51 protein-coding genes (2 of these 51 running past the window's edge) are annotated in these 57671 nt (G+C 63.8%); 33 read left to right on the plus strand and 18 right to left on the minus strand.

From position 1 onward, the window contains the following. Together ggt and V1273_RS05325 are read left to right on the plus strand one after the other, a co-directional pair. Window positions 1–1388, plus strand: the 3' portion of a protein-coding gene (ggt, locus tag V1273_RS05320) for a gamma-glutamyltransferase (protein ID WP_334408941.1). The gene continues 235 nt to the left of window position 1, outside the view; only the last 1388 of its 1623 coding nucleotides appear in the window; its start codon lies beyond the left edge, outside the window; its stop codon occupies window positions 1386–1388. 73 nt (window positions 1389–1461) lie between these two features. Continuing rightward, window positions 1462–2274, plus strand: coding sequence for an MBL fold metallo-hydrolase (locus V1273_RS05325; protein ID WP_334408942.1), 813 nt, complete (start codon window positions 1462–1464; stop codon window positions 2272–2274). On the opposite strand, the gene V1273_RS05330 is transcribed toward V1273_RS05325, so the two are convergent. The 3 genes from V1273_RS05330 to V1273_RS05340 form a co-directional block, all read right to left on the minus strand. Further along, entirely contained in the window at window positions 2271–3356 is a 1086-nt protein-coding gene (locus tag V1273_RS05330; RefSeq protein ID WP_334408943.1) for a 2Fe-2S iron-sulfur cluster-binding protein, read from the minus strand. The genes V1273_RS05325 and V1273_RS05330 overlap by 4 nt on opposite strands. Further along, window positions 3357–5234, minus strand: coding sequence for an ethylbenzene dehydrogenase-related protein (locus tag V1273_RS05335; protein WP_334383726.1), 1878 nt, complete (start codon window positions 5232–5234; stop codon window positions 3357–3359). 263 nt (window positions 5235–5497) lie between these two features. Further along, complete coding sequence (locus V1273_RS05340; protein ID WP_334408944.1) at window positions 5498–7000, minus strand: hypothetical protein; 1503 nt, start codon at window positions 6998–7000, stop codon at window positions 5498–5500. Window positions 7001–7557: 557 nt separating this feature from the next. Here V1273_RS05340 and V1273_RS05345 point away from each other — a divergent pair. The 4 genes from V1273_RS05345 to V1273_RS05360 all read left to right on the plus strand — a co-directional run bounded on the left by V1273_RS05345 (window position 7558) and on the right by V1273_RS05360 (window position 14461). Then, window positions 7558–9267 (plus strand): type I secretion system permease/ATPase, encoded by a 1710-nt coding sequence (locus V1273_RS05345; RefSeq protein ID WP_334412176.1) that lies wholly within the window; start codon window positions 7558–7560, stop codon window positions 9265–9267. Then, window positions 9264–11237 (plus strand): HlyD family type I secretion periplasmic adaptor subunit, encoded by a 1974-nt coding sequence (locus V1273_RS05350; RefSeq protein WP_334408945.1) that lies wholly within the window; start codon window positions 9264–9266, stop codon window positions 11235–11237. The genes V1273_RS05345 and V1273_RS05350 overlap by 4 nt, the downstream gene beginning before the upstream one ends. A gap of 104 nt (window positions 11238–11341) precedes the next feature. Continuing rightward, complete coding sequence (htpG, locus tag V1273_RS05355; protein ID WP_334408946.1) at window positions 11342–13222, plus strand: molecular chaperone HtpG; 1881 nt, start codon at window positions 11342–11344, stop codon at window positions 13220–13222. A gap of 84 nt (window positions 13223–13306) precedes the next feature. Continuing rightward, window positions 13307–14461: a DUF3095 domain-containing protein gene (locus V1273_RS05360; RefSeq protein WP_334408947.1), complete on the plus strand. Its 1155-nt coding sequence runs from the start codon at window positions 13307–13309 to the stop codon at window positions 14459–14461. A gap of 112 nt (window positions 14462–14573) precedes the next feature. Here V1273_RS05360 and V1273_RS05365 read toward each other — a convergent pair whose 3' ends face one another. From V1273_RS05365 to V1273_RS05375, 3 genes are all read right to left on the minus strand, one after another. Continuing rightward, window positions 14574–15014: a DUF2147 domain-containing protein gene (locus V1273_RS05365; protein WP_334408948.1), complete on the minus strand. Its 441-nt coding sequence runs from the start codon at window positions 15012–15014 to the stop codon at window positions 14574–14576. Between the two features lie 82 nt (window positions 15015–15096). Further along, on the minus strand, window positions 15097–16479 hold the full coding sequence (locus V1273_RS05370) for an MATE family efflux transporter (RefSeq protein WP_334383722.1): 1383 nt from the start codon (window positions 16477–16479) through the stop codon (window positions 15097–15099). An 86-nt stretch (window positions 16480–16565) separates the two neighbouring features. Then, entirely contained in the window at window positions 16566–17105 is a 540-nt protein-coding gene (locus V1273_RS05375) for a GNAT family N-acetyltransferase (RefSeq protein WP_334408949.1), read from the minus strand. A 162-nt stretch (window positions 17106–17267) separates the two neighbouring features. On the opposite strand from V1273_RS05375, the gene V1273_RS05380 reads away from it, so the two are divergent. The 10 genes from V1273_RS05380 (at window position 17268) to V1273_RS05425 (ending at window position 25210) form a co-directional block, all read left to right on the plus strand. After that, a complete protein-coding gene (locus V1273_RS05380; RefSeq protein WP_334366598.1) occupies window positions 17268–17870 on the plus strand; it encodes a superoxide dismutase in 603 nt (200 codons plus the stop codon). A gap of 273 nt (window positions 17871–18143) precedes the next feature. Further along, complete coding sequence (gene crcB / locus V1273_RS05385; RefSeq protein WP_334408950.1) at window positions 18144–18530, plus strand: fluoride efflux transporter CrcB; 387 nt, start codon at window positions 18144–18146, stop codon at window positions 18528–18530. Between the two features lie 139 nt (window positions 18531–18669). Next, complete coding sequence (locus tag V1273_RS05390) at window positions 18670–19263, plus strand: permease (RefSeq protein ID WP_334408951.1); 594 nt, start codon at window positions 18670–18672, stop codon at window positions 19261–19263. A 59-nt stretch (window positions 19264–19322) separates the two neighbouring features. After that, window positions 19323–19763, plus strand: coding sequence for a hypothetical protein (locus V1273_RS05395; protein WP_334369153.1), 441 nt, complete (start codon window positions 19323–19325; stop codon window positions 19761–19763). 646 nt (window positions 19764–20409) lie between these two features. Beyond that, on the plus strand, window positions 20410–20589 hold the full coding sequence (locus tag V1273_RS05400; RefSeq protein ID WP_249734433.1) for a hypothetical protein: 180 nt from the start codon (window positions 20410–20412) through the stop codon (window positions 20587–20589). Window positions 20590–20591: 2 nt separating this feature from the next. Beyond that, window positions 20592–21347, plus strand: coding sequence for a metal ABC transporter ATP-binding protein (locus V1273_RS05405; protein WP_028350500.1), 756 nt, complete (start codon window positions 20592–20594; stop codon window positions 21345–21347). Further along, entirely contained in the window at window positions 21347–22216 is an 870-nt protein-coding gene (locus V1273_RS05410) for a metal ABC transporter permease (RefSeq protein ID WP_213289001.1), read from the plus strand. The genes V1273_RS05405 and V1273_RS05410 overlap by 1 nt, the downstream gene beginning before the upstream one ends. A 2-nt stretch (window positions 22217–22218) precedes the next feature. Next, entirely contained in the window at window positions 22219–23088 is an 870-nt protein-coding gene (locus V1273_RS05415) for a metal ABC transporter substrate-binding protein (RefSeq protein ID WP_334408952.1), read from the plus strand. 54 nt (window positions 23089–23142) lie between these two features. Continuing rightward, window positions 23143–24195, plus strand: a complete 1053-nt coding sequence (locus tag V1273_RS05420; protein ID WP_334408953.1) for a CobW family GTP-binding protein — start codon at window positions 23143–23145, stop codon at window positions 24193–24195. Between the two features lie 10 nt (window positions 24196–24205). Then, a complete protein-coding gene (locus V1273_RS05425) occupies window positions 24206–25210 on the plus strand; it encodes a WD40 repeat domain-containing protein (RefSeq protein ID WP_334408955.1) in 1005 nt (334 codons plus the stop codon). A gap of 285 nt (window positions 25211–25495) precedes the next feature. Here the strand turns inward: V1273_RS05425 and V1273_RS05430 are convergent, their stop codons facing one another. Further along, a complete protein-coding gene (locus V1273_RS05430; RefSeq protein ID WP_334408956.1) occupies window positions 25496–26386 on the minus strand; it encodes an SDR family NAD(P)-dependent oxidoreductase in 891 nt (296 codons plus the stop codon). 328 nt (window positions 26387–26714) lie between these two features. Between V1273_RS05430 and V1273_RS05435 the strand changes: the two genes are divergently transcribed. The 7 genes from V1273_RS05435 (at window position 26715) to V1273_RS05465 (ending at window position 32873) form a co-directional block, all read left to right on the plus strand. Beyond that, window positions 26715–27026 carry a hypothetical protein gene (locus V1273_RS05435; RefSeq protein ID WP_334408957.1) on the plus strand — a complete coding sequence of 104 codons (312 nt, stop codon included), beginning with the start codon at window positions 26715–26717 and terminating at the stop codon, window positions 27024–27026. A 231-nt stretch (window positions 27027–27257) separates the two neighbouring features. After that, window positions 27258–28199 (plus strand): dioxygenase family protein, encoded by a 942-nt coding sequence (locus V1273_RS05440; protein WP_334383718.1) that lies wholly within the window; start codon window positions 27258–27260, stop codon window positions 28197–28199. A 91-nt stretch (window positions 28200–28290) separates the two neighbouring features. Beyond that, the gene (locus tag V1273_RS05445) at window positions 28291–29535 is read left to right on the plus strand and encodes an amino acid ABC transporter substrate-binding protein (protein WP_334366607.1); all 1245 of its coding nucleotides are present in this window, start codon (window positions 28291–28293) and stop codon (window positions 29533–29535) included. 51 nt (window positions 29536–29586) lie between these two features. Next, window positions 29587–30453, plus strand: coding sequence for a branched-chain amino acid ABC transporter permease (locus V1273_RS05450; protein WP_334408958.1), 867 nt, complete (start codon window positions 29587–29589; stop codon window positions 30451–30453). Then, window positions 30450–31415: a branched-chain amino acid ABC transporter permease gene (locus V1273_RS05455; RefSeq protein WP_334383716.1), complete on the plus strand. Its 966-nt coding sequence runs from the start codon at window positions 30450–30452 to the stop codon at window positions 31413–31415. Before V1273_RS05450 ends, V1273_RS05455 begins: the two co-directional genes overlap by 4 nt. Beyond that, window positions 31412–32146: an ABC transporter ATP-binding protein gene (locus V1273_RS05460; RefSeq protein ID WP_334408960.1), complete on the plus strand. Its 735-nt coding sequence runs from the start codon at window positions 31412–31414 to the stop codon at window positions 32144–32146. The genes V1273_RS05455 and V1273_RS05460 overlap by 4 nt, the downstream gene beginning before the upstream one ends. Then, window positions 32136–32873, plus strand: a complete 738-nt coding sequence (locus tag V1273_RS05465; RefSeq protein ID WP_247510408.1) for an ABC transporter ATP-binding protein — start codon at window positions 32136–32138, stop codon at window positions 32871–32873. Before V1273_RS05460 ends, V1273_RS05465 begins: the two co-directional genes overlap by 11 nt. A 24-nt stretch (window positions 32874–32897) precedes the next feature. Here V1273_RS05465 and V1273_RS05470 read toward each other — a convergent pair whose 3' ends face one another. The 7 genes from V1273_RS05470 to V1273_RS05500 all read right to left on the minus strand — a co-directional run bounded on the left by V1273_RS05470 (window position 32898) and on the right by V1273_RS05500 (window position 38232). Beyond that, window positions 32898–33125, minus strand: a complete 228-nt coding sequence (locus V1273_RS05470) for a hypothetical protein (protein ID WP_334366611.1) — start codon at window positions 33123–33125, stop codon at window positions 32898–32900. Between the two features lie 194 nt (window positions 33126–33319). Continuing rightward, window positions 33320–34750: a homospermidine synthase gene (locus tag V1273_RS05475; protein WP_334366612.1), complete on the minus strand. Its 1431-nt coding sequence runs from the start codon at window positions 34748–34750 to the stop codon at window positions 33320–33322. Between the two features lie 41 nt (window positions 34751–34791). Further along, entirely contained in the window at window positions 34792–35181 is a 390-nt protein-coding gene (locus tag V1273_RS05480) for a RidA family protein (protein ID WP_334366613.1), read from the minus strand. Window positions 35182–35278: 97 nt separating this feature from the next. Further along, window positions 35279–35440, minus strand: coding sequence for a hypothetical protein (locus tag V1273_RS05485; protein WP_334366614.1), 162 nt, complete (start codon window positions 35438–35440; stop codon window positions 35279–35281). A gap of 5 nt (window positions 35441–35445) precedes the next feature. Further along, window positions 35446–36051, minus strand: a complete 606-nt coding sequence (locus V1273_RS05490) for a GNAT family N-acetyltransferase (RefSeq protein WP_334366615.1) — start codon at window positions 36049–36051, stop codon at window positions 35446–35448. Window positions 36052–36173: 122 nt separating this feature from the next. After that, on the minus strand, window positions 36174–37316 hold the full coding sequence (locus tag V1273_RS05495) for a type III PLP-dependent enzyme (protein WP_334366616.1): 1143 nt from the start codon (window positions 37314–37316) through the stop codon (window positions 36174–36176). A gap of 655 nt (window positions 37317–37971) precedes the next feature. Further along, window positions 37972–38232 (minus strand): hypothetical protein, encoded by a 261-nt coding sequence (locus tag V1273_RS05500; RefSeq protein ID WP_334366617.1) that lies wholly within the window; start codon window positions 38230–38232, stop codon window positions 37972–37974. A 187-nt stretch (window positions 38233–38419) separates the two neighbouring features. Here V1273_RS05500 and V1273_RS05505 point away from each other — a divergent pair, with 187 nt between their 5' ends. The 5 genes from V1273_RS05505 (at window position 38420) to V1273_RS05525 (ending at window position 44418) form a co-directional block, all read left to right on the plus strand. Further along, complete coding sequence (locus tag V1273_RS05505) at window positions 38420–40507, plus strand: M3 family metallopeptidase (protein ID WP_334408961.1); 2088 nt, start codon at window positions 38420–38422, stop codon at window positions 40505–40507. Window positions 40508–40660: 153 nt separating this feature from the next. Next, a complete protein-coding gene (locus V1273_RS05510) occupies window positions 40661–41287 on the plus strand; it encodes a DUF1007 family protein (RefSeq protein WP_334412177.1) in 627 nt (208 codons plus the stop codon). Beyond that, window positions 41284–42354: a nickel/cobalt transporter gene (locus tag V1273_RS05515; RefSeq protein WP_334408962.1), complete on the plus strand. Its 1071-nt coding sequence runs from the start codon at window positions 41284–41286 to the stop codon at window positions 42352–42354. The genes V1273_RS05510 and V1273_RS05515 overlap by 4 nt, the downstream gene beginning before the upstream one ends. A gap of 34 nt (window positions 42355–42388) precedes the next feature. Beyond that, the gene (locus V1273_RS05520; RefSeq protein ID WP_334408963.1) at window positions 42389–42823 is read left to right on the plus strand and encodes an acyl-CoA thioesterase; all 435 of its coding nucleotides are present in this window, start codon (window positions 42389–42391) and stop codon (window positions 42821–42823) included. A gap of 302 nt (window positions 42824–43125) precedes the next feature. Continuing rightward, complete coding sequence (locus V1273_RS05525) at window positions 43126–44418, plus strand: IS4 family transposase (RefSeq protein ID WP_334408964.1); 1293 nt, start codon at window positions 43126–43128, stop codon at window positions 44416–44418. A 141-nt stretch (window positions 44419–44559) separates the two neighbouring features. Here V1273_RS05525 and V1273_RS05530 read toward each other — a convergent pair whose 3' ends face one another. Then, a complete protein-coding gene (locus tag V1273_RS05530) occupies window positions 44560–44958 on the minus strand; it encodes an MAPEG family protein (RefSeq protein ID WP_334366621.1) in 399 nt (132 codons plus the stop codon). A gap of 101 nt (window positions 44959–45059) precedes the next feature. On the opposite strand from V1273_RS05530, the gene hemH reads away from it, so the two are divergent. From hemH to V1273_RS05550, 4 genes are all read left to right on the plus strand, one after another. Beyond that, window positions 45060–46094 carry a ferrochelatase gene (hemH, locus tag V1273_RS05535; protein WP_334408965.1) on the plus strand — a complete coding sequence of 345 codons (1035 nt, stop codon included), beginning with the start codon at window positions 45060–45062 and terminating at the stop codon, window positions 46092–46094. 173 nt (window positions 46095–46267) lie between these two features. Further along, complete coding sequence (locus tag V1273_RS05540) at window positions 46268–47269, plus strand: SPFH domain-containing protein (protein ID WP_065743724.1); 1002 nt, start codon at window positions 46268–46270, stop codon at window positions 47267–47269. Between the two features lie 36 nt (window positions 47270–47305). Further along, window positions 47306–47752: an NfeD family protein gene (locus tag V1273_RS05545; protein WP_334366623.1), complete on the plus strand. Its 447-nt coding sequence runs from the start codon at window positions 47306–47308 to the stop codon at window positions 47750–47752. 75 nt (window positions 47753–47827) lie between these two features. After that, a complete protein-coding gene (locus tag V1273_RS05550) occupies window positions 47828–48382 on the plus strand; it encodes a carboxymuconolactone decarboxylase family protein (protein WP_334366624.1) in 555 nt (184 codons plus the stop codon). A 139-nt stretch (window positions 48383–48521) separates the two neighbouring features. On the opposite strand, the gene V1273_RS05555 is transcribed toward V1273_RS05550, so the two are convergent. Continuing rightward, window positions 48522–49535, minus strand: a complete 1014-nt coding sequence (locus V1273_RS05555) for a KpsF/GutQ family sugar-phosphate isomerase (protein WP_334366625.1) — start codon at window positions 49533–49535, stop codon at window positions 48522–48524. Between the two features lie 194 nt (window positions 49536–49729). Between V1273_RS05555 and V1273_RS05560 the strand changes: the two genes are divergently transcribed. Further along, complete coding sequence (locus V1273_RS05560; RefSeq protein WP_334408966.1) at window positions 49730–51433, plus strand: outer membrane beta-barrel protein; 1704 nt, start codon at window positions 49730–49732, stop codon at window positions 51431–51433. 169 nt (window positions 51434–51602) lie between these two features. Here the strand turns inward: V1273_RS05560 and V1273_RS05565 are convergent, their stop codons facing one another. Together V1273_RS05565 and gltB are read right to left on the minus strand one after the other, a co-directional pair. Next, window positions 51603–53060 carry a glutamate synthase subunit beta gene (locus tag V1273_RS05565; protein ID WP_334408967.1) on the minus strand — a complete coding sequence of 486 codons (1458 nt, stop codon included), beginning with the start codon at window positions 53058–53060 and terminating at the stop codon, window positions 51603–51605. 150 nt (window positions 53061–53210) lie between these two features. Further along, window positions 53211–57671, minus strand: the 3' portion of a protein-coding gene (gltB, locus tag V1273_RS05570) for a glutamate synthase large subunit (protein WP_334408968.1). It continues 273 nt past the right edge of the window; 4461 of the gene's 4734 nt are visible here — the last part of the coding sequence; its start codon lies beyond the right edge, outside the window; its stop codon occupies window positions 53211–53213.

Here is a 57671-nt window from a genome sequence, read left to right on the forward strand (position 1 = left end):
ATGGCGGCGGCAAGGCGGCAGCCACTGCTACGCTTTCGTCGATCGAACAGCGAGGGTTGAAGGAAATCCCGCTGCGGGGAATCGTGCCGGCGACGCTCACGGTGCCGGGCGCAGTGGCGAGCTGGATCGAGGCGCACCATGTCCATGGGCGATTGCCTCTGCGGCGCGTGCTCGAGAGCGCCATCGGCTATGCCCGCGACGGCTTTCCGGTCACCGGCCGCCTTGCCAGCTTTATCGAGATGATGCGCGATGATCTGCTTGGGGATCGCGAGGCCGCCGCGCTGTTCTTTCCGCAAGGCACGGCAGCGCGGCCAGGCGCAAAGCTCACCAATGCAAACCTTGCCCGCACGCTTCAATCGATCGCGGATGGTGGGTGGTCGGGCTTTTATCAAGGGGATGTCGCGGCTGAAGTGGCGCGCTTTTCGGAAGAGAAAGGCGGCCTGTTTCGGCTGGCCGATTTCGGCCGGCAGAAGGCGATCTGGGGCGAGCCGCTTGCTGGCGGCTACCGCGACGTCACCGTCTTCAACACGCCGCCGCCGACGCAGGGCTTTACCGTGCTCGAGATGCTCAACCTCCTCGAGCCGCACGAACTGCATCGAAAGGATTTTCTCGGGCCCGACCATGTGCATCTCATGGTACAGGCCAAGCAGATTGCCTATCACGACCGCGATCAGACGCTCGCTGATCCCTCCTTTGTCGAGGTGCCGGTCGAGCGGCTGATATCGAAGGAATACGCGCACCTGCGCGGCCGGCTGATCGACGGGAGGTCGGCATTGAAATGGGACATGGTCCCATCCTTCGGCAGCCTTGCCGGCGACACAGTCTATGTCGCCGTTGTCGATCGTGACGGCAACGCAGCGTCGCTGATTCAAAGCCTGTATGGCGCGTTCGGCGCCTGCGTGGTCGCGGGAAACACCGGCGTCATCCTGCAAAATCGCGGCGCGTATTTCACGCTGGACCGCAATCATCCCAATCGCCTCGAGCCCGGCAAGATCCCGCTGCATACGCTGATCGCCTCGATGGCCAAACGCGACGGCAAGCTCTGGAGCGTGCTCGGCTGCATGGGCGCGGATGGCCAGCCGCAAATTCAGCTCCAGCTTTGTTCCGCCATGATCGATTTCGGATTCGATATCCAGGAAGCGATCGAGATGCCGCGATTTCTCTCCGGCCGCTTCGCGCTCGGCGAGGCGCGCGACACGCTGCATATCGAAGGGCGGTTCCCTATAGATACGATCGATGCGCTCGCACAGCGCGGCCACACCATCAACCGCTGGGACGCCTGGAACGAAATGGCCGGCCATGCGCATGGCATCACGATCGACCGGCGGAACGGCGTGCTGAGCGGCGGTTCGGACCCGCGCAGCGACGGGGCGGCGATCGGTTACTAAATGTTGATCCGCGCTTCGCATTGGCTGGCCCTGCCGTTATGCGTTACCACTCCTTCCGACAGGAGTGATGCCGATGCCGCTATGGACCTGCGAACAATGTGGCGCCCAGTTTCCCGAAAGTGCCGACCCACCGGCCGCGTGTCCGGTCTGCGAGGACGAACGGCAATTTGTGAACTGGAAGGGACAGGCGTGGCTCACGCGCGAGGAATTGGCGCAACATCACACGCTCGTCTGGCGTGATGATCTCGGCATTCCCGGTATCGGACTCAAGCCGAGTTTTGCGATCGGACAGCGCGCGCTACTCGTGCGCGAGGCGGATGGCTGCGTGATGTGGGATTGCGTGCCGTTAGCCACGCCCGAGGCGATCGACTACGTCGGTTCGCTCGGAGGCCTGAAGGCGATTGCCGTCTCGCACCCGCACTACTATGGCGCGGTCGCCGACTGGAGCGAGGCGTTCGGCGGCGTGCCGGTCTACCTGCACGGCGACGACCGCGCTTTCGTCACGCGGCCGCACCGGACAATCGTGCCATGGACCGGCGACAGCCTCCGGCTCTCGGACGATATCCTGCTGGTACGAACCGGCGGACATTTTGCAGGTGCCACGGTCCTGCATTGGCGCGCTGGCGCGGAGGGCCGTGGTGCGCTGCTCACCGGTGATGTCGCCATGGTGGCGATGGATCGCCGCTCCCTCAGTTTCATGTACAGCTATCCGAATTACATCCCGCTCAATGCCGCAGCCGTGCGCCGGCTCGCGCGCGCGGTCGAGCCGCTGGCATTCGACCGCATCTATGGCGCGTGGTGGGGCCGCAACATCGAAGGCAATGCCAAGGCGGCGTTCGAAATGTCCGTTCAGCGATATATCGCAGCCATCGCAGGCATCGGCTAGCGGTTACCCGCGCCAACCGCGGACACACCGCGGGGCATCGGCGCCTCGCGTTGCGCCGACTGCAACGGGATGGCGCCCTTCGGCTCGCTGAGCCAGCCGGTGAGGCGCGACATCAGGCCGGCCTGCTCCACCTTCCGCGGCTCTTGTACGAAGGGATCGGTGTAGCATCGCGCGCCCGCAGCCTTTGCAATCCGTGCCACCGCATCGGTCATGGCCGGCGCGCCCGCGGTGTAGACCACGTCATCCGGCGTGAGTTTTGGCAAATGATCGGTCGGCCGACCGCTACGAACGGCATGCGAGATATTTTGCGGCTCCGATACCATCGGAATCAGCGTGACATTGGGAAACAGCGCCAGCCGGCATAGCGCCGCATGCATGTAGAGCGAACGGATGCTCCGGGCCGCCACCACGAAGACCATTTCGCGCTGCGGCTGCTCCATGATCGCGGCGACCGCGACCGACCACATCGGGGCGAAACCGGTGCCGCTGGCGACGAGAACGATGCGCCCGGCATGGCCTTGCCTGAAAAAGGCGCGACCGTACGGCCCCATCAGCTTGATGCGATGTCCGGCGCGGATGTCGTGGCCGAGTGCCGAGGATACCAGCCCGTCTGCGACCTTTCGGATATGAAAGTGCAGGATGCGATCGTGGGGCCGGCCTTCCAGCGGATAGGTCGGGCTGTAGGACCTTGACGGGAATCCCTGAAACTGCAGCTTGCAGTACTGGCCGGGAAGATAGTCGAGCGGCTTCGGCAGCTCGATGTCGACACCCACCACGTCGGGCGCGAGCTGAACGGTCTGCGCCACTTCCGCCGACAGCGCCACCGGCTCGGGAGCCGCCTCGATCGCAATTTCGAGATCGGAAACGATTCTGGCCTGGCAGGCATGGATCATGTCGTCGCCCCGGCTATGGCCGCCGAATACCTGGCCGTCGACGAGCCGCACGCGGCAGGCGCCGCAAATTCCGGAACGGCAATCATGCGGAAGATCGACCCCGTTCATCAACGCCCAGTCGAGCAGAAGCTCGCCGCGATTGGCCAAATACGGCTCGTTGTTAACAGTGACTTTGCAAATCCTTGACATTTATTCCACCTCGATACGAATAGGACGGACGTGCCGTGTATGTCTGATCTGGCTGTGGTCGAAAGCGGCGACCCGCATGAAGATGCCGGTCTTGATCGGCACGTCGAACTGGCTTGTGGTGTCGAGCCGACGCTTCACCTCGAGCGCCCAATGGCCGGAAGCCCAGCGGGCTGCGCTTCTGATGTCGGCGCGGTCGCCTGAAAATTCGCCGCCCAGGATGACGCCCGGGATCACGGTCCCCGTCGGGATGCGGGCGTCGACGTTGGTCGAATACGGCACGGAATCCTGCTCGGTCATGAACCATCGCGCGCCGTCGCTTTCGCCGTGATTGGGATCGAGGTCGATATCCCCCATCGCGTTCGTCGTGTCGGCGACGACTTTGGGCAGGCGCAGCGGAGCGATCAGCCGGCTGCGGCGTGGACCGCCTGACGTGTCGGCCTCGACGGTGAAATTGTCCCGGTAGTTTGCCGTGCCCGGGTCGGGCGCGAAGCCGCCCTTGTACGGAACGACGTTTGCCGCCTGCATCGGGGTCGGGTCGAGCGGCGGCCCGAAATGCGTATCGTCCATCCATCCGGTCGCGCCGCTCGTGGCCTTCCACTGCCAGACATCGGCATAGCCGGATGCCGTGTAATGCAGTCCGCGGCCGCTCATGGTGGCAGGCGCGCCGGCGACCGGCTGCGGCCCGGGATGAAAGGTTCGCCCGCCCGCCAGCGTGACATCCGACGTGGTCAGCAGCACCGAAAACTTGTCTTCGTTGTACTGATGCTCGTCGCCAAGCTGAAAGCCGGAATGAAGCAGGTGCCATCCATCGGCCTGCTTGACGAGCGGCAGGTGTTTTAGCGAGCGCGTCGAATCTTCCCAGGTGAAGAGGAAATAGGCATAGGTGCCGTCATGCACCGCGCGAATTTCGATTCTGGTCTCGCCCTTGCCGTCGAAATTTCCGCCTTCTCCGGTCAATAGCGAGAACGGCCTGACGCCGCGCCAGGCCCGATCGGACGTGTCGCCGTCGAGGGCCGGCGCGTCGGCGGGATTGATGCGGCGAATCTGAACACCGTCCACCGCCAGCCGATCGGTAGCCACGAGGAGCGAAGCGCCAGTGATCGCAGCGGCGGCCGCCACGAGGAACGGATTGGCCTGCAGCGTCGGGTTTCGCGATCTCGAAGGCCCGGCATGGGATCGTGGCGCCGGATCCGGCTCACGCGTCCGATCGCGGCGCGCCTCTGCGCCGGGCTGCAGTGGATGCGATGCAACCTCAGGCGGTGGGTCTTCGGGTTCCGGCGCCCGCGCCGATCGCTCGGCCAGCAGTCCCAAGAGCTCGACGGCATCGAGCCGCGGCGGCGGCGCCGGCAGCGGAGCGGGACGAAAAATACGCAGCAGTTGCGAGATGCCGCCGCTTTTGTATTGGGTCAGGACATGAAGGGCGACAAAGGCGAGGATCACCCAGGTCCCCACCCAATGCAGCATCGCCACGTCGTAGCCAGAGTAGAAGCCGAAATAGAGCGCGCCGCCGCTGACCAGCAAACCGAACATCGTGACGAAGAAAATCCAGTACATCAGGGCAATCACGGCGCTCAATCTGGCCTGTCCGCGGCCGAACAAGCCGCGCAGGCGAACCTTGTCGAGCTGGACGCGGCGTCCGAGGCCGGAGCGGAGCATGTAGACGACGTAGCCGATCGCCACGGCGACCAGGACGACGGCCGCCTGCATATGGGCGATCCATACGCTGTCGCGCGGCAGCACGGCGTCGAACCAGTTGATCCAGGTCCGGTCGGGCGTTTCCGTCGCAATGCGTAAGCCGGTGACGAGCGCAACGACGAATGCGGCCACGAACGTCCAGTGTAGAATGATGGTCCCATAGTCCGTCTTACGCTGCCTCACACATACGCCCCGCTACTTCACTTACCGAACAGCAACTGTTGGCGCCGATCCCGCCAACCGCCGATGTCGCTGCCGTACTAGTGATGGTCCTCAAAGCCGTCGGTGAGGCCATCGTCCAAGATCGTTCTTTGCGGGCACTGGCCGGTGAAGCGCTCTTTTGCGCCCGCCGCGTGAGCCGGATCGGCGAACGCGCTTCTTGTTTGATGTATCGGCCTCCAGCGTCCCCGACGTGTCGGGGGCGCCGGAGGTCGCGCCGCGCGCCGCTATCCCCACATATGATGTAAATGATGTGCCAATTCGGGCATGTCCGAATTGGCTTGGTCCGCCCCCCCGATCTCCACGTCGGCAGCCGCAAACATCACCGGCTCGCCGCTGATGGCGGGAGCTGCGACTTGTTGCACGTCCGATGTGGCTACCGCGGCCAGCGCCGGCGGCGTTTCGGCGACCGGCGTCTCCACGACCGGCGTCCCCAGTACCTCGGCGACCGTCAAGCCGTCTGGATTGTAGGTGCCGCCGGTAACAGGGGTATTGTTGCCGCCGACATCGGCCGCATTGCCGTGCATCTGGTCCGCGGCAGCGACGACCAGCGTCGCGTTGCCGGTCTGCAATCCCTTGATCATTGCGGCAATCTCGGCGCCGAGGATGCCGCCCAGGTCCGCGTCGAAATCGGTGACGCTCTTCTCGAATGCCCTGAGATCGCCGATCAGCGCGGCGATCGCCTCGCTGTCTTGGCTTCCCACGATGTCGACGGCTTGCTTTCCAAGCGAATTGGACCGCGCAATGAAATTGGCCACGAACGCCGTCTGCACATCATTGTCGAGATATTTCGGAGCCGGCGAGGTGTCATCCGGAAGCGGCGTAAGGCCGCCGATGCCGTCTTGCGTTGCCATATCAGCCAGATTGGCATCGCTCTGGATGATGTCGATGATGTCGAGGATGTTGTCGGCGCTGGCCTGTGCCGCATTGGGGCTTATCCCGGGGTCGTTGATGTAGACGAGCTCGAGTTGGAGTTGCTGCACGATCTCATCGGCATGGACGCCAGTCAGGCCGTCGAACAGCTCCGGGTTGGCGGTCATCAGCGCCTGCATGTCCGATATCACGGCGTTGATATCATCGGTGATCTGCGCCCGGTTACCGTCATTGACCCCGCCAAGGATCTGACTGGCCACGTCCTCGAAGATCGCGCCGATCTCCGCGAGATTGTGAGGCGCCGTGGCGGCGGGGGCAGTGGGCAGCGGCGCGGGCGGCGCCGGATTAGCCAGCACGGGATCGGTACTGACGGCATTGATGACGCTGAGTTGGCTGACGCGAAGCGCTTGTTCTGCGCCGGCGGCGTTGCCGAACGCGCCTCCCGCGCTCACCGAGGCGTTGGCCGCCGAAATGGCGCTGGTGATGTCGGACAGGATCGCCTGAACATGGCCGAGCGCGGCGCCGGAAAACTGGCCTGTATTGAGCTCGGCCAGCAGATTGTTCTGCACCGCGGTGAGATCGTTCGTGTGGCTTGCGATGCTGCCGGCTGGTTGGGTGCCGTTGCCGAGTGCGCTTTGCTGCGGGACATCCACTGGCGCCCGAGCCATGCCGTTGAAGGTTGAGCCGAGGTCGGAAAAATTCGAACCGACAGGCCGTGACGTCGTTTGGCTGGCCGGCGGCGTTTCATCGGGCGGTGTCGTGGACGGGGAAGCCGGAGCGACTGGCGGGCTGGCGACTTCATCGATCGGAAGATCGAGATCAGCGTCGGGCTGATCCCCGTGAGCCAAGCGAGCCATTGTTCGTCCCCTGCTGTCCAGTCGAATCCATTGACGCATAGGCGCGGCCATCCGCCAGGGGGCGGGATGTCGCGCATGGTGAAGGATCATTTAGCTTGATGGCGTCATTCGGCCGACACAGCGACCAATGAGCGCCGAAGCAAGGTGATAGACGGACAAATCCATGACGCACGCCGTGCGGGAAAATCGGCGAATGAAGCGCGCGCGACAAGGGCATCGCAGCCCTTGTCTGACGCGCCGTGTCTTCGGTGCCGGCATCTTAGCCGGAGGTGTGCACGCCGTTTCGGCAACCACCGAGCGTTTGCCACCGTTCTACCCACGAGCGAACTTGAACAATCGGCATTCGTCGCATTGTTGCCGAAAAATGGTCCGCATCGCGCGTCAAGGAGACCTGCAGGGAGACCCGATGGGGCGGGTCGTAGGGCAGTTCAATGAGTATCGCTCAGGGGCAGACGCAGGACCGGGCGCGGGCAGTGCCCCGCGCGGTCTCGAGCCTGCGTTCGACGCTGGCCGCCGACGATCCTGTCACGAATGCGCTGCGCGCCAGTGCGCGCCGCATGATCGGCGTCGCCGTATTCAGCGGCGTCATCAACATCCTGATGCTGTCGGGCCCACTCTATATGTTGCAGGTGTACGATCGGGTGATTCCGAGCCGTAACCTCGCGACCCTGTTCGGCCTGTCCCTGATGGTGCTGTTCGCCTATCTGGTGCAGGGATATTTCGACGCGATGCGGTCGCGGATGCTGTGCCGGGTCGCAACGCTGTTCGATGCCGGCCTGCAAGGCTCGATCCATTCGGCGCTCGCCACCTTGCCGCTGCGCGGCGCCAAGCCGGTCCTGATGCAGCAGCCGCTGCGCGATCTCGACCAGGTGCGCACCTTCATGTCGGGCATGGGGCCGACGGCATTCCTGGACATGCCGTGGATCCCGGTCTTTCTGATCGGGCTGTTTCTGTTTCACCCCGCGATCGGCTTCACGGCGCTGCTGGGTACTGCGGCGATCATTGCGATGACCTTGCTGACCGAGCGGATCTCGCGCAATTCGACCAAGGCGGCGATGGACATGAACGCGCAGCGCCAGGTGCTGGCGGATGCCACGCAGCGCAACGCGGAAATCGTCCGCGCGCTCGGCATGACGGACCGGTTGACGGCGCGCTGGTCGCAGGCCAACGAGCGCTACCTGCAGGAAAACATCCGCGCCACCGACGTCTATGCCAATCTCGGTTCGGCCGCGAAGGTGCTGCGCTACATTCTGCAATCGGGAATGCTCGGTATCGGCGCCTATCTCGTCGTGGTCGACAAGGCGTCGGGTGGCGTCATGATCGCGTCGTCGATCCTGATGGGGCGCGCGCTCGCACCGGTTGAAATCGCGCTCGGCACCTGGAAGCAACTGGCCGCCGCCCGCCAGGGCCTCGCCCGTCTGCGCGACATCTGCAAGGCGACCGCGCCGCCTCCGGCGCCGCCGGTCATGCTGCCGCGTCCGTGCCGCGAATTGTCCGTGCAAAACCTCGCGGTGGCAGCGCCCGGTTTCGACATGCCGATCGTGTCTGGCGTGACGTTTTCGCTCAAGGCCGGCGCGGGGCTGGCGCTGCTGGGCGCCAGCGCGTCGGGCAAGACCTCGCTTTCCAAAGCGCTGGTTGGAATCTGGCCAGCGCATCGCGGCACAGTGCGGCTTGACGGCGCCTCCCTCGATCAATGGCGCAACGAGGATCTCGGCCGGCACGTCGGCTACCTGCCGCAGGATGTCGGCTTGTTTGACGGCACGGTAGCGGAGAACATCTGCCGTTTCGACGAACACGCAACTTCCGACGCCATCCTCAAGGCCGCCCAGATCGCCGGCGTTCATGACATCATCCTGCGCCTGCCGGAAGGTTATGCGACGCGAATAGGGGCGGGCGGCATCTCGCTGTCCGCGGGACAGAAGCAGCGCGTTGGCCTGGCGCGGGCGGTATTCGGCGATCCGTTTCTGATCGTTCTCGACGAGCCCAACGCCAATCTGGATGCCGACGGTGAGAACGCCTTGACCCGCGCCATCGCAATCATGCGCCAGAACAAATCCATCGTCGTCGTCATCTCGCACCGCCCAAGCGCGCTTTCCGCGCTTGATATGACGATGGTGCTCTATGAGGGCAAGGCGATCGCGTTCGGCCCGAGCGAAGAGGTGTTCGCGCGCGTTCGCAACGCCAACGGCAAGGGCGCGCCGTCGCAGCCCGCGCCGCAGGCCAAGGCAGAGCAGCGCGCATCACTTGCCGAGAGTGTTTCGTCATGAAGAATTTTGATCACGTCCATGCCGACGAAAGAGTGGTGCGGAGCCGGTTCGAAGGAACGGATGCCGAGGCCGCTGCGCCGCAAGGCCAGGCGCTGATTCTCGAACTGCAGCGATTGCGGCAGGCATTCGAACAGGACAATCAGCAGCAGCGGCCGCCGCTGCGGCGTCCACCGCGCGACGAACCACGTCCGGGCGCGCGGCGTCCGGCCCGGCCGAAGCGGCGGAAAAAGGGCAAGATGAGTCGCGTGCTCGATGCGTGGCTCGGCCCTTTTGGATCGCAGTCCGACAGCCTCGATGCCGAGCCGCCGCCGGCGCGCAGTGGACGCGCGGCGCGTGAGCCGCAGTTTATGCCGCCGCCACGGACGGCCAGCCCCCGCGGCCCGGCGGTCAATTCGGGGCCGAATGAACGGCAGGCGCGCGGCCCGATCATCGCGCCGGACGATCCGTCGCTCATGAACATGCCGAGGTCGAGACCGGAGCTTTTGCAGATCGACGACCGGCGGGAGCCGCCTCGCATCGAGGCTCCCCAATTGGCGCCGCCGCGCCCGGCGGGCGCTGTGGCGCGCGGGCGTTCGGTGACGCGGGTGGTCCGCAACGGCGTGACCGCAGGCGTTGCATTCCTTGCCAATCGCGATGCATCGGCGGATGTGGCGGCCGCGCCCGGCGAGAGCATCGTGCTGCGGGCGGCGCGCGCCTACGAGAACGAGTTGCGCACCGGGCTGCGGGTGCTGCTCGTCGTCGGCGGGCTGGCAGGTGGGTGGATGGCGTTCGCGCCCTTGTCGGGCGCCGTCGTGGTGCCGGGTAATCTGGTGGTGCAGTCCAACGTCAAGACCATCCAGCATCCGACCGGCGGTGTGGTCGCACAGATCGCGGTCAATAATGGCATGCGGGTCAACGCCGGCGATCTCTTGCTGCGGCTGGACTCGACGCAGGCGCAGGCCAGCCTTCAGGTCGTGAGCAAGCAGCTCGATGAGGTGCGGGCGAAAATCTCGCGGCTGGTCGCCGAGCGCGACGGTCTGCCCAAACCGGCGATACCGCCCGAACTATCGACCCGGCTGGACGACGGCAACGTCAAGACAGTGCTGGCCTCCGAAGCCTCGCTGTTCAGGGCTCGGGTGACCGCACGCGAGAGCCAAAGGGAGCTGTTGCAGAGCAAGGTGTCGCAGCTTGGCGAAGAGATCATCGGCCTCGAAGCGCAGGTCGCGTCCAAGGCCAAGCAACTGGAGCTGATCACCGGTGAGCTCACGGGAGTGCGGGAGCTCTTCGACAAGCGTCTCGTGCCGATCGCGCGGCTCACGGCCTTGCAGCGCGAGAGTGCCAGAATCGAAGGCGAACGCGGCCAGTTGCTCTCCACGATCGCCGAGACCAAAACCAAGGTTGACGAGGCGAAGCTTCAGATGGTCAGGCTCGACCAGGACGTACGGACGGAAGTCGTCAAGGAGCTCGGCGAGGCGCAAGGCAAGGAAGCCGAACTCAGCGAGCGCGCCGTCGCCGCGCGCGACGTGCTCGAGCGCATCGAGATGCGCGCGCCGACGTCGGGCGTGATCCATCAGCTCAACGCGCACACCATCGGCGGCGTCATTCGCCCCGGCGACACCATCATGGAAGTGGTGCCGGATTCCGACGATCTTCAGATCGAGGCGCGGTTGCAGCCGAACGATATCGATCAGGTGCGCAAGGGCCAGCAGGCTTTCGTTCGGTTCTCGGCCTTCAACCAGCGGGTGACGCCGCAATTGATCGGTCAGGTGTCATACGTCTCGCCCGACACCACCCGCGACCAGCAGACCGGCACGTCCTATTTCACGGTCCGGATCATGCTGCCGGAAGAGGAGCGCCGGCTGCTCGCCGGGCTGCAGCTCGTCTCGGGCATGCCCGCGGAAGTGTTCATGCAGACCGGCAGCCGGACCATGCTCAGCTATCTGTTCAAGCCGATCCTGGATCAGTTCCAGCGCGCTTTCGTCGAGCGGTAAGGGGGCAAACAGGCTTTTGGCGCGTCGTCGCAAATCTTGCCACCCCAGATGGCATCGTTATATCAGGGCTTCCCGTCCTGCCCTGTTTGCATTGCGAGCCCCGTATGACCACCACCACTGCCCCCGAATCCCAGCCGTTCCAGGCCGAGGTCGCCGAGCTTCTGAACCTGATGGTGCACTCGGTCTATTCGGAGACCGAAATCTTCCTGCGCGAGCTGATCTCGAATGCATCTGACGCCTGCGACAAGCTGCGCTATGAGGCGATATCGGCGCCCGAGCTGATTGCCGACGGCGCGCCGCCCAAGATCCGTATCGCGCCGGACAAGAAGGCCAATGCGCTTAGCGTCGTCGACAGCGGCATCGGCATGGACCGGCAGGAGCTGATCGACAATCTCGGCACCATCGCGCGCTCCGGCACAAAGTCGTTTCTTTCGCGCCTCACCGAGGCCAAGGACGGCGCCAATCTGATCGGCCAGTTCGGCGTCGGCTTCTATGCGGCGTTCATGGTCGCCGAGCGCATCGTCGTTACCAGCCGCCGCGCCGGTTCCGATCAGGTCTTCGTCTGGTCGTCCTCCGGCGGCAGCGGATTTGAAATCGCTCAAGCCAGCGACGAAGACGCCACGCGCGTCACCCGCGGCACCGAGATCGTCCTGCACCTGAAGAAAGAGGCATCAAAATATCTCGAGACCTACGAGATCGAACGTGTCGTCCGCGCCTGGTCCGACAACATCCAGTTTCCGATCGAACTGGTGCCGGAGGAGGGCGAGCCGCGCCAGATCAATTCGGCCAGCGCGCTATGGCAGCGGCCAAAATCGGAGCTCAAGCCGGAGGACTACAAGCAGGCCTATCAGCAGGTCGCCGGCGCGTTCGACGAACCGGCGATGACGCTGCATTATCGCGCCGAAGGCCGGCAATCCTATGCGGTGCTGCTGTTTGCGCCGTCGACAAAGCCGTTCGACCTGTTCGACCAGGCGCGCAAGGGCAAGGTCAAGCTCTACGTCCGCCGCGTCTTCATCGCTGACGACGCCGATCTCTTGCCGGCCTATCTGCGCTTCATCCGCGGCGTGATCGACAGCGAAGACCTGCCGCTCAACATCTCGCGCGAGATGCTGCAGAACAATCCGCAACTCGCGCAGATCCGAAAGGCCGTTACCGGCCGCGTGATATCGGAGCTGGAAAGCCTCGGCGAAAAGGAGCCCGAAGCGTTCGCAAAAATCTGGGACGCGTTCGGCCCTGTGATCAAGGAAGGCATCTGGGAGGACTTTGAGCGCCGCGAGAAACTGCTCGCATTGTCGCGCTTCACCACGACAAAGGGCGAGGAGCGTTCGCTCAAGCAATATGTCGAGGATCTTAAGCCGAACCAGACCGACATCTATTATCTCACCGGCGAGAGCGTCGAACGGCTGAAGTCGAATCCGAAACTCGAATCCGCAACCGCTCGCGGCATCGAGGTGCTGCTGCTGACCGATCCGGTCGATGCGTTCTGGACCTCCGCGTCGCTCGATTTCGGCGGCAAGCCGCTAAAATCGTTAAGCCAGGGCGATATCGATTTCGGACTGATCCCGCTGTTGGATGAAAAGGCCGATGACAAGAAAGACGAGGGCGGCGCGGATGAAGCCACGACGATCGCGCTGATCAAGGACGCGCTCGGCGAGCGCGTCTCCGACGTGCGCGCCTCGCAGCGGCTGACCTCGAGCGCGTCGTGCCTCGTCGCCGGCGGCGGAGCACAGGACCGCATGCTCGAGCGGCTGCTCGCAATGCAGAACAAGGGGCCGACCACCAAGCCGATCCTCGAGATCAACATGCGCCATCCCTTGGTCGCGGCGATTGCCGGCGACAAGGACGCGGCCAAGGATCTATCAAAGGATCTGTCGTTCCTGCTGTTGGAGCAGGCGCAGATCCTCGACGGCGAACTGCCGGAAGATCCGGCGGCGTTTGCCAACCGGCTGAACCAGTTGGTGCTACGGGGGATCGCAAAGGGTTAGGACATTCGGTCGCCTGTTTGAACCGAATTCCAAGACCGGCCGTATCTGCTAGGAAAGTGCGAACGCGGGGTAGCGCAGATCGCCATGACGACGTCTGACGGCACCGACATTTTCTATGGCGCGATTCCGGTCTTTCGCGGCTTCGGCAGCCTGATGGACCCGGCGCTGTATACGCCGTTGCCGGACGACTGGACCGTCGGTGTCGCCGACATCGTCGAATCGACCAGGGCGATCGCCAATCAGCGCTACAAGGCGGTCAACATGGCCGGCGCCGCCGTGATCGCGGCCGTGACCAATGCGCTTGATGGCCGCGAGTTTCCGTTCGTGTTCGGCGGCGATGGTGCGAGCTTTGCGATCTCCCCGGCGGATCTTTCGAACGCGCGCGAGGCACTGGCGGCGACCGCGGCCTGGGTCAGCGCCGATCTCGATCTGATGATGCGGGTAGCGCTGGTGCCGGTGAGGGACATTCGCGCGCAGGGCCTCGATATCAAAGTCGCCCGCTTCGGGCCGTCGTCCAATCTGTCCTATGCGATGTTTTCCGGCGGCGGGCTGGGATGGGTGGATGCCGCGATGAAGCGGGGCGAATTCGCGGTCCCGCCGGCGAAGCCGGGAACGCAGCCCGATCTGTCCGGGCTGTCGTGCCGGTTCGAGGAAATTCCTTCTTCCCGCGGGCTCATTCTGTCGGTGCTGGTGGTGCCGGCCAAGGGCGCCGATCCGCAACGTTTCCGCAAGGTGATCGAGGACCTCATCAAGTTGGTCGAGCAGAGCCCGGATGCGGGCCGGCCGGTGCCGCCGGATGGGCCACCGCTGCGCTGGCCGCCGGCCGGCGTCGAATATGAGGCGCGCGCCGCGCGCGGCGGGCCGTTGTTTAAGCGACGCACCATCGTGCTCGCCGTCACGCTCTGGGCCTATGTGGTGATGCGGTTCGGCATCAAGGTCGGCAAATTCGTGCCGAAGAACTACGTGCAGCAGGTGGTGGAGAATTCTGACTTCCGCAAATATGACGATGGCTTGCGGATGATCCTCGATTGCACGGTCGAGCTGGAACGGGCGCTGACGGAGCTTCTGGCAAAGGCGGCTTCCAGCAAGATCGTGCGCTACGGCCTGCACCGGCAGGACGCCGCGATGATGACCTGCTTCGCCCCCTCGGTGATGCGCAGCGATCACGTCCACTTCATCGACGGCGCCCGCGGCGGCTACGCGTCGGCGGCGTCAGCGCTGAAGGCGATGGCGGCGTAGGCAGTGTGGGGGTGACGATTTGCACGCCGTCTGCAGTTCGAATATGCGGCGGCACCCCCACCCCAGCTAGGGTGGGGGCTCGCGCCGCAGCGGCAGTATCAATTTTGTTCGTTCACCGCCCCACGCGCGTCCAGTTCTCGCCGCCGCAGAGCGCGCCGACGCACCCTTCCACCTTTAGCGTATCTGCGCCTGTTACCGAGACGCTGCTGGCGTAGGTGCCGCCGTCATCGGCATTGTAGATCTGGCCCGACCATTTGTTGGGACCGCTGGGGCTCATGCCGCTGAACAGGGGAAGGCCGATCATCGGCCGCCGCTTCAGGGCCGGGTTGGGATTTTTGTCGTCGACTTGAGGCTGGCCGGTGGCCTGATCGACCGGCTCCTTCAGCCCGACGATCACGCCGCAAATTCCACCGCCGCATTTGCTGATTTTCACCCTGGCATCGCCCGCCTGGGTCAGCCAGACGCCGGTCGGCTCGGCGCCTTGCGCGCAGGCGGATGGCGCGGCCAGCAATGCCGCCGAGATCGCGATGATGAAAGCCGTTCTGCAAGCCATGAATCATTCCTTACGAAAAAGCAGGCCTGCATAGCAACAAATCAGATTTGTGCAACGTCGGATTGAGTGCAACTTGCCGTTATCATTTGCCCCAGGGAGTCAGTCGGATCGACAACGCCGTGCCGAGGCCGTAAACGACCATCGCGGCGCCGACCAGTGCGAACAAGGTCGATGCCGGCGCGCCCATGGAGGCCAGCCACCAGCCGCCGCCCCCGACGATCAGCAACCTTGCGGTGCCGGCCATCACGGGACCGCCGACCTTCGCAGCACCTTGCGAGGAGAAATAGAGACTGACGCCGATCCCGAAAAACGCGAAGGCCGGGCCTGCCCAGGTGAAATAGGCATTGGCGGCGGCGGTGACGCCGGGGTCGCCGGTGAACATCGAAACCCAGAGCGACGGTTTTGCCGCGACAATCAGTCCGATGGCGCCGACGGTAATGCCGGCCGCAACGCCCGCGGTCCACGCCACCTGCCGGGCGCGCGTCACGAGGCCCGCGCCAATGGCCATGCCGACCATCGGCACCGAGGCGACGCCGAATGCGAAGGCGATCGGCGTCAGCAGAAACTCCAGCCGCGAGCCCATGCCATAGCCGGCCAGTGTCTCGGTGCCATAGCCGGCCAGGATTTTGGTGAAGATCAACACCGTCAGCACGGTTTGCAGCGGCGACAGGCAGGACACCGCGCCGACCCTGAGAATGTCGAAGAACATGTCGCGCTGGAATTTGAAGCCGTTGAAGCTCAGCGTCAGCCGGCTGCGGCCGCTGACGAGGTACCAGACGAGGAAGATGGCCCCCAGCGTAAAGGCGGCGAGCTGGCCTGCGGCAACGCCACGCATGCCGAGCCCGGGCAGTCCGAACAGCCCAAGGCCCAGCGCGCCGCCGACGGCGATCTGCACCAGCGCGAGGCCGATCAGCGTGACCGATGGAATCCGCATGTCGCCGGTGCCGCGCACCACGGAGGCCAGCGTGTTGACCAGCCAGATCGCGATCGCGCCGGAGAACAGCACGTTCGAATATTGCATGGCCTGTTCGAGCACGCCGCCGCGCCCGCCGAGCAGCGCGTAAAACGCGTGGCCGAAGGCCAGCATCATCGCCGTGAAAAAGAGCCCGGCGCAGGCGCCGATCATCGCCGCATGCAGGGCCAATGTCGCCGCACGGTCGCGGTCGCCGGCGCCGAGCGCGCGGCTGATGGCGGAGGAAACGCCGCCGCCCATCGCGCCCGCCGACATCATCTGCGTCAGCATGACGAAGGGAAATACCAGCGCGATTCCCGCGAGCGGCTCGGTGCCGAGCCGGCCGATATAGGAGGTCTCGGCGACCGCAACCAGCGTCATGCCGACCATGGCGATCGCGTTGGGAAGCGCAAGTGTCAGCAGCGTCGACAGGATCGGCGAGGTGAGCAGGGCACTGGTCGGAGCTGACGGGACCGCGGCGGGGCGCATGTCGAGGGGGGCGTCCATGGTCATGCGTCACGTCATCCAAATGAAATAGATTATGGATGACATATTATCCGACCGGGCCGACGCAAGTCACCCCCGCGCCGCTGCAGGGGTCACCACGGCAGGCCGCATAGGTCGATGACGCCGTCGCGCGGTTTGCGGGTAAAATCGAACACGAACGGCGCCATGGCCTCGAAGCGAACCCGTCCCTCCGGCTGTTCGGCATAGACCTCGCCGTTGAACGCATGCCAGCCGCGCGCCTGATAGAATGCTTCATTGTGCGGCTCGCAGAACAGCATCGCAAAGCGCACCGCTTCGTGGTCGCGCAGGGTCCTGACAGCGGCGTTCAGCGCCAGCGTCGCATAGCCGCGTCCCCGGCAATCCGCCCGGGTCGAGACGCCGCCAATGCCGCCGACATGAACCTTGCGCCCGTCCCAAGTAGCGTCACGGAAGTAGATGCCGACATGGCAGGCAAGTCCTAGGCTGGGCGAATCCTCCGGTGCGTCAATCAGCACGCGCAGATCGGCGTGGGCCCATTTGACGTGACCCCAGGGCAATTTTTCCACGACATCGCGCGGCCACACCGCGTTCATCAGCGGTTCGGCCCTCGGCCATGATGCCTCGCCGTTCAGGACGTCGATCTCGATACTCATGTCATTCCCTCGTCGCGGCGCCCTTATCCGTCATACGCTGGACGCGGAGGGGCGTTACGCAAGACCCCTGCCGTTTTGCCAAAATGCGGTGTTTAAGACCAATGGAACCTTCTATAAGGGTTCCCGTTAGACTTCGTCTCCCATCAGTTCGGACATCACCCCATGACCTTCACGCTGCCCAATCTCCCCTATTCCCACGACGCCCTTGCGCCTCACATGTCCAAGGAAACGCTGGAGTACCACCACGACAAGCATCACCAAGCTTACGTGACCAACGGAAACAACGCGATCAAGGGGACTGAATTCGAAGGCAAGTCCCTGGAGGAGATCGTCAAGGGTTCGTTCGGCAAGAATCCGGCCGTGTTCAACAATGCCGGCCAGCATTATAACCATCTGCATTTCTGGAACTGGATGAAGCCGAATGGCGGCGGCAGCAAGCTGCCCGGCCGTCTGGATAAGAAGATTACCGAGGACCTCGGCGGGCTCGAGAAGTTCAAGGCCGATTTCGCCGCCGCCGGCGTTGGCCAGTTCGGCTCTGGCTGGTGCTGGCTGTCGGTCAAGAACGGCAAGCTCGAAATCTCCAAGACCGCGAATGGCGAGAGCCCGCTGGTCTACGGCGCGACGCCGATTCTCGGCTGCGACGTCTGGGAGCACTCCTACTACATCGACTATCGCAACCGCCGTCCCGACTATCTCAAGGCGTTCTGCGATAACCTGATCAACTGGGACTATGTCGACGAGCTGTTCGGCAAGGCCGGAGCGTAACGACCAGGCGCGGTGGATACGCAACGTCTCGCCGACAAGCGAACATGAAATGGCGATGCATCAACGCCGTTTCACCCTCCCCTGGAGGGGTCCGAGACGAGCAAAGCTCGCTCGTGGGGCGGTTCGCATGCAGCGAAGCGGAATGCGATCCGGGGCGGGGGTGATCTCTCAGCTCGAACACTGTTCGAGTGGATAGACCTTCACCCCACCCCGCCGCTCATTTCATTCGCGTCGACCCTCCCCCTCGAGGGGAGGGTGAACACCGGGGCAATAGTGGGTAACGCGACAAGCTATTTGTTGGTCTTTTTGGGCGGCGGCCTTGGCGCGACGCTGCGTCATCTCATCAATCTCGCCTGCGCCCGCTGCCTCGGCACCAGCTTTCCCTGGGGCACATTCATCATCAACATATCAGGCTCGACCGCGATGGGGCTGATCGCGGGTTATCTCGCCTTCAAGGGCGAGGCCTCGCAGCCCTGGCGGCTGTTTTTGATGACCGGCGTCCTCGGCGGCTACACCACGTTCTCGGCCTATTCGCTCGATGCCGCGCTGCTCTACGAGCGCGGCGAGCTTGGGCTCGCTGCGCTTTACGTGATTGGCTCCGTCATGCTTTCGATTGTCGGGCTGTTCGGCGGTCTCGCACTGGTGCGTCAGTTCACCTGAACCAACCGCCATATGACCGCGTGACGTCCTCGCATGGGCGTCCTTGAGATGCGCATGGGTATCGCGCGAGCTTCCGTTTGCTTCGCCACACGCGCGGGACTAAGCAGGATGGATCCGCTTCACCCGCCAACGCACGGCCTTGTCAGAACCTCCGCCAACAGACCCGGCGCCAGCCGACGACGCCGAGCCAAAACCCCGGCGTGCCCGCAAGCCGGTCGGCTGGTCGATGATCGTGATCGGCGCGCTCGTCGCGATCTGCGCTGCGCTGGTGTGGCGGCGCGACGGCATCGACGGCGTGCTCAATATTCTCACCCACGATCTCCTGCTGTTCGGCGAAATCATCCCGCGCGTGCTGGCCGGCTGCCTGCTCGGCGGATTCATCGCGGAAATTCTGCCGCACGACAAAGTCTCGCGATCGCTCGGGCCGGAATCGGGCCTAAAGGGACTTTTGATCGGAACGGCATTCGGCGCGATCCTGCCGGGCGGTCCCTTCACCGCCTATCCGGTGGCGGCGGCATTGCTCACGGTCGGCGCCGATTTCGGCGCCACCATCGCCATGGTCGTGAGCTGGACGCTGATCGGTTACGGCCGCGCCGTCGCCTGGGAGCTGCCGATTCTCGGCACCGACTTCACGCTGTGGCGCATTGTGATCTCGCTGCCGATCCCCGTGCTGGCAGGCTGGCTCGGCCGCGTCGTCTTCGTGCGGATGTATCCGAAGGGCGAGCCGTCGTGACGGCGTCTGCGCTGATCATCGACATCACGCTGTGGGCCTCGGTCGCCATTCTCGGCTTCATGGCTTGGCGGCGAGGCCGCGTCGTGCTGGTGTCGTCGGTGCGCGAAGGCTCGATGGACTTCATCAACATCGTGCCGCGCATTGCACTCGGCGTGATCGGCTCGGGCTACATCGCCGCCGTCATCCCGCCGGAAGTCATCACCGGCTGGCTCGGCCCCGACAGCGGCTGGCTCGGCGTGCTGACTGCGGTGATTGCGGGTGCGGCGACGCCCGGAGGCCCCGTGGTCGGCTTTTCGATCGGCGCGGTGGCGCTGAAAGTCGGCGGCGGCCCGCCGCAGGTGATCGCCTATGTCGTCGCCTGGGCGCTGTTCGCCTTTCAGCGCATGATCCTCTGGGAAATTCCCTTCATGCCGGCCCGCTTCGTCTGGTTTCGCGCCGTGGTCTCGGTGCCGTTTCCGTTTCTGGCGGCCGCGATCGCGATGGTGATCGGCAAGCCGTGAGGTGCACGCTCAAGATGTTTTTATATGATCGTAAATCATAGATCGGCAGAAACCCCGCAGTTCACCGGATGATGAACTGGTTCTGTCCGTGAATATCGGCTAAGACTCGCCCCGCCGGGGCGGACCAGCCGATGTAGGGGTGTACATGAAGAAGGGCGACGTAACCTGCCCAAACTGCGGGGCGGGATTCAGACGGCTTGAGCTTTCGTCTCAGGTTGGGACCAAGGGCGAATATCACTGCCCAGTCTGCGATATGGCGCTGGAGGCAACAGACGGCACCACGCTCGTTGCCTATCGTCTCACGATCCAGCCTTCCACTCGAAGCTTGAGGGCTTAGCGGGACCGCCTGCCTTGCTCTGAAATTCAGACGGTCCCTGCCAGCCACATTAATTGTCCTGCCCCATAGGCAGCGGCCATAGCCAGCCAACGAAACACAAGCAAACCTATTTGAAAGCCTTATGACAGGGGGCGCCTCGGTTGGCGGCCTCTTTGCGGGTCCGCTCGATTGCTGGCGCGCCCGCCAATCAGGCCGTAGCGTAATGGATGCCCGCTTTCGCGGGGCATGACAGACGGTACCCTTTGAGAATACCGATCTACGGCCACGCCCCTCGTGGACTCCCGTAATGTTATATTATAACGTCGATCCATGCCTCACTCCCACGACCACGCGCATCACGCTCACGCCCACAGCCACGGCCCGGCGACGCCGCATCCAGCGCAGGCCGCGCCCTGGTCGATCCTGCGGATGACTGTGTCAGCCCGCCTTGCCGCAGCGCTCGCCGTCAGCGTCGCTCTGTGGGCCGTTGTCCTGGTGGCGATGAGGTGAGCATGACCGCGCAGATAAAATTTCGAAACGTCACGCTCGGCTACGATCGGCATCCGGCGGTGCATCACCTCAACGGCGAGGTCGCGCCGGGCGCGCTGATGGCGGTGATCGGGCCGAACGGCGCCGGCAAGTCGACGCTGTTCCGGGGAGTGGCCGGCATCCTCAAGCCGCTGTCCGGCGCGATTGGTCTCGGCGGTCTCGATAGCAGGGACATCGCCTATCTGCCGCAGAGCGTCGACATCGACCGCAGCTTTCCGATCTCGGTGTTTGATTTCGTCGGCAGCGGGCTGTGGCGTTCGACGGGTCCGTTCGGCGGCATCGGCAAGGCCGCGCGCGAGAAGATCCTGGCGGCGCTCGCCGCGGTCGGGCTCAACGGTTTTGAAAACCGCGCGATCGGCACGCTGTCCGGCGGGCAGATGCAGCGCATGCTATTTGCGCGGGTGCTGCTGCAGGATTCGCGCCTCATCGTTTTGGATGAGCCGTTCAACGCCATCGATGCGAAAACCTCGGCGGACCTGATCGCACTGGTCCGGCGCTGGCATGGCGAGGGGCGCACCGTGCTGGCGGCGCTGCACGATCTGGAGATGGTGCGAAGCCACTTCCCCGAAACCCTGCTGCTGGCGCGCGGGCCGGTTGCGTGGGGGCCGACCGCCGAAGTGCTGACACCGGAAAACCTGCTCGTGGCGATGAAGATGTGCGAAGCCTTCGACGACAGCGCCGCCGCTTGCGCCGCCGATATGCCATCACGGGCGGCCTGATGCTGTACGACGCGCTGTTCGCGCCCTTCATCGAATTCGAGTTCATGCGCCGCGCGCTCGCCGCCGTGATCGCGCTTGCGCTCGGCGCCGCGCCGATCGGCGTGTTCCTGATGCTGCGGCGGATGAGCCTGGTCGGTGACGCCATGGCGCATGCGATCCTGCCGGGCGCTGCGATCGGTTTCCTGGTCTCGGGGTTGAATCTGTTCGCGATGACGACGGGCGGATTGATCGCGGGCTTTACGGTCGCGCTGCTCGCCGGCCTCGTCGCGCGCAACACCGAGTTGAAGGAAGACGCTTCGCTCGCGACCTTCTATCTGGTGTCGCTGGCGCTCGGCGTTACCATCGTCTCCATCAAGGGCACCAATATCGACTTGCTACACGTGCTGTTCGGCAACATCCTCGCGATGGACGACCAGACGCTGCTGGTGATCGCCTTCAACGCCACGATTACACTCTTGGTGATGGCGGTAATCTACCGTCCCCTCGTGATCGAATGCGTCGATCCGGTGTTCCTGCGCACCGTCTCTCGCGCCGGCGCGCCCGCGCATCTGGCGTTCCTGGCGCTGGTCGTCATCAACCTGGTCAACGGCTTTCATGCGCTCGGCACCTTGCTCGGCGTCGGCCTGATGATCCTGCCCGCCGGCATCGCCCGGTTCTGGTCGCGGGACATCACCGGCATGATCTGCATCGCGGTGGCGAGCGCGATTGTCTCGGGCTATGCCGGACTGGTGCTGTCGTTTCAGACTAAAATTCCCTCAGGCCCCGCGGTCATCCTGATCGCGGCGGTGCTGTATGTCGCATCGCTGTTGTTCGGCCCTGTCAGCGGTCTGGTCCGGCAGATGTTTCCCGGCCGTCATCTCGAGGCGTAGTCATGATCCGGTACTGGCTTATCGCTTTCGCCATGCTCGCGGTCGCAGGCCCGGCCCGCGCCGAGGATCGCCTCAACGTCGTTGCGAGCTTCTCAATCATCGGCGATTTCGTTCGCCAGGTCGGCGGCGATCGCGTCGAGGTCACGACGCTGGTCGGGCCCGACGGCGATGCGCATGTTTATGTGCCGGCGCCCTCGGACGCCAAACGGGTTGCGGGTGCAAAGCTTGTGTTCGTCAATGGTCTTGGGTTCGAGGGCTGGTTGTCGCGGCTCGTCAAATCCGCCGGCGGAAAGGCGACTATCGTAACCACGACTACCGGCATTACGCCGCTCAAGCTCGGCTCGGTAGCTGATCCTCATGCCTGGCAATCGGTCGCCAACGCCAAGATCTACGTGGCCAATATCCGCGACGCGCTGGTGGCCGCCGATTCCGCCAGTGCCGAAACCTTCAAGTCCAACGCCGGCGCCTATCTGGCGCAACTCGACGCATTGGACCGCGAGGTGCGCGAGGCAGTCGCCAAAATTTCGGAAGGCCGTCGCAAGGTGATATCGACCCACGGCGCGTTCGGTTATTTCGCCGCCGCCTATGGCATCGAATTCATTGCGCCGGTCGGCGTATCGACCGAATCCGAGGCCAGCGCCCGCGATGTCGCAAAGATCATCACCCAGATCAGGGCGGCCAAAATACCGGCAGTTTTTCTCGAAAATATCTCCGACCCCCGCCTGATGAGCCGGATATCGGTCGAGACCGGCGCCAGGGTCGGCGGAACGCTCTATTCCGACAGCTTGACCGGCGAAAAGGGCGATTCTCCCACTTACATTGCGATGGTCAGGCACAATATAAAGGCCCTGACCAGCGCGCTGAGCCCATAGGGCAGGGGCCTCCCTGCTGCCGGTGCGCAAAACCATTTCCGCTCCGGAGCCATTATGTCTGAACTTTCTTCCCAAAAAATTCCAGTGACCGTGCTGACGGGCTATCTCGGCGCCGGCAAGACCACGCTGCTCAACCGCATCCTGTCGGAAAACCACGGCAAGAAATACGCCGTCATTGTCAACGAATTCGGCGAGATCGGCATCGACAACGACCTCATCATCGGCGCCGATGAGGAAGTGTTCGAGATGAACAATGGCTGCATCTGCTGCACCGTGCGCGGCGACCTCGTCCGCATCATGGACGGCCTGATGAAGCGCAAGGGCAAGTTCGACGCCATCATCGTCGAGACCACGGGGCTGGCCGATCCGGCGCCGGTGGCGCAGACCTTCTTCGTCGACGAAGACGTCCAGAAGAACGCGCGGCTCGACGCAGTCGTCACCGTGGCGGACGCCAAATGGCTGAGCGATCGTCTCAAGGACGCGCCGGAAGCCAAGAACCAGATCGCGTTTGCCGACGTCATCGTGCTGAACAAGACCGACCTCGTCTCCAAACCGGAATTGGCCGAAGTCGAGGCCCGAATTCGCGGCATCAATCCATATGCAAAGCTGCACCGCGCCGAGCGCTGCAAGGTCGCGCTATCCGACGTGCTGGAACGCGGCGCGTTCGATCTCGATCGCATTCTGGAGATCGAGCCGGAATTCCTCGACGCCGGAGACGATCATCACCATCACGATCATGATCACCATCATGACCATCATCACAACGATCACAGCCACAGCCATGGCGGATTGAAGCACTACCACGACGAGGACATGCAATCGCTGTCGCTGCGGTCGGACAAGCCGCTCGACCCGACCAAGTTCATGCCGTGGCTGCAAACCCTCGTCGCCACCGAGGGCCAGAAGATCCTGCGCTCGAAGGGCGTCCTCTCCTTCACCGACGACGACGACCGTTATGTGTTCCAGGGTGTGCACATGATGCTGGAAGGCGATCATCAGCGGAAGTGGAAGGAAGGCGAGCCGCGCGAAAGCCGCGTCGTCTTCATCGGCCGCGAATTGCCGGAAAAGGCGATCCGCGAAGGTTTCGAAAGCTGCATTGCTGCGTGAGACGGAAATCATGTCTTCCGAACAGCTCACCATTGCATCCCTGACCGACCGCGTGAAATCCGTTGCGGTTGGTGCACCCGTCTCCGCCGTGCATTTCCTCGGCGAGCGCGCTGCCTTCGTGTGCGCCGAGGAAAAAGTCGCAATCGCCGATGCCACCGGCGAAACCTCCCATGTGGTCGTGCACAGCGGCGCCATCCTCTGCACAGCGTCCGATGGCAAGCGCGTCGTCACCGGTGGCGACAACGGCAAGCTCGTTGCATTGAATGCAAAGGGTGAGACGTCGGTGCTTGCGACCGACGCCAAACGGCGCTGGATCGACAATGTCGCGCTGCATCCCGATGGCGCATTTGCCTGGTCGGCTGGCAAGACGGCGTTCGTCCGCGGCGGCAAGGGCGAGGAGAAGACTTTTGATGCGCCGTCGACCGTCGGCGGCCTCGCCTTCGCGCCAAAAGGCCTGCGCGTGGCGGTCGCCCATTACAACGGCGTGACGCTGTGGTTTCCCAACATGGCGGCGAAGCCGGAATTTTTGGAATGGGCCGGCTCGCATCTCGCCGTCACCTTCAGCCCCGACAACAAATTCCTGGTCACCGCGATGCACGAGCCGGCGCTGCATGGCTGGCGGCTTGCCGATAACAGGCACATGCGGATGAGCGGCTATCCCGGCCGCGTCCGCTCGATGTCGTGGAGCGCGGGCGGCAAGGGGCTCGCCACGTCGGGTGCGGACAGCGTGATCATCTGGCCATTCGCCAGCAAGGATGGTCCGATGGGCAAGGAGCCTGCGATGTTGGCGCCGCTGCAGGCGCGCGTTTCCATGGTGGCCTGTCATCCGAAGCAGGACATCATGGCCGCAGGCTATAGTGACGGCACCGTGCTGATCGTGCGGCTCGAGGATGGCGCGGAAATTCTGGTGCGCCGCAACGGCAGCGAGCCGGTCTCGGCGCTGGCCTGGAACGCGAAGGGCACGTTGCTGGCCTTCGGCACTGAGGACGGCGACGCCGGGATGCTGGAATTCTAGAAAACGACCGCCCTGACACTGGTCTGTGCCCGTTGCGTCACTCGTGACCACCAAACCCGCCTTCAACCACGGCGGCCGAGACTTAACAGGCGTACCCGATCAGCAATACGTACTTCGCGACTACCAGGTTTTCGGCGGTTATTCGTCCTATCTCCTCGCCCGAGCCGAGTTGCATGAGCGGCTGACCCGACGACATTGGTGAGTAGGAGAGTCGCGAGCACTCGTCGTTTGCCGCTGTAACCACCAATTGACGTCTCATCGTTTCGCCGTTGCAGGTGTCTGTGTCTACGCACCACCAGGCTCGAACGGGCCTGGTTCGGAGTAGCCCTCGATCGATTCGACCTTTGCGTAGTTCTCGGCGATGCTCTCGGGTGTCAGATGTGGATCGTAGAAGCCAGGTCCCATGACGATAGCGATACGTTGGATTGCTCGGGCTCCTACGTTGTAGATCCTGTTCGTCTCCGAACAACTATCGCTTGCCAGCCAAACGATCGCTGGCGCAACAGCCTCAACCGGCATGGCGGCTCTTCCATCTGCTTCAGCCAAGCGGGATCCAGCGGCGGGGTGCATCCTCGTGTACGCGACTGGCGAAATGGTGTTCACGAGAATCCCATGCTCAGCACCTTCAATTGCAAGAATGCGCATCAATCCGACTACTGCGCACTTGGCCGCCGCATAGGTGGCTTGGCCACGTAGTCCGAACAGGCCGCTGACTGAGGTAGTGAGGATGATCTTCCCATAGCGTTGTGCGGCCATATAGGGCCAGGCAGCCTTCACCGTGTTAACCGGCCCGCCGACGTGCACGCGCCAATAGCGATCGAAATCGTCAAGGGTAGCGTCCGCGAATAGCTGGCTTCCGCAGATACCAGCGTTGTTCACGAGAAGGTCTATTCTCCCGAAATGCTCGATGGTCATCGCGATCAGGTCGCTACCACCTTCAGGGGTGGAAACATCGCTGTCATTCGCGATTGCCTCACCTCCACGTGACCGAATGAGGTCGGCCACCTGTTCCGCTATCGTGGAGTCCTTCCCGAACCCCAATACGTCGGTCCCTAGGTCGTTTGCCACGACCCGGGCACCGCGTTCGGCGAGAAGTTCGACGTGTGCCCGCCCCAGCCCGCGGCCTGCCCCAGTCACAACCGCGACCTTCCCTTCCAACGAAATTCGTTCAGTCATTTCGCTAATCCTCTTCCGACAAGATTGCCGCGGAGACCACGGGGCGACATATCGGGATTTCGTCGTGTGTTTTGTTTTTCTTGGGGCTCCGCGGCGCCGCCAGTAGTGGCCCAGAGCCTTTTGCGTGGCTCCGGCGAAGAAATGGGGCGGCAACTCAATCGGAAACACGGCTTAGGATGTGTATCTTCCGAATTCTAGGCGTCCCGGGCCAGTTACCATACAGGTTCCCCGCGGAACTATGGGCCTTGCCGGCCGTTGAGCCCACGAACCATTTTGTGGGTCGAACGATATGCCTGCCGATGCCCGTCAACGCAAATATCGAAGGGAAATGCTGGGCGCGTCCACGCTGATCGCGGTCGGGCTAATCATTTCGGCCCTGTCGCTGAGCGAGATCGTGGCGCGCGATTCCCTGAACGTCGCGCAGGCGACGCCGCCAACGCAATCGACGCCAGACGCAGAAACCAAACCGCCCGCGCCGCCTGCGCCGTCCGAACCGGGCACGACCGGGCAAAGGCCATCAGACGTTCCGCCGCAGCCTGCCCGTCCAGACCCGGATGCGCAGAAGTCGGGCGCTCAGCCCGCGCTGCCGCCGGCGCCGGCGGAGAAGACCGCGCCGCCGATCCGCGAAAAGGAAAAATGATCCCACTGCCGTTGCGCCGATTGTGCAATCGCAAAATCGTGGGCGGAGGCCCTGCCGCGCTCGTTTGATGCGCGAGTGTGTGGGCCATGTAACCTATTCGCCCGTATCAATTCGTAGGAGAGGGCGCAGGCCTCGCCTTCGAACGCCTTGTGTTGATCCCCAACAAGCGGTTAGGCTTGCTGCAAAACAGCCGGCAGGTCGAGTAACGGCCGGCAGATCAGGGAGTGACGCATGCGTGAGTTAACGCCGGAAACGATCACGGACGCCGTGCTCGACCAGATGGCGACGACGCCAGACCCTCGCCTGAAGGAGATCATGGCGTCGGCGGTAAAACATCTCCATGCCTTCGCCCGCGAGGTCAACCTGACGCCCGCGGAATGGATCAAGGGCATCGAATTCATGACTGCCGCCGGCAAGATGTGTTCGCCGGAACGGCAGGAATTCATCCTGCTATCCGACACGCTCGGCCTCTCGGCGCTCGTCAACGGACTGCACGACGCAACCGCGCTTGAGGAAGCCACCCACACCAGTCTGCTCGGCCCGTTCTACCGCGAGGCCACGCCGACGCTTGCAGCCGGCAGTTCGATCGCCAAGAACCCGAAGCCCGGCAGCGAGTGCGTGTTGTATGGCCGCGTCACCGATGCCGCGGGCAAACCGGTCGCGGGCGCCACCGTCTCGATCTGGCAGACCGGCGCTGATGGCCTCTATGACATCCAGGCCAGTGCGACCTCGGTCGATTACCGCGGTGTGTTCGCCACCGATGCCGATGGCCTCTATGTGCTGCGCACCGTCAAACCGCTCGGCTATTCGATCCCGATGGATGGCCCGGTCGGCGCGATGGTGAAGGCGCAGGCGCGGCATGGCATGCGGCCGGCGCATATTCACTTCCTGGTCGGCGCAGCCGGCTATCGCGAACTGGTCACGGCGCTCTATCTGCGTGACGATCCCCATCTGGCCGATGATGTCGTGTTCGGCTCGTCGGGCGATCTTGCCGTCGACGTGGTAGCCAATGATCCGGACTGCCCGATCAAGGGCATGCCGAGCATCCGCTTCGACATGCGGTTGTCGCGCGAAAGCGCCGCCGACAAGACCAGCGGGCGCGTCGGCGCCGATCCGTCGGCGATCATGAAACAAGCCAAAAGCGAACCGGCCTCGGCGGGTGCCGGCGGCTAGCCCGAGACTGACGCGATCCACTCCACCGCAGCCGGGCGAAGATCCGGCGGACGCAGAAATACAACGACATAAACGACACAAGGGGGAATCGATGAAACGCAGAACATTCCTGGGCGGCGCAATGGCCGTCGCGGTGGTAGGGCACGGGTCGAGCGCTCTTGCCCAGCAGCCGCCGATCAAGATCGGCATGTCGATGCCGCAGACCGGCGGCCTCGCCGGCGGCGGCAAGGCGTCGTTGCTCGGCATCGAGATCTGGCGCGACGACGTCAATGCCAAGGGTGGACTGCTCGGCCGCAAGGTCGAACTGGTCGTCTATGACGACAAGTCGAGCGCATCGGAGACGCCCGCGATCTACGCCAAGCTGGTCGATGTTGATAAGGTCGACCTGCTGTTCGCGCCCTATGCAACGGTACCGACCGCGCCGATCATGCCGTTCGTCAAGCAGCGCGGCCTCTTGCTGATGGGGAATTTCTCGTTCCAGGTGAACAGCAAGGTCGGCCACGACATGTGGTTCAACAATGCACCCTGGGGGCCGGCCGATAGCTGGGCGGCTTCGTTCCTCGACCTGGCGCAAAAGGCCGGCGGCAAGAACATGGCGCTGTTAACGGCGGATCAGGAATTCGCGCAAAACCTCGCGCTCACGGCGCGGGACGTCGCCAAGAAGCGCAATATCCCGATCGTTTTCGACCAGGTCTACCCGCCGAACACGGTTGAATTTTCGTCCATCATTCGCGCGTTGAAGGCGGCCAAGCCCGACATCGTCTATGTCGCGTCCTATCCGCCGGATTCGGCCGGCATCCTGCGTGCCGTGAACGAGATCGGGATCGGCGACAGCGTCAAGATTTTCGGCGGCGGCATGGTCGGTCTGCAATTTGCCGCTGTGATGTCGAATCTCGGCTCGCTGCTCAACGGCGTCGTGAACTACAATACCTGGCTGCCGGAAAAGAGCATGTATTTCGACGGCACCAAGGAATTTTTCGACAAGTACACCAAGCGCGCCGTCGAGGCCAAGGTCGATCCGCTCGGCTACTATCTGGCGCCGTTCGGCTATGCGATGGGCCAGATGATCGAGGCGGCGGTCGGCGCGACCAAGTCGCTCGACCAGAAGGGCATCGCGAAATACCTGCGCGACAACGAGCACAAGACCATCGTCGGGTCGATCGCGTTTTCAGCCGATGGCGAGCGCAAGGAAACGGCGACCCTGCAGGCCCAGTTCCGCGGTGTAAAGGACAAGGATATCGAGCAGTTCCGTTCCTCCGGCAAGCAGGTGATTCTATTCCCTGACAAATTGAAAACCGGAGAGCTCATCACTCCCTTCGAGACTGCCCGAAACTAGCCCTCGTGGCTTTTCCGGCTCAGGGCCAAGGGGGGACTTGAATTGTTTTCGATGGACCTGCTGCTTGGGGCAGTCGTGCTCGGCGTGCTGCTCGGCTGTTTCTATGCAGCCGTCAGCGTCGGCTTGTCCGTCTCGTTCGGCTTGCTCGATGTTCCCCATGTTGCGCATCCGGCGTTCCTGGTGCTGGCGTCCTATGGCGTATTCCAGCTCAACGAGAGCTATGACATCGACCCGTTGCTGGCGGGCCTCGCCATCACGCCACTGTTCTTCGTGTTCGGCCTGCTGGCCTACCGCGTCTATTACGAAACCTTCGAGCGGCGCGGCAGTGATGCCGCCGTCCGCGGCATCGCCTTCTTCTTCGGCATCGCCTTCATCATCGAGGTGCTGATCATCCTGCAATTCGGCGTCGACCAGCGCTCGGTTTCCGCGACCTATATCGGCAAGTCGTGGCGGTTCGGCGAGTTTCGGATACCGATCCGGCAACTGGTGGCTTTCGCGGTGGCGCTTGCGCTGACGGTGCTGCTTGCCGTGTATCTGTCGAAAACCTTCATGGGCCGCGCGATCCGCGCGGTCGCGCAGGACGAGGAGGCGTTGCGGCTGATGGGCGCCAATCCGGTCCGCATCAAGCAATTTGCCTTCGGCATCGCCACTGCCGTGCTCGGCATCGCCGGCGCGCTCCTGATCATCGTGGCGCCGGTCGAGCCGACGCTCGATCGCGCCTATATCGGGCGGACCTTCTGCGTCGTCGTCATGGCCGGGCTCGGCAGCATCAGCGGCACGCTGATCGCCGCCATCATCCTCGGCGTCGCCGAATCCATCGTGCTGACGTTGTTCGGGGCTTCCTGGGCGCCGGCGATCTCGTTCGCAATGCTGCTCGGCGTGCTCGCCGTCCGGCCGCAAGGTCTGCTCGGCCGATGAACAAGCGCAACCACAGCATTGCATTTTGGGCCGCCGTCGCCGTCTTCCTGGTCGCCGTGTTGTCGATGACGCAGATCGTCCGCAACGAATATCCGTTTTTTGCCGGCTACGTCATCCTGCAGTTCATCGCGCTTGCGGTTGCCTGGAGCATCCTCGGCGGCTACGCCGGTTACGTCAATTTCGGCACCAACGCCTTTTTCGGCGTCGGCGTCTATACGGCGGTAGCGCTGTTCAAGGCGACGGGCGCGCCGCTCGTGGTGCAGATCGCAGCCGCCGCCGTCGTCGGCATGACGCTCGGCTTTGGCGTTGGCCTCCTCACTTTGCGGATGCGCGGCATCTTCTTCTCGATCGCGACGATTGCGCTGGCGATCATCATCGAGACCTTTGTGATGAACTGGCGGTTCGTCGGTGGCGCGGCTGGCATCCAGATCCAGCGGCCGCCGGTGATGGCGCCGTTCGACAGCTATGTGAAGATGCTGTTTTTCGTGCAGGCCGTCCTGGCCGTCATCGCCATTGCGATCGCGCGCTACGTCCAGACTTCCCGGATCGGCCGTGGCCTGCAGGCGCTCAGGGACGACGAGCTCGCCGCCGAATGCACGGGCGTGCCGACCCTGAAGCTGAAACTGATCGCCTGCATGATCTCGGGCGCGCTGATCTCCGCGGCCGGGGCGCCCGCTGCCATGTACCTGCAATATGCCGATCCGTCCTCGGCGTTCAACCTGAGCTACTCGGTGTCGGCGCTGGCGATGGCGCTGATCGGCGGCACCGCGCACTGGATCGGCCCGGTGTTAGGGGCCATCCTGCTCGGCTCGACGCAACAGCTCCTCGCCGTGACCATCTCCTCGGAGGTCAACGTGCTGGTGCTCGGCATCATGCTGGTGCTGTTCGTGGTCGGCGCGCCGAAGGGCATCATTGGGCTATTGCGGCCGCGCTACCGTCTGCGCGCGGGGGGCAAGCAATGAATACGGCAGCCGGCGACGCACCCCTGCTGCAGGTGGGGACTCTGACAAGGACCTTCGGCGGCTTCACCGCGCTCGACAATATCAGCGTCGATATCCGAAAGGGCGAACGGTTCGGCCTGATCGGCCCGAACGGCTCGGGCAAGACCACGCTGATCAACTGCATCTCCGGCGCGTTGAAGCCGCAGGTCGGCAGCGTGGTGTTCTGCGGCGAGGACATCACGCAATTGCCGCCGCACTTGCGCGCGCGCCGTGGCATCGCCCGCAGCTTCCAGATTCCGCGGCCGTTCAGGAGCATGACGGTGCTGGAAAACCTCATGGTCGGGCTCGACTTCGCCGCCGCCGGTTCAGCCGCGGCGGAGGAAGAAATCGCGATGTCGATCCTGACGCGGATGGGGCTCGCCTCGAAAGCCGGCGCGGCGAGCGCTACGCTGAGCCAGGTCGAGCTGCGCAAGATGGAGCTTGCCCGCGCGATGGCGGTGCGTCCGAAGCTTTTGATTTCGGACGAGGCGATGGCCGGGCTGTCGTCTTCCGAAGTCGACGAGGTGCTCGACCTCCTGATCAGCCTTGGCGAGGAAGACATCACCATCATCATGATCGAGCATATCATGCAGGCGGTGATGCGCTTTTCGGAACGGGTGATGTGTCTCGACGCCGGAAAGATCATCGCGCTCGGCGCGCCAGCCGAGGTGATGGCCAACAAGCGGGTGCAGGAGGCCTATCTTGGCACTTAGCCTTGCCATCGAAGGCCTCGATGCCGGCTACGGGGCCGTCAAGGCGCTGCGCGGCGTCACGCTCCATGTCGAGGCCGGCGAGACCGTGGCCTTGCTCGGCACCAATGGCAACGGCAAGAGCACGCTGATGAAGTGCGTCATGGGCCTGGTGCGTCCGGATAGCGGCCGGCTTGCGCTGTCGATCGACGGCGTGGCGCATGACCTCACGAAGCTCTCGCCCGAGGCGATCGTCGATCTCGGCGTGGCGCTGGTGCCGGAGGGGCGGCGGCTGTTTCCCAAGCTGACGGTGACGGAAAACCTGATGCTCGGCGCGTTCAGGAGAATGGCCCGCAGCGCCATCCAGCAGAATCTCGCGCTCGTCTTCGACACCTTTCCGGTGCTGAAGGAGCGGCGCAGCCAGCTCGCCGGCACCATGTCCGGCGGTCAGCAGCAGATGCTGGCGATTGCGCGCGCGCTGATGTCGTCGCCGCGGCTGCTCTTGATCGACGAGCCGTCGGTCGGGCTGTCGCCGTTACTCGTGTCGCAAACCATTGCCAAGATCGGCGAGCTCAAGCAGCGCGTCGGTCTGACGGTGCTGATGGCGGAGCAGAATTTCAACCAGGCGATCCGGATCGCCGACCGCGGCTACATCATCGTTCACGGAGAGATCGCGGTGGCTGCGCAGTCGGTCGATGAATTGAAGGCCAACGATATCGTCAAGCGGCTCTATCTCGGCGGCGTCGCGTAACGGAGATCCGCCGCAGGGGTGCGACTATTGTGCGCCCCTGAGCGTGCAGGCGGTCGAGCAGGTCGTCACCACGCCGCGCTCGCAGGCGATGCACACCGCGACGCACTGCTTCTTGTCCTTGGGATTGTACTGGCTGAAAAGCTTGCGGGCGCAATTGTCGATCGAGCCCGTGACGTCAGCATTGCTGCCGCTCTCGGGCGTGCACGACGCCAGTGCCGCCGCCGACAGCACGATGGCAATGATGCTGCGCATGTTGCTCGCTCCATCGACGGAGCCGCCGCTCAAAAGCTTGGCGACGGCCCAAGGGCCCTCGCAGAAATTCACCCTTCAGGATGGCGCGATTGGATTAATCGACTGTTTACACGGCGCCGGGTTCCCGTGCGTAGTTCTACGCCGGTCGAGGGCCATGGAAGGACAATGTGCGCTGCAGCGCCTGTGTTGCGGTGTTACCGCACCAGCACGTTCCTGAACTGCCAGGGATCCGACGTGTCGATATCCTCCGGGAACAGGCCGGGCCGGTCCGACAGCGGCGTCCAGTCGGTGTAGAACCCTTTCACCGGGCCGAGATACGGCATCTGAATTTCGAGGCAGCGGCGGAAATCCATTTCGTCGGCCTCGACGATGCCGGCGGTGGGATTCTCCAGCGCCCATACCATGCCGGCGAGCACGGCGGACGACACCTGCATGCCGGTCGCGTTCTGGTAAGGCGCGACGAGGCGGGTCTCCTCGATCGAGAGTTGCGAGCCGTACCAATAGGCGTTCTTGCCGTGGCCGTAGAGCAGTACGCCGAGCTCGTCGATGCCGTCGACGACCTCGTGCTCGTCCAGAATGTGCCAGCTCGGCTGCATCTTGCCGGTCGCGCCGAAAATCTCGTGCAGCGACAGCACGGCGTCGTTGGCTGGGTGGTAGGCGTAGTGGCAGGTCGGGCGATAGATCACCTCGTTGCCATCTCGTAGCGTGAAATAGTCCGCAATCGAGATCGACTCGTTGTGGGTGACGAGGAAGCCGTATTGCGGCCCCGGCGTCGGGCACCATGAACGCACGCGGGTGTTGGCGCCCGGCTGCAGCAGATAGATCGCCGCACCGCAGCCTTCGGTGTGCTGGCGGCCGTTATCCGGCATCCATTTCTCATGGGTGCCCCAGCCGAGCTCGGCCGGCTGCATGCCCTCGGACACGAACCCTTCCACCGACCAGGTGTTGACGAACACATTCATCGGCTTCGGATTCCTGGAGCGCTGGGTGTCGCGCTCGGCGATGTGGATGCCTTTGACGCCGAGCTTCTGCGCGAGCTGACCCCAACCCTCGCGGCTCTTCGGCTCGTTGAAGGGCGTGTTGGTGTCGCGGGCGATGTCGAGCAGCGCCTGCTTGACGAACCAGGATACCATGCCGGGATTGGCACCGCAGGTGGAGACGGCGGTCGTGCCGCCCGGACTCTTGTGCTTTGCGGCGAGCAAGGTCTCGCGCAGGGCGTAGTTGGAGCGCTTTTCGGGACCGATGTTCTTGTCGAAATAGAAACCCGCCCAGGGCTCCACCACGGTATCGATGTAGAGCGCGCCGATCTCCCGGCACATCGTCATGATGTCGACCGAGGAGGTGTCGACGGAGAGGTTGACGCAGAAGCCCTGGCCGCCGCCTTCGGTAAGCAGCGGGATCAGGAATTCGCGATAATTGTCGCGGGTCACGGCTTGCTTGATGAAGCGCACGCCGTGTTTCTTGGCGAGCTCGCCATCCTCATGCGGATCGATGATGACGAAGCGCGACTTGTCATAGTCGAAATGGCGCTCGATCAAGGGCAGCGTGCCCTTGCCGATCGAACCGAAGCCGATCATCACGATGGGGCCAGTGACTTTCGCGTGAATTTTTGCGAGGGCGTTCATCAGTTGGTCTCCGGAAACAGAAATTCGTGGGAATGGAGGGATCAGGCGGTGCGGCGTTTCGCGGTCACTTCGATCTCGATCTTCATCTCGGGCTTGTAGAGCCCCGCGACGACGAGGAGCGTTGTGGCCGGGCGGATCTCGCTAAAAACTTCGCCGCAGACCGCAAAGAAGGCGTCCGCATCGGCGAGGTCGGTGATGTAGTAGGTGGCGCGGACGATGTCGGCCATCGCGAAGCCGCCTTCCTTGAGCGCCGCCTCGATGTTCCTAAAGCAGTTGCGCGCCTGGCTTGTGACATCGGCGGGAATGACCATGGTCCTGTAGTCGTAGCCGGTGGTGCCGGCGACGAAGGCGAAATCGCCGTCGATGACGGCGCGGCTGTAGCCGGCGGTCTTCTCGAACGGCGAGCCGGTGGAAATCAGGCGGCGGGGCATGGGAACCTCGGTCTTGGGAACGATCCTGGGAATGGTCCGGCGGCGGGATGGGCGCGGTTTAAGGGCTTTTCCCCGGCGTGCGCAACCCCTGGCGATGTCACCGTGAATGCCAGGTGAAGTCGGAGGCCGGCGGCGCGCCGGCGCTCCAGCGACGCACGAGAATGTCCCTGACGATCATGACCGAGATGATGACCAGGAGGACCGTCGTGACAACGCTGCGCCAGCGCGGGCGCACGGCGGCGGGAGGGCACTCCGACATCGCTTTCAGGCCACGCGCGGCAGGAGCAAGGTCTTCGCCTTCCTGGTCCGCACTGCCTTTGTTTTCGGCGAGCGTGCACCGGTCGGAACGATCATCCCAGAGGCGCCATCGAGCGCGCCTTCGCAAAACTCCAGGCCGAGCAGCCGGTCGCGCTCGAAAGCGCCCGGCAGCGACAGCTCGCCGGTCTTCGCGGCCCAGAAGCCGAAGCGGGAGTAGTACGGCGCATCGCCCAGCAGGACTACCGCGCGATGGCCACGCGCCTTCGCCGCCGCGAGCGCGTGGTCCATCAGCGCAGCCCCGACCCCGAGCTGGCGGGAGGAAGCCTCCACCGCCAGCGGGCCGAGCATGAGCGCCGGGATGCCCCCGGCGCTGACGTGCCACAACCGCAACGTACCGACCAGCCGGCCCCTGCTCACAGCCGAAAGGCTAAGGCCTTCGGCGGGCGCGCGTCCGTCGCGCAGGCGCTGGCAGGCGCGCATATGGCGGTTGTCGCCAAAGCAGGCATCCAGCAGCGCCTCGCGCGCGGCGACGTCCGAGGCCCGCTCGCTGCGGATCGCAAACGGAGCGGCATCGGGGATGAGGGCAACGGTGGTCTTCCGCAAAGCAGTCATGGCACGTCAGTCCCCGCTCGCAACGGCAAACTTGCCGCGCAAAGCGTTGTCAAAAATTCGCAAATGACGGGGAGGGAGCCGGCGCACCGGCTCCCGCTATTCGAGCCTCAAAAAGAGGCAGCTCAGATGTGGTAGGTCCTGAGCGGCGGGATGCCGTTGAACGCCACCGACGAGTAGGTCGACGTGTAGGCCCCGGTGCCTTCGATCAACAGCTTGTCGCCGATCTCGAGCGTCACCGGAAGCGGGTACGGCATCTTCTCGTACAGCACGTCGGCGCTATCGCAGGTGGGACCTGCGAGCACGCACGGCGTCATCTCCGCACCGTCATGCGGCGTGCGGATGGCGTAGCGGATCGACTCGTCCATCGTCTCGGCGAGACCGCCGAACTTGCCGATGTCGAGATACACCCAGCGCACCTCGTCCTCGTCGCTCTTCCTGGAGATCAGGACGACTTCGGTCTCGATGATGCCGGCGTTGCCGACCATGCCGCGGCCCGGCTCGATGATGGTCTCCGGGATCTGGTTGCCGAAGTGCTTGCGCAGCGCACGGAAGATCGACCGGCCGTACTGCACGACCGGAGGAACGTCCTTGAGGTACTTGGTCGGGAAGCCGCCGCCCATGTTGACCATGGACAGGTTGATCCCTCGCTCCGCGCAGTCCCGAAACACCGTCGAGGCCATTGCCAGCGCGCGGTCCCACGCCTTCACCTTGCGCTGCTGCGAGCCGACATGAAACGAGATGCCGACCGGCTCCAGCCCCAGACGCTTGGCGAGGTCGAGCACCTCGACCGCCATCTCCGGGTCGCAGCCGAACTTCCGCGACAGCGGCCATTCGGCGCCGGCGCAGTCATAAAGGATGCGGCAGAACACCTTTGCGCCGGGAGCGGCACGCGCGATCTTCTCGACTTCGGCGGCGCAGTCGACTGCGAACAGGCGAATGCCGAGCGCGAAGGCGCGCGCGATGTCGCGCTCCTTCTTGATCGTGTTGCCAAAGGAGATACGGTCCGGCGTCGCACCGGCAGCCATCGCCATTTCGATTTCGGCAACGGTTGCGGTGTCGAAGCAGGAGCCCATGGAGGCGAGCAGCGACAGCACTTCGGGCGCAGGATTGGCCTTCACCGCGTAGAACACGCGGCTGTCGGGCAGCGCCTTGGCGAAGGTCTGGTAGTTGTCGCGCACGACTTCGAGGTCGACGACGAGGCACGGCTCGGTGTCCTGGCCCTCGCTGCGGCGGTTACGCAGGAATTCCTGAATACGTTCGGTCATAGCACCCCTCCAAACGGCCCAGCGACGGGTCCCGTTCAAATTTGATCTCGGACGTGAGTGCTTTGGCGTTGTCGCACGATGGAGACGCGACGAAGCCTCGAACTCAAGAACCGAATTGTGCTGCCGTGGATTGGTTGGGAATCTTCCCGCCCGCTCACCTGGCAATGAAGGACAAGCCTTTTCAGTAGCCCGCGCCGGCGGTGGAATGCCGGTAGAGACCAAAAAAGCCCGATCCGTCGTTGCTTTAAGTCGCGTCCCCCGTTGAGAGCGGGGTGCGCCGGTTCGCCTCCGGCTGCCAGTCACGGTTGCAAAGGATGGAGAGACCTTCAACGGCATCTCTTGAGAGAGATGCTGGCCGCTTCGAAAAACGACCCTCGGTTCTTCATCCCTTGGCGGCTGTCCGGCCTCTTGTCCGGATACCTACCGACTGACACACGACCACAGGCACGTGCGAAATTGGGCAAGGCTGGAAATAAGTCTTTTGAATCGGCTTCGCAAGAATTTTTTTAGGCTGGGGACAAATTTCCCCGACGTGTGCTTACGAAAGCGTTCGCAGCGCGCACGGCTCACGACAAACATGAATGGAAGTTAAGATTTTCTCAGGCAGGCGATGAATGCTTCAGCGCCTGTGCCGCAGCGCTTTCTTGAACGCGCGTCAGGCGCGCTTGGAGAACGGCTCGATGCGCTGCGCGCCGCGGATGAACGCCACCATGACCAGCACGCCGATGCCGAACAGCACCGCCTGGAGAATGTGCGCGCTGGTGTCGTTGAGATCGAACAGGATCGCGAGCGCCCAGCCGCCGGCAAACGCCGCGCCGAACACTTCCGCGCCGATCAGGATCGCAGCCGAAATGACGGTGATGACGCTCGGCCAGACGATCCGGCGGGAGGATGTGGAGGCGGGCTGTGGGCTCATGAAAAAGGTCCTGTTCAAGGGGCGCAATCTCTCCGAAAAGGCCCCATCTATCAAGCGCAAAAGGCCCAAAAATGCCGCATCGCGTGCTATAGATTGCCGCATCTTCTGGAGCGTTTTCGAGCGAAATCGGTACCGGTTTCAGCTCGAGAAAACGAGCCACGAAAACGAGGCAAAAACGGGAATTGTGATGTCAGAAACCCTGCAGACGGCGGCCCCTTCGGAAGCTGGCGAAAACCCGCTGCTCCGGCCGTGGCAGACGCCATTCGAGACACCGCCCTTCAGCGAGATCCAGCCGGAACACTTCCTGCCCGCCTTCGAGCAGGCCTTTGCCGATCACGCCGCCGAGATCGCGGCGATCACCCATGATCCCTCGGTGCCGGACTTCGCCAACACCATCACGGCGCTGGAGCGCTCGGGCAAGCTGCTCGCGAAGGTCTCTGCCGTGTTCTACGACCTGGTCTCGGCGCACTCCAATCCGGCGATCCTGGAGATCGACAAGGAAGTCTCCTTGCGGATGGCGCGGCACTGGAACCCGATCATGATGAACGCGGTGCTGTTCGGCCGCATTGCGCTGCTGCACGAGAACCGCGCCACGCTCGGCCTGACCGGCGAACAGATGCGGCTCCTGGAGCGCACCTACACCAACTTCCACCGCGCCGGCGCCGGCCTCGACGAGGTCGCCAAGAAGCGCCGGGCCGAGATCAACGAGCGGCTGGCCCAGCTCGGCACCTCGTTCAGCCACCATCTGCTCGGCGACGAGCAGGACTGGTTCATGGAGCTCGGCGAGGACGATCGTGACGGCCTTCCCGAGGCCTTCGTCACCGCGGCCAAGGCCGCCGCTGAAGAGCGCGGCATGGCGGGCAAGGCGATTGTGACGCTGTCACGCTCTTCGGTCGAGCCGTTCCTGAAGAGCTCCTCCCGCCGCGACCTGCGCGAGAAGGTCTTCAAGGCCTTCACCGCGCGCGGCGACAATGGCAACGCCAACGACAACAACGCCACCATCGTCGAGATCCTCGCGCTCCGCGAGGAGGCCGCCAAGATCATGGGCTTTCCGACCTACGCCGCCTACCGGCTGGAGGATTCCATGGCCAAGACGCCGGAGGCGGTGCGCAGCCTCCTGGAGCGGGTCTGGAAGCCCGCCCGGGCCCAGGCGCTCGCCGACCGCGACGCGCTGCAGGCGCTGATCGCGGAGGAGGGCAACTTCGCGCTGGCGCCGTGGGATTGGCGCTACTACGCCGAAAAGCTGCGGCAGCGGCGGGCCGATTTCGACGACGCGGCGATAAAGCCCTATCTGGTGCTCGACCACATGATCGAGGCCGCCTTCGACTGCGCCACCCGCCTGTTCGGGATCACCTTCTCCGAGCGCAAGGACATTCCGGTCTGGCATCCGGATGTCCGAGTCTGGGAGGTCAAGGACGCCGCCGGCAAGCACAAGGCGCTGTTCTATGGCGATTATTTCGCCAGACCCTCAAAGCGCTCCGGCGCCTGGATGACCTCGCTGCGGGACCAGCAGAAGCTCGACGTCGATATCGCCCCGCTGATCATCAATGTCTGCAATTTCGCCAAGGGCGCGGACGGCCAGCCGTCGCTGCTGTCGCCCGACGATGCGTGCACCCTGTTCCACGAGTTCGGCCACGGCCTGCACGGCATGCTGTCCAACGTCACTTATCCCTCGCTGTCGGGGACATCCGTGTTCACCGATTTCGTCGAGCTGCCCTCGCAGCTCTACGAGCATTGGCAGGAGCAGCCGCAGGTGCTGCGGCAGTTCGCCAAGCACTACCAAACCGGCGAGCCGCTGCCGGACGACCTGCTGCAGCGCTTCCTCGCCGCGCGAAAATTCAACCAGGGCTTTGCCACCGTGGAGTTCGTCTCCTCGGCGCTGGTCGATCTCGAATTCCACACCCAGCCGGCCGCTGCCAGCCGCGACGTGGCGGCGTTCGAAAAGGCGGAGCTGGAGAAGATCGGCATGCCCGCCGAAATCGCGCTGCGCCACCGGCCGACCCAATTCGGCCACATCTTCTCCGGCGATCATTACGCATCGGGCTATTACAGCTACATGTGGTCGGAAGTGATGGACGCCGACGCCTTCGGCGCGTTCGAGGAGGCCGGCGACATCTTCGATCCCGCGGTGGCAAAACGCCTGCACGATGACATCTATTCGTCGGGCGGCTCGCGCGACCCCGAGGACGCCTATGTCGCCTTCCGCGGCCGCGAGCCGGAGGCCGACGCGCTGTTGCGCCGTCGCGGCCTGCTCGAAGCAACGCCGGCGGCCTGATCAGCCGGCGCCGCTTCCACGAGTCGTCCCTGCGAACGCAGGGACCTATAACCTCTGATGTTCGTTGTGAAGGAATAGCCTTTGCCACATTGCCAAACAGAGACGACACGGCGTATCGGTCCCCGCGTTCGGAGGAATGACGTGTTACGTGGAATGTTCGGATTGTTCGGCTTGATCGTCGCGTTGTCGCTCGGCACAGCCGCGGCCGAGGCCCATCCCCATGTCTGGATCACCGCCAGGAGTGAGGTGGTCTACGCACCCGACGGGGCGATGACGGGCGTGCGTCACGCCTGGACGTTCGATGACATGTTCTCGACCTACGCGCTGCAGGGCGTCGCGACCAAGACCAAGGGCGTCTACACCCGCGAGGAACTGGCGCCGCTGGCGCAGACCAATGTCGAGTCGCTGAAGGACTTCGCCTATTTCACCTTCGCCAAAGCCGACGGCAAGAAGGCGAAGTTCGAGGAGCCGGTCGACTATTATCTCGAATACAAGGACAGCGCGCTGACGCTGCATTTCGTGCTGCCGTTGAAGGCGCCGGCGACCTCGAAGCAGTTGGCGCTGGAAGTGTTCGACCCCTCCTACTTCATCGACTTCAAGTTCGACGACAAGGACCCGATCAAGCTGATCGGTGCGCCCGCCGCCTGCCAGATGCAGTTCCAGCGGCCGAACGACGAGACCGCCAACACCCAGCGCCTGAACGAGCAGAATTTCTTGAACGGCGACAATTCCAATTATGGCGCGATGTTCGCCAACAAGGTCACGGTGAACTGCCCATGAGGCGGATGCTCCCCACGAGCCTCGCGCGAGGTATCGCAATGACGGCCGCGGCGATCGCGGCCGTTGTGATTTTCGATGCTGCCTTGCATGCGCTGATGGCGCAGAATCCGTTCGGTGGTCCACGTCCCGCGGCCGAGCCGCAGGTCGGCGGCGTGATCGGATGGATTTTGGCCAAGCAATCCGAATTCTACCGCGAAATGTCCGCCACCATCCGCGCGGCGAAATCGGACGGCAGCGCGGTCTGGACGCTGCTTGGAATCTCCTTTGCTTACGGCATTTTTCATGCCGCCGGCCCCGGCCACGGCAAGGCGGTGATCTCGTCCTATCTTGTCGCCAATGAGGAAACCGCGCGGCGCGGCATCGTGCTGTCGTTCGCCTCGGCTTTGTTGCAGGCGTTGGTGGCGGTCGCGATCGTGGCCGTCTTCGCCTGGCTGCTCTCTTCCACGGCCAAGACGATGTGCTCTGCGGAGAAGGCGATCGAGATCGTCAGCTACGCGCTGATCGCGGCGCTCGGCGCGCGGCTGGTCTGGACCAAGGGCGGCGGCTTTATGCGCGCGCTGCAGGCGAAGCCGGAGCTGGCGATGGCATCGGCCACGGCTCATCGTCACGATCATGACCACGCCCATCACCATCACCATGATCACGGCGATCATCACGGCCATGCCCATGTTCATGACGAGCATTGCGGCCATTCGCACGGGCCGACACCGGACCAACTCGCCGGTCCCGGCGGCTGGCGGCGCGGCTTGGGGACGATCTTTGCGGTGGGCATGCGACCCTGCTCGGGTGCCATCCTGGTGCTGGTGTTCTCGCTGGCGCAGGGCCTGTTCCTGGCCGGCATCGCCGCGACCTTCGTGATGGGCCTCGGGACCGCGATCACGGTCGCCGCCATCGCCGTGATCGCCGTATCGGCGAAGGGTCTGGCAAAGCGGCTGAGCGCCGGGCGCGAGGGCGGCGGCGCGCTGATCATGCGCGGCATCGAATTCGGCGCCGCCGGCCTGGTGCTCTTGTTCGGCCTCGGCCTGTTGTTCGGCTACCTCGCCGCCGAACGCGCGACGTGCCTCTGATCCACGCGACAACCACGCAAAGCCGGGAAATCCCATGTCACGCGAGCAATTCTGGTTCTTCCACCCGTTCCGGGTGCGCTACTCCGAGATCGACGGCCAGGGCGTCGTCTTCAACGCGCATTACCTGACCTATTTTGACACCACCATCACCGAGTATTTTCGTGCGCTCGGCTATGACCAATATGCCGACGCCAAGAAATCCGGCGTCGATTTCCACGTCGTCAAATCCGTCATCGAATACAAGGCGCCGGTCCGGTTCGACTGGGAGCTCGACGTCGGCGCGCGGGTGGCGCGGATCGGCAATTCGAGCCTCACCTTCGAACTCGCGATCTTCCTGAAAGGTGTCGGTGATGCGCTCGTGACCGGCGAGAGCGTCTGGGTCAACACCGATCAGAAGACGCATCGCCCGGTCCCGATATCAAAGGAGATTCGGGATTTGATCGCGACGCGGGAGCGGCATCTGGGCTGAGCCAAGTCGTCCTCGACATCGTAGGGTGGGCAAAGGCGCGCTAGCGATGTGCCCGCCATCCGTCACCGACTGTGCCATCTCCGTCGTCCCTGCGAACGCACTAGGGCATGCACACATCTAGTTCAGGTGCGGCGGATTGACTCAGGCCTGCTGCAAGGATTCCAGAATCGGGAAGTCGTGTGATTCCTATTTCGGCACTTCGGCTTTGGCAGAGGTGTCGGCATGTTGTCACAGATTAATTGGACGCTGGGTCGGTTCGGGGATCTCCGCCTTGATAAAGGGGGGCGGCGCTGCTCGAATGCATGGTCGCGGGCAAAGATGTGTGTTTGCGGCGACTTTCGAAGGGCGATCGGGCGCTCGAGGTGCGGTTCAACCGCTTCCTGCGCAATCCCAAGGTGACAACGGAGCAGATCATCGAAAGCTGGGGTGAAAGCACAGTCGCAGCGGTCGAAGGCCGCCACGTATTGGCGATCCAGGACACCAGCGAGATCAACTTCCATCCCACGGCGCGGCGCCGCCGCGGTCTCGGAGAGACCGCCAAGGGCAACGTCCACGGCGTGCTACTCCATCCCCTGCTGGCAGTGGATGCCGACGACGGCACCTGCCTTGGCCTGTTGAGCGGCCAGGCGTGGACGCGCAAGGGCCGCCGCACCGTCTCACACGACCGGCGCGACTTGTCGGACAAGGAATCGCAGCGCTGGATCAGCACCGCCCTTGCAGCCAAGCCGTTGCTGGCCGGCGCTGCCATGGTCACCGTGATTGGCGATCGCGAGAGCGACATCTTCGCGCTTTATGCGAGCGCGGCTGAGGAACACTTCCATGTGATCGTCCGCAGCATGCATGATCGCAAGCTCGCGGACGACACCAGTTTGTACGCAGCCATTGAGCGCATAGCTGTGACAGACCGGCGTGCCGTCTGGCTGCCCGCGCGAGTGCAACGGCCGGAGCGTGTCGCAAATCTCGAACTGCGCTTTGGTGTGATCGAACTGGCTCGACCGCAGACCAAGTTCCTGCGCCATCTGCCTAAGAGCTTGCCGCTATATGTGGTCGACGTCCGTGAACCCAATCCCGAAGCTGGCGTCGAGCCCCTTCATTGGCGGCTTCTCACCACCCACCCGGTAACCAGCAAAGAAGAGGCCTGGCGCATCGTCGAATGGTACAAGCGGCGCTGGCTGATCGAACAGTTCTTCCGCGTCCTCAAGACGCAAGGCTTCAAACTCGAAGACAGTCAGATCGGCTCAGCCGAGCGTCTCCTCAAGCTGGTCGCCATCGCCGCCAAGGCGGCGGTCATCACCGTCCAACTCTTGCAGGCGCGCGATGGCCGCGGCAAGCAACCCGCCAGCCTCGCCTTCAATGCCGATGAAGTTGCGGCGCTCACTGCCCTTAACGCACAGCTTGAGGCCAAAACCATACGCCTGAGCAACCCGCATCCATCCGATAGCCTTGCCTGGGCTGCCCGGATCATCGGTCGGCTCGGCGGCTGGGACGGCTACCCGTCATCCAAACCGCCCGGTCCAATTACCTTCAAACACGGCCTGGAATACTTCCACGCCGTCGCTGCCGGATGGAGCCTCAGAAATGTGTGCATGCCCTAGTGCGAACGCAGGGACCCATACGCCGCGGCGGATGTTGTCTTGTCGGGATGGTCGACGACTCTCCCTCAACAATTGGCGACGGTGGTTATGGGTCCCTGCGTTCGCAGGGACGACAGCAATTCATCCGGCGATAAGCCAACCTCACACCGGCAAATACTCCTTGATCGCCGGCAGAAAGAAGATCGCGATATTGATCGCGAAGCCGATGCTCCAGAGGATCGAGCGCAGCGTCGGGCGGTTGCCGAGATAGGTGAAGACATAGGCGATCCGCACGATCACGAACAGAATCGCGAGTTCGTCGATCAGCCGCTGCGGCCCGAGCCGAAACTCCGCCAGCAGCACGGCGACTGCAAAGAATGGAAAGGCCTCGATGCCGTTTTGATGCGCGCCAAGGGCGCGGGCGCGGATCGGGTCCTGGTAGAAGGCGGGATCGCGCGGCTTGGCATTGTCGAAGCGGCCGTAGGCGGCCCATTTGACCGATGCGATCGTCAGCAAGTACAGCAGCACCGTTCCGAAAACGCACCATTCGGCGATCGTCATGGTTCCTCCCCGCGCACGCGCGCCCCGCGGCCATTTGGCAAGCGTAGCGAACCGGCGGTTATCTTGACAAGGATAGTGCAACGCGCGAAGCCATCGAAATCATGACCGCGGTCGTCCCCCTTGGCAATGCAACGGCACCGGCAGCCCTGGAGCAACGCATCGGCGTGCTGCTGGTCAATCTCGGCACGCCTGATACCGCCGATGCCCAGGGGGTGCGGGTCTATCTGAAGGAATTCCTCTCCGACCCCCGCGTGATCGAGGATCAGGGCCTCGTCTGGAAAGCGATCCTCAACGGCATCATTCTGCGGGTGCGTCCGGCCAGGAAGGCGCGCGACTACCAGAAGATCTGGAATGCCGAGAGAGGCGAATCCCCGCTCAAGACCATCACCCGGTCGCAGGCCGAAAAGCTCGCGGCGGCGATCGCCGATCGCGAGCACGTCGTGGTCGATTGGGCGATGCGCTATGGCAATCCATCGATCCGCTCGCGGATCGATGCCCTGGCTGCGCAAGGCTGCGATCGCCTGCTGGTGGTGCCGCTCTATCCGCAATATTCCGCGGCGACCTCGGCGACGGTCTGTGACGAGGTGTTTCGCGCGCTCGCCGACATGCGTGCGCAGCCGACGCTGCGGGTGAGCCCGCCTTATTACGACAATCCCGAGTACATCGAAGCGCTCGCCGTCTCGATGTCAGAACATCTGGCGGCCCTGCCGTTCCAGCCCGAACTGATCGTGGCGTCGTTTCACGGTATGCCGCAGAAATACGTCGACAAGGGCGATCCCTATTACGCGCAGTGCGTCGCAACCACGGAAAGCTTGCGCAAGCGGTTGGGCCTTGATGCCGCCAAGCTGATCCTGACATTTCAATCGCGCTTCGGCAGCGACAAGTGGCTGCAGCCCTACACCGACAAGACCATCGAAAAATTGGCGAAAGATGGCGTGAAACGCATTGTGGTGGTGACGCCCGGCTTCTCCGCCGATTGCCTGGAGACGCTGGAGGAGATCGCGCAGGAAAACGCCGAGATCTTCAGGCACAACGGCGGCGAGCAGTTTTCCGCAATTCCCTGTCTGAACGACAGCGAGCCCGGCATGGACGTCATCCGCCAACTCGTTTTGCGCGAGCTTCAAGGCTGGATTTAACCACATCAACAACCACTCGCCGTTCGGAGCCCAAGAACATCTGGTGGCCCGCAAACTATTCCCTAGCTATATAACCATAAACTGAGAACCGCCGGCTGAACCGGGCCTACGCCGTTGCAGACAAATGAGAGATCGTGCCGGGCAACGCACCGTGCCGGCCTTGGAGGGACTTTATGAGTGGCTTCGACATTTTCGCGATTGCCTTTGTTCTACTTGTCATTGCCACATTGTTCGCGGGCGTCAAAACGGTGCCGCAGGGCTATGATTGGACCATCGAGCGGTTCGGCAAATACACCCGCACGCTGTCGCCGGGGTTGAACCTCATCATTCCCTATTTCGACCGCGTCGGCCGCAAGATGAACATGATGGAGCAGGTGATCAACATTCCCGAGCAGGAGGTGATCACCAAGGACAACGCCACCGTGACGGTGGATGGCGTCGCGTTCTTCCAGGTGTTCGACGCCGCGAAAGCGAGCTACGAGGTCGCCAATCTCGAGCAGGCCATCATCGTTTTGACCATGACCAACATCCGCTCGGTGATGGGTTCGATGGACCTCGACCAGGTGCTGTCGCATCGCGACGAGATCAACGAGCGGCTGCTGCGCGTGGTCGACGCAGCCGTCTCGCCATGGGGGCTCAAGGTCAACCGCATCGAGATCAAGGACATCGTGCCGCCGGCCGACCTGGTGGAAGCGATGGGCCGGCAGATGAAGGCCGAGCGCGTCAAGCGCGCCGACATTCTGCAGGCCGAGGGCCAGCGCCAGTCGGAGATTTTGCGCGCCGAAGGCGCCAAACAGGGGCAGATTTTGCAGGCCGAAGGCCGCCGCGAAGCCGCCTTCCGCGACGCCGAGGCGCGCGAGCGCCTGGCGGAGGCGGAAGCCAAGGCGACGCAGATGGTCTCCGAGTCCATCGCCAAGGGCGACGTCGCAGCGTTGAACTATTTTATCGCCGACAAGTACATCAAGGCGTTCGGACAGTTCGCGGATTCGCCGAACCAGAAGATCCTGATGATCCCGCTGGAAGCCACTAGCGTGCTGTCCTCGCTCGCCGGCATCGGGGAGATCGCCAAGGCGACGTTTGGCGAAAGTGCCGCTTCCGCTGCGGCCGCTGCACGGCGGACATCGTCGGTGCCGAACACCGGTCCCACCCCACCGCCGGTCACGCCGCAGCGGTGAGAGCTTGATCTGGAAGATCGATTAGAGGTTCGTGTCATGACCGACATATTTTCGACGTTAGGCACCTGGAATTGGCTGATCTTCGGCTTCGTCCTGATGGCGCTGGAATTGCTCGCGCCGGGTGTCTTCATGTTCTGGCTCGGGCTCGCGGCGCTATTGGTCGGGCTCGTGTCGTTTGCGATCAGCCCGTCCTGGCAGACGCAGCTCCTGATGTTTGCGGTGTTCGCGGTTGCCGCGGTACCGGCATGGCGGCACTTTGCGCGCAGCGAGGGCAGCCGCAGCCTGAGCAACCCGTTTCTCAACAACCGGACCAAGGCGCTGATCGGCCGGGAATTCACGCTGGAAAAGCCGATCGTCGGCGGCACCGGCACCGTGCGGATCGACGACACGGTCTGGCGCGTCGCCGGCCCTGACGCGCCGGCTGGCAGCCGGGTCAGGGTGGTGCAGGCCGATGGCGCCAGCCTGACGGTGGCGGCGGCTTAGCGCTCTATCATCTCCTTGCATTATGCTACAAAAAGTGTAGCATTGCTACTGTATTAGTAGCAATGGAGGTTGGCCGTGTCACAATCCGTGCCGCGCATCGCGCCACTTGAGCCGCCTTATGCACCTGACATTGCCGAGCAGTTCGACCGCATCATGCGCGGCGCGCCGCCGCTGGTGCTGTTTCGCGTCATTGCGGGCAATGCGCGGGCCTGGGAGAAATTCCGCGCCGGCAGCCTGCTGGATCGCGGCCCGCTCAGTTTGCGGGAGCGCGAGATCGTCATCGACCGTACCTGCGCGCGAACAGGCTGCGAGTACGAATGGGGCGTGCATGTCACGACGTTCGCGGAGGCCGCGCATCTGACGGAAGCGCAGGTCCGCGCCACCGTGCTCGGCGCCGCCACCGACGCATGCTGGTCGCCAGCGGAGCAGGCCCTGATCGCCGCCATCGACGCGCTGCACGAGCGCGCCACGCTTGATGACGCCGAATTCGCGGCGCTATCGGCGCATTACGACGAGGCGAAAATATTCGAGACCATCCTGCTGTGCGGATTCTATCGCACCGTGTCGTATCTCGCGAACGGACTGGCACTGCCGCTGGAGGAGAACGCGGTGCGGTTTCCGAAGGCCTAACCCCGTCATTGCGAGCCACCGGGTCGCGCGAATGCGCGCCCGATGACAGGCTCCGCGAAGCAATCCATCTCGCGGCATAACGGATAGGTGGATTGCTTCGTCGCTTGCGCTTCTCGCAATGACGTGGAGAGGTCGGGAGTTACGCCACTCCCGCGCGCAGGAAATCGTGCAGGTGCACGATGCCGATCGGCTTGCTGGCGTCGGTCACGATCAGCGTCGTGATCTTCGAGGAGTTGAGGATCTCCAGCGCCTCGCCGGCCAGCACGTCGCGGTCGATCGTCTTCGGATTCCTCGTCATTACCTCGTCGACGGTGGCCGACATGAGCTGCGGCCCCATATGGCGGCGCAGGTCACCGTCGGTGACAATGCCGACGATGTGTCCGCGTGCGTCGACAATACCGACACAGCCAAAGCCCTTGGACGTCATCTCGACCAGCGCCTCGGACATGCTGGTGCCGAGCGGCTTCAGCGGCACCGCGTCGCCGGTATGCATGAGGTCGCGGGTGTATTTCAGGAGCGCGCCGAGCTTGCCGCCGGGATGCAGCACGCTGAAATCGACCGAGGTAAAGCCGCGGCCTTCCAGCAATGCGATCGCCAGCGCGTCGCCGAGCGCCAGCATCATCAGGGAGGAGGTGGTCGGCGCGAGATTGTGCGGGCAGGCCTCACGGGCCTTCGGCAGCGTCAGCGCGATGCCGGCCGCCTTGGCGAGGGAAGATTCGCGCTCCGCCGTCATGGCGATCACGGAAATGCGGAAGCGCTTGGCATAGGTGATCAGATTCTTCATCTCCGGCTGCTCGCCGGACCACGATAGCGCCAGGATGACGTCGTCCGGCGTGATCATGCCGAGGTCGCCATGGCTCGCTTCGGCCGCATGGACAAAGAAGGCGGGCGTGCCGGTGGAGGCGAAGGTCGCGGCGATCTTGCGGCCGATATGGCCCGACTTGCCGAGCCCGGTGACGATCAGCCGTCCCTTGGCGTTCCGGATCAGATCGACGGCGGCGACAAAGGGTGCGCGAAGGTCGGACTGCAGCGCCGCCGCGATCGCGGCGATGCCGCTGCCCTCGGCATCGAGCGTGCGCAGCGCCGATTGGACGGCGGCATCAGCGGGTTCAGAGCCGGATGATTGTACCATCAGCGGATTCGGGTTGGCCATGTCTGTCCCAGGGAAGGAGGGGCTTCGCGCCCCGAACCCCTGCATAGCATGGGCCGTCCGGCGAAGCGACGCGGGGCTGCCGCCCTCAACGGCTCATTAACCATAATTGTTTTAACTCCATTAACGACGTGTTCCGCGAGCGTTCGGCGTTCGTCCACCAAGTATCTGTTTTTGTTGGGGTATATTTTATCGTGATGGCGGGGCCAGCATCGGGCCGGAACGGCCGCGCGCGCCTCTTCCGCGCAGCCTTGCCGTGCCTTGCGCTGATCGTCCTGACCGGAGCCGCAGCGCGAGCGCAAACCCTCACGCCGGACCTGTTCAGCTCAAGGCGGACCAGTCAGATGCTGCCGCCGGATTCGCCGCTGCGCCGGACGGCGGCGGAGGTGAACGATCCCCTCAACAGCCCGAAGCTGCAAGAGAGCGACAAGCCCGCGCCGTCGCGGATCGGACAGATCCCGAAATACGGTCTGCCGGCCGCGAGCGGCGCCGCCGACATCGGCTACGATTCGCTCAACCGCAAGCGCAAGAAGCCGAAATATTATCCGGGGCAGGCGAAGCCGAAGTCGCCGGTCGGGCCCGGTAGTCCGCCGCCGCCGATTGCGTCGAACACGCGGTTTCGGCTGTCGATTGCCCCATCGGAATCCGCGCACAAAACCCCGATCCCACCAGCGATGGCGGGAACGGTGGTGGGACAGCCGCCGCGCAAGCGTCTCAGGATCGATGACGATCCGTTCGGCGCGGTCGGCGATTATGCCGGCAGCTTCCTGATCAAGTCGGCGGTCGAATTCTCCGGCGGCTACGATACCAATCCCGGCCGGCTCGCCCCGGCGCAAGGCAAGCCGTTCTATGTGATCGCGCCGGAATTTTTGGTGATCTCCGACTGGGAGCGCCATGCGCTGGTGGCCGATCTCCGCGGCTCCTTCACCGGCTATACCAGCAACCTCACGCCGAACGCCGACGGCACGCCGCTGTCGGCGCCGCTCGATGTCGACCGGCCCAACTTCCTCGGCCATGTCGACGGCCGGCTCGACGTCAGCCGGAACACGAGGCTGACCGCGCAGGGACGCTTGTTCGTCTCGACCGACAATCCCGGCAGCCCGAACGTGCAGGCCGGTCTCGCCAGATATCCGATCCTCACCACGGTTGGCACGACTATCGGCGTCGACCAGAGCTTCAACCGGCTGCAGGTTTCCGCTGGCGCCACCGTCGACCGCACCGACTATACCAATTCAAAGCTCACCGACGGCACTTCAACGACCAACGACGACCGCAATTTCAGCCAGTACGGCGGCGTCGGCCGCGCCAGCTATGACTTGAAGCCGGGCATAAAGCCGTTCGTGGAAGTGCAGGGCGACAGCCGCGTGCATGACGTCAGGCTCGACCGCAGCGGATTTGCGCGCGATTCCAGTGGCGGCTACGTCAAGGGCGGCACCAGCTTCGAATTCTCGCGGCTATTGACCGGCGAAATCGCCGTCGGCTATGCCGCGCGCGACTATGTCGATCCGAGGCTCGATCGCCTGGAAGGCCTGCTCGTCTCGTCCTCGCTGGTCTGGACCGCAACGCCGCTGACGACGGCAAAATTCTATTCCGACACCACGATCACGGAGACCACGCTGCCAGGCACGTCGGGCGTCCTGACGCATGTCTACACCGTCGAAGTCGACCACGACTTCCGCCGCTGGCTGACCGCGATCGGCAAGTTCACCTGGGGCTCGCTCGACTATCAGGGCAATCCCAGGCGCGACAAGATCTACGCGGTGTCGGGCGAAGCCATCTACAAGATGAACCGCAACGTCTGGCTCAGGGGTACCCTGCGGCGCGACTGGCTGGATTCGAACCTGGAGGGGAATAGCACGGCGTCGACGGTGGTGATGCTGGGGGTGCGGCTGCAGAACTAGGCGCTCGGCTCTCCGCGTGCGTTCCCCGGATGCTGCGCAGCACGAAGTGATGCGCTGCTGATCCGGGGTCCATGCGAGCGGCGCCATGGGTCCCGGCTCTGCGGAGCAGCGTTACACGCTGCACCGCGTCCGGGACACGAGGTAACACAAAAAAGCTTTGGGTGTTGTGCTACCGCGGCAGCGTCGTCGACCCCATCAGATACTGATCGATCGCCCGAGCGCACAGGCGCCCTTCGCGGATTGCCCAAACCACCAGCGACTGTCCGCGGCGCATGTCGCCGGCGGAGAAGACGTTCGGCAGCGAGGTCTTGTAGTCGGCCATGTTGGCGCGGACGTTGCCGCGCTGGTCGAGGTCGACGCCGAGCGTCTTCAGCATGCCGTCGTGCACCGGGTGCACGAAGCCCATGGCGAGCAGCACGAGCTGCGCTTCGAGCTCGAATTCGGTGCCCGCAATCGGCTTGAACTTGTCGTCGACCTTCACGCAGTGCAGCTTTTGCACCTTGCCGTCGACGCCCGAGAATTTTTGCGTCAGCACCGCGTATTCGCGGCTCGCGCCCTCGGCCTGGCTCGACGAGGTCCGCATCTTCAAGGGCCAGTTCGGCCAGGTCACGCCCTTGTTCTCGTGCTCGGGCGGCGCCGGCATGATCTCGAGCTGGGTCACGGACTTCGCACCCTGCCGGAACGAAGTTCCGATGCAGTCGGAGCCGGTGTCGCCACCGCCGATCACGACGACATGCTTGCCGCCGGCCAGGATATCCTTGACGTCGCCGAGCGGCTCGGAGGAGACGCGGCGGTTCTGCTGCGGCAGGAAGTCCATCGCAAAATGGATGCCGTCGAGATCGCGGCCGGGGATCGGCAGATCGCGGCCGGCTTCGGCGCCGCCGGTCAAGGCTACCGCGTCATACTGGTTGAGCAGCTCGCGCGGATCGATCGCGCCTTGTGAAGCGCCGCCGATATGGACGCCGTAATGGAACGTCACGCCCTCGGCCTCCATCTGCGCCACGCGGCGGTCGATGATATGCTTTTCCATCTTGAAGTCGGGAATGCCGTAACGAAGCAATCCGCCGGCCTTGGCGAACTTCTCGTAGACATGGACGTCATGGCCGGCGCGCGCGAGCTGCTGCGCGGCCGCAAGGCCCGCAGGTCCGGAGCCGACGATCGCGACCTTCTTGCCGGTCTTGGCCTGCGCGACTTCCGGCTTCAGCCAGCCATTGTCCCAGGCGCGGTCGACGATCGCGCATTCGATCGTCTTGATGGTGACCGGGTTGTCGTCGATGTTGAGCGTGCAGGACGCCTCGCACGGCGCCGGGCAGATGCGGCCAGTGAACTCCGGGAAATTGTTGGTCGAGTGCAGGTTGCGCGAGGCTTCTTCCCAGTTGCCCTGGTAGACGAGGTCGTTGAAATCGGGGATCTGGTTATTGACCGGGCAGCCCGGCGTGCCCGGCGCCACCGAGCCGGTGCCGTGGCAATAGGGGATGCCGCAGTTCATGCACCGCGCGGCCTGGTCGCGGGTGTCCTTCTCACTCAAGGGAATGACGAATTCGCGATAATGCTTCAACCGCTCGGCGACCGGCACATACTTGCGTTCGTTCCGGTCGATCTCGAGGAAACCTGTGATCTTGCCCATTAAACCTGATGCCCCTGCATCTCTCGTTCGCATCTATCTGTTTCCGTCACCCTCCGTCACTGCGAGGAGCGTGAGCCGCGAAGCAATCCATGGTTCGGCTCGTCGCGCTATGGATTGTTTCGCTGCGCTCGCAATGACGGGCTGGTGTAACTAAGCCCCGATCGCGATTTTCGGCTCGGCGTCGGCGTCCACCTTCAATTCCTTCAGCGCGCGGCGGTATTCCACCGGCATCACCTTGCGGAATTTAGGCAGCCAGGCCTTCCAGTTCGCGAGGATCTCGGCGGCCTTCTTCGACCCAGCCAGTTTGGCGTGGCGCGTGATCAGCACGTGCAGCCGCTCGATGTCGGACTCGAGCAGGTTCTGGAACACGTCGACTCGGCCATGCTGCTCGAGATCGCCGGAATGGTGGTAGGTGTTCTGGTTGATCATCTCTTCCGAGAGCACCGGTTCCAGTTCGACCATCGCCATGTTGCAGAGCTTTGCGAAGTCGCCGGCCTCGTCGAGTACATAGGCGATGCCGCCGGACATGCCGGCTGCGAAGTTGCGGCCGGTCTTGCCCAGCACCACGACGATGCCGCCGGTCATATATTCGCAGCAATGATCGCCGGCGCCTTCGACGACCGCGATAGCGCCGGAGTTGCGCACCGCAAAGCGCTCGCCGGCGATGCCGCGGAAGTAGCATTCGCCCTCGATCGCGCCGTACATCACCGTATTGCCGACGATGATGGACTCCTCCGGCACGATGCCGGAATTCTTCGGCGGCTTGACGACGATGCGGCCGCCCGACAGGCCCTTGCCGACGTAATCGTTGCCTTCGCCTTCGAGCTCGAAGGTGACGCCCTTCGCCAGCCACGCGCCGAACGCCTGGCCTGCCGTGCCCTTCAGGCTGACATGAATGGTGTCATGCGGCAGCCCGGCATGGCCGTAGATCTTCGCCACGGCTCCGGACAGCATCGCGCCGGCGGAGCGGTCGGTGTTGTTGATCTCTTCCTCGATTTTCACCGGCGCGCCGCGGTCGAGCGCGGCCTGCGCCTTCTCGATCAGGCGGCGGTCGAGCACCTTCTCCAGATGATGGTTCTGGGCTTCGGCGTGATAGATCTTCTGGCCCTTCTCTTCCTTCTGGCGGACGAAGAGTTTTGAGAAATCGAGCCCTTTGGCCTTCCAGTGCGCCACCAGCGTGGACTGGTCGAGCATCTGGGTCTGGCCGATCATTTCGTCGAACTTCCTGTAGCCGAGCTGCGCCATGATCTCGCGTACTTCCTCGGCGACGAAGAAGAAATAGTTGATGACGTGCTCGGGCTGGCCGGTGAAGCGCTTGCGCAGCACCGGATCCTGGGTCGCGACGCCGACCGGGCAGGTGTTGAGATGGCACTTGCGCATCATGATGCAGCCGGCCGCGATCAGCGGCGCGGTGGCGAAGCCGAACTCGTCGGCGCCGAGAAGTGCGCCGATCACGACATCGCGCCCGGTGCGGAAGCCGCCGTCGACCTGGACCACGATACGGCTACGCAGCCGCTCGCGCACCAGCGTCTGGTGGGTTTCGGCAAGGCCGATCTCCCACGGGCTGCCGGCATGCTTGATCGAGGTGAGGGGGGAGGCTCCGGTGCCGCCCTCGAAGCCCGCAATGGTGACGTGGTCGGCGCGCGCTTTCGCCACGCCCGCGGCCACCGTGCCGACGCCGATTTCGGAAACCAGCTTGACCGAGACCTGACCGTCCGGATTGACGTTCTTGAGGTCGTAGATGAGCTGCGCCAGATCCTCGATCGAATAGATGTCGTGATGCGGCGGCGGCGAGATCAGGCCAACGCCGGGGGTCGAATGCCGCACGCGCGCGATCGTCGCGTCGACCTTGTGGCCAGGCAATTGGCCGCCTTCACCGGGCTTGGCGCCCTGGGCCATCTTGATCTGCATCATGTCGGAGTTGACGAGATATTCCGTCGTCACGCCGAAGCGGCCCGAGGCGACCTGCTTGATCGCCGAGCGCATTGAATCGCCATTCGGCATCGGCTTGAACCGATCGGCCTCTTCGCCGCCTTCGCCGGTGTTCGACTTGCCGCCGATCCGGTTCATCGCGATCGCGAGCGTGGTGTGCGCCTCGCGCGAGATCGAGCCGAAGCTCATCGCACCCGTGGCGAAACGCTTGACGATTTCGGAGGCCGGCTCGACCTGGTCGAGCTTCACCGGTTTGCGCTTCTCGTCCTCGGCGGTCTTGATCCGGAACAGGCCGCGCAGCGTCAACAGCCGCTCCGACTGCTCGTTGAGGATCTTCGCGAACGCGCGATAGCGCTCCTGCGAGTTGCCGCGCACGGCATGCTGCAGCGCTGAGACGGACTCGGCCGTCCAGGCGTGATCCTCGCCGCGGGTGCGGTAGGCGTATTCGCCGCCGACATCGAGCGCGGTCTTGTAGACCTGCGCGTCTCCGAATGCATCCGTATGGCGCCGCACCGTTTCCTCGGCGATTTCGACCAGGCCCACGCCCTCGATGCGGGTGTGGGTGCCGGCAAAATACTTCGCGACGAAATCGGCCTTCAGCCCGACGGCGTCAAAAATCTGCGCGCCGCAATAGGACTGGTAGGTCGAGATGCCCATCTTGGACATCACCTTGAGCAGGCCCTTGCCGATCGACTTGATGTAGCGCTTGACGATTTCATAGTCGTCGAGCGCGCCCGGCAGGCGGTCCTTCATCGCGATGATGGTTTCGAACGCCAGATACGGATTGATCGCCTCGGCGCCGTAGCCGGCCAGGCATGCGAAATGATGCACCTCGCGCGGCTCGCCGGATTCGACGACGATGCCGACCGAGGTGCGCAAGCCGGTGCGGATCAGATGATGATGCACGGCGGCGCAGGCGAGCAGCGAGGGGATCGGAATCCGGTCCGTGCCCGCCATGCGGTCGGACAGGATGATGATGTTGACGCCTTCGCGCACCGCGCCTTCGGCGCGCGCGCAGAGTTCGTCGAGCACCTGCTCCATCCCCGCCGCGCCGAAGCCGGCATGGAATGTGGTGTCGAGCGTGCGTGACTTGAAATGGGTGTCAGCGACATCGGAGATCGAGCGGATCTTCTCCAGGTCCGCATCGGTCAGGATCGGCTGGCGCACCTCGAGCCGCTTGGTCGAGGCCATGCCCTGCAGGTCGAACAGGTTCGGCCGCGGCCCGATGATCGAGACGAGGCTCATGACGAGTTCCTCGCGGATCGGGTCGATCGGCGGGTTGGTGACCTGCGCGAAATTCTGCTTGAAATAGGTGAACAACGGCTTGGGCCGGTCCGACAGCGCCGAGATCGGCGTATCGTTGCCCATCGAGCCGGCGGCTTCCTCGCCGGTCGCCGCCATCGGCGTCATCAGGATGTTGATGTCTTCCTGCGAATAGCCGAACGCCTGCTGCCGGTCGAGCAACGGCAGGTTCGAACGCATGCCCTTGACGGGCGCATCGGGCAATTCCTCCAGCACGAGCTGGGTGCGATGCAGCCAGTCGCTGTAGGGGTGGCTCTTGGCCAGCGTCGCCTTGATCTCGGCGTCGGGAATGAGGCGTCCCTGTTCGAGGTCGACCAAAAGCATCTTGCCGGGTTGCAGCCGCCACTTGGTGACGATCTCATCCTCCGGGATCTTCAGCACGCCCATTTCGGACGCCATCACGATGCGGTCGTCCTTGGTGACGAGATAGCGCGCGGGACGGAGCCCGTTGCGGTCGAGCGTGGCGCCGATCTGGCGGCCGTCGGTGAACGCGATCGCGGCAGGGCCGTCCCACGGCTCCATCAGCGCGGCGTGATACTCGTAGAAAGCGCGGCGCTGCTCATCCATCAGGGGATTGCCAGCCCACGCTTCCGGAATCATCATCATGACCGCGTGCGGCAGCGAGTAACCGCCCTGCACCAGGAATTCGAGTGCATTGTCGAAGCAGGCAGTGTCGCTCTGGCCTTCGTAGGAGATCGGCCAGAGGCGGCTGATGTCCTTGCCGTAGAGCTCCGAGTGAACGGAAGCCTGCCGCGCCGCCATCCAGTTGACGTTGCCGCGCAGCGTGTTGATTTCGCCGTTGTGGGCGATCATCCGGTACGGATGCGCCAGCGACCAGGTCGGGAAGGTGTTGGTCGAGAAGCGCTGATGCACCAGCGCCAACGCGCTCTCGAAATCCCCTTCGTGCAGATCGGGATAGTACTTGCCGAGCTGGTCGGCGAGGAACATGCCCTTATAGATCACGGTGCGGCACGACAGCGAGACCGGGTAATAGCCGGCGAGCCCGCGGTCGCGGCGCTGGTAGATCGCCTGCGAGATTGACTTGCGCAGGATGTAGAGCCTGCGCTCGAACTCGTCCTCGGTCTTCGCCGTGCCGTTGCGGCCGATGAAGACCTGCATGTGGTAGGGTTCGGTCGGCTTGACGGTTTCGCCGAGCGAAGCGTTGTCGGACGGCACATCGCGCCAGCCGAGCAGCACGAGGCCCTCTTCCTTGATCTGTTCGGCGATGATGCTCTGGATCACTTTTCGCCACGCCGTCTCCTTCGGCATGAACAGCGCGCCGATCGCGTAGTGGCCGGGCTCCGGCAGCTTGAAGCCGAGTTCGGCGGTCTTGCGCGAAAAGAACGCGTGCGGGATCTGCACCAGAATGCCGGCACC

Source organism: Bradyrhizobium sp. AZCC 1721, assembly GCF_036924715.1.
GTDB lineage: Bacteria > Pseudomonadota > Alphaproteobacteria > Rhizobiales > Xanthobacteraceae > Bradyrhizobium.

What these genes read in the sequence shown, in the direction of transcription:
- V1273_RS05395 (WP_334369153.1), top strand. Translation starts at nt 19,323, where the DNA reads ATGGCTTGGCGGCGAGGCCGCGTCGTGCTGGTGTCGTCGGTGCGCGAA.
- V1273_RS05565 (WP_334408967.1), bottom strand. Translation starts at nt 53,060, where the DNA reads ATGGGCAAGATCACAGGTTTCCTCGAGATCGACCGGAACGAACGCAAG.
- V1273_RS05545 (WP_334366623.1), top strand. Translation starts at nt 47,306, where the DNA reads ATGACCGACATATTTTCGACGTTAGGCACCTGGAATTGGCTGATCTTC.
- V1273_RS05540 (WP_065743724.1), top strand. Translation starts at nt 46,268, where the DNA reads ATGAGTGGCTTCGACATTTTCGCGATTGCCTTTGTTCTACTTGTCATT.
- V1273_RS05435 (WP_334408957.1), top strand. Translation starts at nt 26,715, where the DNA reads ATGCTGGGCGCGTCCACGCTGATCGCGGTCGGGCTAATCATTTCGGCC.
- V1273_RS05480 (WP_334366613.1), bottom strand. Translation starts at nt 35,181, where the DNA reads ATGCCCCGCCGCCTGATTTCCACCGGCTCGCCGTTCGAGAAGACCGCC.
- V1273_RS05365 (WP_334408948.1), bottom strand. Translation starts at nt 15,014, where the DNA reads ATGGCTTGCAGAACGGCTTTCATCATCGCGATCTCGGCGGCATTGCTG.
- V1273_RS05415 (WP_334408952.1), top strand. Translation starts at nt 22,219, where the DNA reads ATGATCCGGTACTGGCTTATCGCTTTCGCCATGCTCGCGGTCGCAGGC.
- V1273_RS05345 (WP_334412176.1), top strand. Translation starts at nt 7,558, where the DNA reads ATGATCGGCGTCGCCGTATTCAGCGGCGTCATCAACATCCTGATGCTG.
- V1273_RS05370 (WP_334383722.1), bottom strand. Translation starts at nt 16,479, where the DNA reads ATGACCATGGACGCCCCCCTCGACATGCGCCCCGCCGCGGTCCCGTCA.
- V1273_RS05400 (WP_249734433.1), top strand. Translation starts at nt 20,410, where the DNA reads ATGCCTCACTCCCACGACCACGCGCATCACGCTCACGCCCACAGCCAC.
- V1273_RS05510 (WP_334412177.1), top strand. Translation starts at nt 40,661, where the DNA reads ATGTTCGGATTGTTCGGCTTGATCGTCGCGTTGTCGCTCGGCACAGCC.
- V1273_RS05375 (WP_334408949.1), bottom strand. Translation starts at nt 17,105, where the DNA reads ATGAGTATCGAGATCGACGTCCTGAACGGCGAGGCATCATGGCCGAGG.
- V1273_RS05445 (WP_334366607.1), top strand. Translation starts at nt 28,291, where the DNA reads ATGAAACGCAGAACATTCCTGGGCGGCGCAATGGCCGTCGCGGTGGTA.
- V1273_RS05325 (WP_334408942.1), top strand. Translation starts at nt 1,462, where the DNA reads ATGCCGCTATGGACCTGCGAACAATGTGGCGCCCAGTTTCCCGAAAGT.
- V1273_RS05340 (WP_334408944.1), bottom strand. Translation starts at nt 7,000, where the DNA reads ATGGCTCGCTTGGCTCACGGGGATCAGCCCGACGCTGATCTCGATCTT.
- V1273_RS05515 (WP_334408962.1), top strand. Translation starts at nt 41,284, where the DNA reads ATGAGGCGGATGCTCCCCACGAGCCTCGCGCGAGGTATCGCAATGACG.
- V1273_RS05360 (WP_334408947.1), top strand. Translation starts at nt 13,307, where the DNA reads ATGACGACGTCTGACGGCACCGACATTTTCTATGGCGCGATTCCGGTC.
- V1273_RS05330 (WP_334408943.1), bottom strand. Translation starts at nt 3,356, where the DNA reads ATGTCAAGGATTTGCAAAGTCACTGTTAACAACGAGCCGTATTTGGCC.
- V1273_RS05410 (WP_213289001.1), top strand. Translation starts at nt 21,347, where the DNA reads ATGCTGTACGACGCGCTGTTCGCGCCCTTCATCGAATTCGAGTTCATG.
- V1273_RS05420 (WP_334408953.1), top strand. Translation starts at nt 23,143, where the DNA reads ATGTCTGAACTTTCTTCCCAAAAAATTCCAGTGACCGTGCTGACGGGC.
- V1273_RS05560 (WP_334408966.1), top strand. Translation starts at nt 49,730, where the DNA reads ATGGCGGGGCCAGCATCGGGCCGGAACGGCCGCGCGCGCCTCTTCCGC.
- V1273_RS05490 (WP_334366615.1), bottom strand. Translation starts at nt 36,051, where the DNA reads ATGACTGCTTTGCGGAAGACCACCGTTGCCCTCATCCCCGATGCCGCT.
- hemH (WP_334408965.1), top strand. Translation starts at nt 45,060, where the DNA reads ATGACCGCGGTCGTCCCCCTTGGCAATGCAACGGCACCGGCAGCCCTG.
- V1273_RS05525 (WP_334408964.1), top strand. Translation starts at nt 43,126, where the DNA reads ATGGTCGCGGGCAAAGATGTGTGTTTGCGGCGACTTTCGAAGGGCGAT.
- V1273_RS05470 (WP_334366611.1), bottom strand. Translation starts at nt 33,125, where the DNA reads ATGCGCAGCATCATTGCCATCGTGCTGTCGGCGGCGGCACTGGCGTCG.
- V1273_RS05460 (WP_334408960.1), top strand. Translation starts at nt 31,412, where the DNA reads ATGAATACGGCAGCCGGCGACGCACCCCTGCTGCAGGTGGGGACTCTG.
- V1273_RS05430 (WP_334408956.1), bottom strand. Translation starts at nt 26,386, where the DNA reads ATGACTGAACGAATTTCGTTGGAAGGGAAGGTCGCGGTTGTGACTGGG.
- V1273_RS05350 (WP_334408945.1), top strand. Translation starts at nt 9,264, where the DNA reads ATGAAGAATTTTGATCACGTCCATGCCGACGAAAGAGTGGTGCGGAGC.
- V1273_RS05505 (WP_334408961.1), top strand. Translation starts at nt 38,420, where the DNA reads ATGTCAGAAACCCTGCAGACGGCGGCCCCTTCGGAAGCTGGCGAAAAC.
- htpG (WP_334408946.1), top strand. Translation starts at nt 11,342, where the DNA reads ATGACCACCACCACTGCCCCCGAATCCCAGCCGTTCCAGGCCGAGGTC.
- V1273_RS05440 (WP_334383718.1), top strand. Translation starts at nt 27,258, where the DNA reads ATGCGTGAGTTAACGCCGGAAACGATCACGGACGCCGTGCTCGACCAG.
- V1273_RS05500 (WP_334366617.1), bottom strand. Translation starts at nt 38,232, where the DNA reads ATGAGCCCACAGCCCGCCTCCACATCCTCCCGCCGGATCGTCTGGCCG.
- V1273_RS05520 (WP_334408963.1), top strand. Translation starts at nt 42,389, where the DNA reads ATGTCACGCGAGCAATTCTGGTTCTTCCACCCGTTCCGGGTGCGCTAC.
- V1273_RS05425 (WP_334408955.1), top strand. Translation starts at nt 24,206, where the DNA reads ATGTCTTCCGAACAGCTCACCATTGCATCCCTGACCGACCGCGTGAAA.
- V1273_RS05530 (WP_334366621.1), bottom strand. Translation starts at nt 44,958, where the DNA reads ATGACGATCGCCGAATGGTGCGTTTTCGGAACGGTGCTGCTGTACTTG.
- V1273_RS05380 (WP_334366598.1), top strand. Translation starts at nt 17,268, where the DNA reads ATGACCTTCACGCTGCCCAATCTCCCCTATTCCCACGACGCCCTTGCG.
- V1273_RS05475 (WP_334366612.1), bottom strand. Translation starts at nt 34,750, where the DNA reads ATGAACGCCCTCGCAAAAATTCACGCGAAAGTCACTGGCCCCATCGTG.
- V1273_RS05555 (WP_334366625.1), bottom strand. Translation starts at nt 49,535, where the DNA reads ATGGCCAACCCGAATCCGCTGATGGTACAATCATCCGGCTCTGAACCC.
- V1273_RS05455 (WP_334383716.1), top strand. Translation starts at nt 30,450, where the DNA reads ATGAACAAGCGCAACCACAGCATTGCATTTTGGGCCGCCGTCGCCGTC.
- V1273_RS05485 (WP_334366614.1), bottom strand. Translation starts at nt 35,440, where the DNA reads ATGTCGGAGTGCCCTCCCGCCGCCGTGCGCCCGCGCTGGCGCAGCGTT.
- V1273_RS05450 (WP_334408958.1), top strand. Translation starts at nt 29,587, where the DNA reads ATGGACCTGCTGCTTGGGGCAGTCGTGCTCGGCGTGCTGCTCGGCTGT.
- V1273_RS05495 (WP_334366616.1), bottom strand. Translation starts at nt 37,316, where the DNA reads ATGACCGAACGTATTCAGGAATTCCTGCGTAACCGCCGCAGCGAGGGC.
- V1273_RS05405 (WP_028350500.1), top strand. Translation starts at nt 20,592, where the DNA reads ATGACCGCGCAGATAAAATTTCGAAACGTCACGCTCGGCTACGATCGG.